The sequence below is a fragment of the Sorangium sp. So ce693 genome, from assembly GCF_051521375.1.
GTDB classification, from domain to species: Bacteria; Myxococcota_A; Polyangia; order Polyangiales; family Polyangiaceae; genus Sorangium; species Sorangium atrum.
The window spans coordinates 11,942,979-12,000,649 of record NZ_CP150347.1 but is presented as its reverse complement, the minus strand read 5'-3'; the positions used below and the strand labels follow the sequence as shown (position 1 = coordinate 12,000,649).

Genomic DNA, 57,671 nt, shown 5'->3' with positions numbered 1-57,671 from the left:
CGCGCTCCTGGCGATCGCCCCCGCCGCGCTCGCCGATCGGGTGGCGTTGCTCCCCACGCGCGGGGGCACCGACGAGGCCGCCCGGAGCGCCGCCCAGGCCGAGGTCGCGCGCGGGCTCGCCGCCTTCGGCCACACCACGGCGCCGGACGGCGCGGTCGCGGCCGCGCTCAAGGACGTCGCCGATGGCGTCGCCGACAGCGCGGACGAGTACCGCGCCGTGAGCGCGCGGACGGGCGCGGACTGGGTCCTGACCGGCACCGTCGATCCTGCGGTCACGACCACCCGGGTCGAGCTCACCGCGTACCTCGCCTCGACGGGCCGGGTCGAGTCGGTCGCCAGGGAGGTCGACCGGGGTAAAGAGGCCCGGCAGACGCAGGAGATGCTGGCGGTCCTGCTCCGCCCGGAGGGCATCGGCGTCGGCGAGCTCCCCTGGGAGCGCGCCGCGCGCTCCGCTCCGGCGAGCGCGCCCCCGCCTCCGGCCGCGGGAGGGACGATCGTGCTGCCCCCGGTGCCCGCGCCGCCGCCCGCGCCGCCCGCGAAGGAGGTGCTGATGGCGTATCCGCTCGGGCCGGAGCGCGTGTGGCCCGCGTACACGGGCGGGCGCCGGGTCGCCGTGTCCGCGTCGCTCGGGCTGGCCGTCGCGGCGGCGCGCCTCCCGGGCGCGAGCGGCAGCGCGGCCTCGCTGGTCGGGGAGGCGCGCGTGGCCTACGCGCCCGGCGACCGCGGGCTCGAGCTGTTCGCCGGCGGCGGCGGCAACCTGGCCGGCCCGTTCGCCGCCTGGATCGAGGGCGGCGCGCGCCTGCTGCTGACGCCTAGCCTGACGCCGCACGAGGGCGCGTGGCGCGCGTTCCCGCTCCACCTCGGCCCGTCGCTCCGCGCGGGCGCGTTCTTCAGGTCCGGCGCCGGCGCCGTGGGCCCCGATCTCACGACGTACCACGGCGACCTCGAGGTCCACCCGGTGCTCGGGGCGTCGCTCGACGTCGCGCTCGCGCTGAGCCCCTCGGTGCAGCTCGAGGCCCAGCTCGGCAACCTGCGGTGGGTTCCCACGGGGGGCGGCTCCCTGTTGCTCGTCGGCGCGACGCTCGGCGCCGGGGCCCGGTTCTGACGCATGCGCATCGAGCTGCCGAGCCGCCGCAGCACCATCCGCCTGGCGCGAGCGCTCGCCGGGCGCCTCGCGGGCGGCGATCTGGTCGTCCTCGCCGGCGATCTCGGCGCCGGGAAGACGTTCTTCGCCCGCGCCCTGTGCCGGGCGCTCGGCGTCCCGCCGGCGCTCCCGATCACCAGCCCGACGTTCACGCTGGTCCACGAGCACGAGGGCCGGGTCCCCATCGCGCACGCCGACGCCTACCGCCTCGGGGGCGCGTCCTCCGCGGAGGACGCGCGCGACGACGCCGCCGCGGAGCTCGCCCAGCTCGGGCTGCGCGAGCGCCGCGCCGAGGGCGCGCTCGTCGTGGTGGAGTGGGGCGAGCCGTTCGTGGAGGCGCTCGGTGGCGACGCGCTCCTGATCCGCCTCGCCGCGCCGGAGGATCCGGCCGCGCCCGGCCGTGCCGCCGAGATCAGGGCGACCGGCGCGCGGAGCGGCGAGGTGCTCGCCGCGGTGGATGACGAGCTGCGGCGCGGCTCCGTTGGATCGCGGGGAGCCGGGCCGGGCGCTGCGTGAAGCGCGTCGAGCGGCCGGAGCCTGGCGAGGGCGGGCGGAGGACCGCTGCACCTTCGGGCGGGCTCGACCGGCGCCTCGATCCACGCGCTGGCGCGAAGCGCACGTCGCAGCGCGTACGAGCGGGCGCGCAGGGCCATCGCGAGCCCGATCCCGTGCGCGGCGGCGTTGCGTGGTACAAGAGCGCACCGTGAAAGAAGGCGCTGAGACCAGCCACGGCCAGCTGCTCAACAGGGCGCTGGAGCCGGTCCTCGCGTTCCTCGACAACATCGGCAACATCGTCACGCTCACCTTCCAGACGATCGTCTGGCTCGTGCGCCCGCCGTTCCGCCCCGCCCAGTTCCTCGCGGCGATGGACTTCATGGGCGCGCAGTCGGTCTTCATCGTCGGCCTGACCGGCGTCTTCAGCGGCATGGTCGTGACGCTGCAGACGTCCTACGCGCTGCGCGCGTTCAGCGCCGAGGGCCGCGTCGGCGGCCTCGTCGCGGTCTCGCTGGCCCGCGAGCTCGCGCCGGTCTTCTCCGCGATCATGGTCACCGCCCGCGCCGGCAGCGCCATGGCCGCTGAGCTCGGCAACATGCGCGTCACCGAGCAGATCGACGCCATCGCGACGATGGGCGTGAGCCCCGTGCAGTACCTGCTCTCGCCCCGGCTCTTCGCCGCGACGGTGATGCTGCCGCTGCTCTGCATCCTGTACACGAGCGTCGGCATGTGCGGCTCGTACCTCGTGGCCGTGCTCTGGCTCGGCGGCGACGCGGGCGCGTTCTTCCAGAGCATCCGCGACTTCGCCCTCCCCAAGGACATCTCCATGGGGCTCATCAAGGCGTGCGTCTTCGGCTTCATCGTCTCGTCGATCTCGTGCCGCCACGGCTTCTACGCCTCCGGCGGCGCGCGCGGCGTCGGCGTCGCGACCACGCGCGCGGTCGTCGAGAGCTGCGTCACCGTGCTCGTCACGAACTACATCCTGACGCAGCTCTTGCTCGACATGTGAGCCGCAGCGGCGGACCTTCTCTGCATCACGTCGACTGAATCGCTGATACGCGAATTCAGCCCTCCACTGGCACCCACACGTCCTCGGCCGGCACGTTGATCGGGCGCGTCGGCCACGGCCCTTCGCTCGGCGCGTCGAGCGGGTGAATCGACCACACCTGCATCTCGAACGCACGCATTCGCGCGCGCCGCGCAGGCCCGTGCAGGGGGAGCGTCACCTCCTCTGCGCCGGCCGCCATCGCCGCGGCCGCGTCGAGCCCGGCGCGGGCGATCTCGTCCTCCACCATCTCTCCGCAGTCCCACCGCGCCGCGCATCGTCGCCCGAAGAGCAGCGCAGGCTCGCTCACCGCCCCTCCGGTCAGCGCGCGGAGCGCCCGATCGGCCCAGAGCGTCCGGCAGAGATCGAAGAAGCGGGCGCGACCCATCCAGCCGGGCGGCTCCCCCGCGGCCTCCGCCGCGCGACACTCCGTATCATGGCGGGATACCCACGCCTGGAACGGCGCGGACCCGCCGATCCGGTGCGCCCAGAGGGTGTCCGAGTGGCGCGTATACCCCGCGACCCAGAACGGCGCCCCGCGCGCCTCGAGCACGCGACGCTGGGCGGCGTCGAGCGCGTGCAGCCTGGCGCACCTCGACAGGGAGAGGGCGTCGATCTCTCGGGGATCGCTCAGCGGCGGGACGTCGAGCGCCGCCATCTCGCGATCGAGCGCCTCGATCTCCGCGAGGCGCTCCTCCGGCAGCTGGATCCCGGCCTCCGCCCGCAGCTGGGGCGCGAGGGCGCGCGCGTCGACGAGCGAGAGGTCGGACTTCCAGTCGTCGAGCTGCTGGAACTCCGGAAAGCCCGCGTCGGGCCCGAGCGCCACGTGGAGCGCGCCTCCGAACGACAGGCTCGCCCGAGCGCGGACGCCGATCACCCCGGGGATGGCGAGGCGATCGACGTCGAGCCGGATGGGGCGATCGTGCGCGCGGGGATCCATCGGAGAGGTCTCGATACGCTATGCGGGCCCAGCGCGGGCTCCAAGCGCCCGACTTCAGGAGCAGGACGCGCCTGGCACGTACCCGAGCCCGCCTTCCGCCGGGTCGGGTTGCATCTTCCGGTGGAACCTCCGGGCGTCTAGCTTCGTGTGATGAGCACCTCGTCCCTCTCCAACCGCCGCTACACCCTGAAGGCGCGCCCCGAGGGCCCGCCGGACCGCAGCCATTTCGAGCTCCGCGAGGCTCCGGTCCGTGAGCCTGGCGATGGCGAAGTCCTCGTCCGCACACGCTACCTGTCCGTCGATCCGACGAACCGCCTCTGGATGAGCGACATGAAGCAGTACATGCCGCCCGTGAACCAGGGCGAGGTGATGCGCGCGGTCGGCGTCGGCGTCGTCGAGCGCTCCCGTCACCCCGACTATAACGCGGGAGACCTCGTGTCCGGCCTCCTCGGCTGGCAGGACTACAACGTCGCGGCTCCCGGCGAACTCGCCCTCACGCGCTTGCCCGCGCTGGACGTCCCGCTCGGCGCCTTCCTCTGCCCCCTTCATATTACCGGCGGCTTCACCGCCTACGTCGGCCTCTTCGATATCGCGCAGCCGAGGCCCGGCGAGACCATCGTCGTGTCCGCGGCCGCCGGCTCCGTGGGCTCCCTGGTCGGCCAGATGGGCAAGATCGCTGGCTGTCGCGTGGTGGGCATCGCCGGCAGCGACGCCGGGTGCCGCTATGTGACCGAGGAGCTCGGCTTCGACGCCTGCATCAATTACCGCACCGAGGATGTCGCGGCGGCGCTCGATCGCGCGTGTCCGAATGGCGTCGACATCGATTTCGAGAACGCGGGCGGCGACATCCTCGACACCGTGCTGGACAAGATGAACCTCTTCGGCAGGGTCACGGTCTGCGGCCTCATCTCGACATACAACGACAAGCAACCCCGCCCGGGCCCTGTGCGCTTCCCGCTCATCCTGATGCAGCGTCTCCGGGTGCAGGGCTTCGTCATCCTCGATCATCAAGCGCGCTTCCCCGAGGCCTTCGAGAAGATCTACGGCTGGATCAAGGAGGGCAGGATCACCTGGCGCGAGCGCGTGGTGGAGGGCCTCGAGAACGCCCCGGATGCGCTCGCGATGCTCTTCCAGCCGAACAAGATTGGAAAGCTGCTGATCAAGGTCTCCGAGTAGTCGGCCAGGCCGGCGAACGCCCATGTCGACGAGGCGCGGCAGGGCGGTGAAGCACAAGGGCCAAGTCCCTGATGGGGATAGGCGCCGTCGCTGCGATTCGCGCGCTGATGGCCGGGACATCAATCCACACCTCCGGCGACGAGCTCCGTCCCTGCGGGCCGGTCAGCTCAGCGAGATGTCGAGCTCACAAGGAGACTACCGCAGCCCCCCCGGCGGATCCGGCTCCCGCAGCGCGATCAGCGCCGGCGAGAGCTGCACCGGGTACCTCGCCGGCGCGCGCAGGAGCGCGACCGCGTCCGGCAGCAGCTGGCGCGCCGCCAGGGAGCGCTCGCGCCCGGCGCTCGCCGGCTCGGGCGACTCGAGCGCGCGCCCGCCGCGCATCGCCGCGCGCGCGAGCGGGGCGAGCCGCGCGGCCCCGAGCGCGCGCGGCGCCAGCATCCGCTCGTGCGCGAGGTGGATCACGTCGAAGGCCGCGCGCCCCGCCTCGTCGTAGTAGCGCGCCACCATCTTCCGCCCCGCGATCACGTCGCCGCGATCGCTCGTGCCCTGCCGGAGCGCCCACGCGCCCGACTCCTCGAGCGCCACGAGCTCGCAGCGCGCCGCCGGCAGCCCCTCGGCGGCCTCCGCGAGCCCCGACGCGACCCAGCCGCCCGCGCTCGCGCCCACGCGCCTCGCCTCGAGGAGCAGCGCCTCCTCGTCTTGGCCCCCGAGGTCGACCATCCGATCGGCGTACCAGGGCCAGCTGCCCTCGAGCGGGGACGGCGGCGGCGCGAGCTCGCCGAGGTCGATCCCCGCCTCGCTGCGGAACGGGATGCCGAGCGCCGTGGCCGCGAGCGCGCTCGTCGTCGCCGCGGCGCCGCCCACGTGCGCCGCGCGGGCGAGCGCGAGCGCCTCGTCGGCGAACGGCACGCTCGCCGACGACCCGTCGACGATGTCGCCGCCGCCCGCCGCGATGTGGAGCCGCGCGGCCCGCGTCGCCACGGCCGTGCCGCGGCGGAGCGCCGGGACGAGCAGCGCGCCCACGAGCAGCGCCTCGACGAACGGCCCCTCCACCGAGGCGACGGGCGTCCCAGGGAAGGCGATCGTCCCGTCGGGCATCGCGTCGATGTCGACGGAGAGCGGCGCGCCGGCGAGCCGCTCCTCGAGCGCGTCGCTCAGACCGCACGCCGCGCGCGCCGCGGAGACCGCCGCCGCGTCGAAGCGCGCTCCGTCCACGGCGAGCGCCTCGAGCGCCGCCTCTACGCCAGCGACCACGAGGAAGCCCGTGTGGGTCGGCATCGCCGTGAAGGCGAGCTCGAAGCTCGCGCGCCGATCGGCGACCCCCGCGTGGACGAGGCGATCGGCGTCGAGCAGCGCGCGTCCATCGCGGAGCAGCGGGCTCGCTCGCAGCAGGGCCGCCGGCATCGGCCTCGCTCAGAGCCGCTCGGCCAGCATCCGCGTGCCGGCGACCGTAGAGCCCTCGTCGAAGAGGAACGGCAGCATCACAGTGGGCAGGTCGAGATCGCGGCGCAGGCGGGCCAGGCTCTCGCGCTGCACCGACTCGCGGATCGCCCGCCGCGCGCCGGCCACGAAGGCGCTCTCGACGGTGTCCGCGGCGCGCGCCGGCGCCTGGATGTCGAGGCGCGCAGGGTCGACGAGGAGCGCCCGCTGCTCCTCGGGCGAGAACAGCGCCGGCAGCACGCCGTTGATGATCACCCGGTGGATGGGCAGGCCAAGGTCGCCCCGGACCTCCGCCACGAGCTCGACGGTCTCCGTGGCCGGCATCTCCTCCGGCAGCGTCACCACGACGACCCCGCTCCGCGCGGGATCCCTGAACATCGCCCACGCCGCCTCGGCGTCCCGGCGCAGGATGCCCGGCGGCGCCACGTCGAGGATCACCTTCGGCACCCGCAGCATGTCCACCCCGTGCCCCGTCGCGGGCGCGTCGAGCAGGACCACATCGAAGCGGTTGGAGCCGTCCGGGAGCAGCTCCGTCGTGTGGAACCACGCCTTGCCGAGCATCGCCCACTCGAACAGCCCGGGCACCGCGCGGAAGAAGGTGCGCGTGTACTTGTTGTCGAAGACGAGATCGGCCGCGGCGCGCACCTTCAGGACCATCTCGCCGTACTCCCGGAGGGCCCTGTCCGGCGAGATGTTCACCGCCCACACGCGCTGGCCGACCTGCATCACCTCAGGGCCGATCGGCTTCGAGCCGAGGATGGCGGAGAGCCGCTCCTTCGTGTGACACATCGCGACGAGGACGCGCTTGCCGCGGGCCGCGAAGGCGAGGGCGAGGGCCCCCGAGATCGTCGTCTTCCCGACGCCTCCCTTGCCGGTCACGAACAGGAAGCGCCGGCGCTCGAGCTCCGGCAGGCCATGGCCGAGCACGCCCGCTTCTGAGGCTTGATGGACGCTGGTCATTCCTCGCCAGCGGAGTTACGCGCAAGCTCAGGCGAAGGCAACCCGGATCAAGGAAACGGGCTCTGCTATGCATCGCTCATGCGCATCACCGAGCGACACCTCGAACCGCTGAACCGACGCTTCCAGGGCGCGTCACCCGTGGAGCTCCTCCGCTTCGTCCGCGAGTCCTTCGGCCCGCGCGCGGCCATCATGAGCAGCATGCAGCGCGCCGGGACGGCGCTGTGCCACATGGCCGACCGCGCCGGGCTCTCCTTCGACGTGGTCTTCGTCGACACCGGCGTGCTCCACGCCGAGACGCTCGCCACGCGCGACGAGCTCGCGCGGACCCACCCGAACCTGCGCGTCGTCACGCTCTCGCCCGAGCGCACCTTCGCGCAGCAGACGCGCGACGAAGGGCTGCTCTACCTCTCGAAGGAGGGCCAGGAGCGCTGCTGCGACCTCCGCAAATCGGCCCCGCTGAGCGCCATCCGGGGCCGCTACGACGCGCTCGTCGCGGCGCTGCGGCGGGGCGAGGGCGGCGCCCGCGCCAAGGTCGCGCCGTTCGGCCTCGACCCCGCGAACAACACGCTCCGCGTCCACCCCTTCGCGTCGCTGACCGGCGAGGAGCTCGACGCGTACTTCGCCGCGCACGAGGACGCGATCGAGAACCCGCTGCACGGGATGGGCTTCCGCACCATCGGCTGCTTCCCCTGCACGACGCCGGTGCTGCCGGACGAGCCCGAGCGCGCCGGGCGCTGGCGCCACCTGGCGAGCGTCGAGTACTGCGGGATCAACCCCGTGGACCGGGGAGACACCGACGGCGGCGTCGACCTCGACGACCGGTACGAGCGCCTGTTCGCGGCGTGATGCTCGACGGCCCGCGCGAGCACGTCGACGCGGCGTGGCACCTCGACGCGGCGTGACGATCGCCTGCGAACACCGGTTCGCGGCAGCTCGATCTTGACTCAAACGGCATGCAGGGAGATTTGCCCCGCATGCCGGCGAGCTACTTCGACGTAGACGGCACCCTGGTCACGACGAACCTCGTGCACCCGACGGTGTTCTACATGCTGAACCAGCCAACGCCGATGCACAGCCTCGCGAAGCTCGGCCGCGCCCTCGTGAAGGCGCCGTGGATGGCGATGGCGGAGCTCCAGGATCGGCGCCTCTTCAACGAGCTGCTCTTCAGCTCGTTCGATGGAGTCTCCGAGGATCGCCTCGTGGCGCTCGCGGAGGAGGCGTTCGCGAAGGTGCTCAAGCCGGCCATCTACGCGAAGGCGCGGGACCTCGTGAAGTGCAGCCTCGACAAGGGGCACGACGTCGTCCTCGTCTCCGGCGCGCTGGATTTCCTGATGCAGCTGCTCGCCGATCACCTCGGCGCGACGGGCATCATCGCGAACCGCCTCGAGGTGAAGGATCGGTTCGCGACGGGCAAGCTCCTGCGCCCGGTGGTGGCCGGGCCCGAGAAGGCGCGGCTCATCCGCGAGCACGCCCACGCGCACGGGCACGACCTCGACGAGTGCTTCGCCTACTCGGACAGCTACTCGGACGTCCCGATGCTCTCGGTCGTCGGCTACCCGGCGGCGGTGAACCCGGACCGCAAGCTCAAGATGCTCGCGCAGGCGTACCACTGGCCGATCCTCCACCTCGCCGCATGACCCCTGCCTCCCCCGGACGGCGGGAGGCCACCCCCCAGCCCAACACGTCGCACCCCCTGCTCTGAAGGTCCCATGAGCCATCCTTGCGTCGTCACGCTAGACAGCCGCAGCGCCCCCCGGGTGCTCTTCTCAGGCGACCAGCTGGTCGAGGTCGACCTGCCCACCGGCACCCGGGTGCTCTACGCGAAGCCGCCCATCGAGCCGCTGAAGGACGTCGACGCCGCGATCCGCTACGCGATCAACCACCCGTACAACTCGGAGCCGCTCTACGCGAAGCTCCGCCCGGGGATGAAGGTCACGATCGCGGTGGACGACATCTCGCTGCCGCTGCCCCAGATGAAGCGCCCCGACATCCGCGAGCGGGTGCTCACGATCGTGCTCGACCTGCTCGCCGACTACGGGGTCGACGACGTCGAGATCATCATCGCCACGAGCGTCCACCGGCGCATGAAGGACTGGGAGGTCCGCCACATCGTCGGCGACCGGATCTTCAACGCCTACTGGCCGAAGCGGCTCTACAACCACGACGCCGAGAACGCCGCCAACATGAAGTACGTCGGCACGACCGACGTCGGCGAGGAGGTCGAGCTCAACAAGCGCGCGGTCGACAGCGACCTCGTGATCTACGTGAACCTCAACCTCGTGCCGATGGACGGCGGGCACAAGTCGGTCGCCGTCGGCCTGTGCGGGTACCGGAGCCTGCGCGCGCACCACAACCCGCGGGTGATGCGCGACTGCTACTCGTACATGGATCCGAAGAGCTCCGCGCTGCACACGAGCGTCGAGCGCATGGGCCGGCTGGCCAACAAGAAGCTCAACGTCTTCACGATCGAGACGACGATCAACAACCGCATGTTCGATCGCCCGCTCGAGTTCCTCGCGAAGAACGAGGACGACCTCAGCGCGGGCGAGAAGAGCGCGCTGCGCGCCCTCCGCTTCACGCTCTCCAAGGTGCCGCAGCCCGCGCGCCAGGCGATCTTCCAGCGCGTCCCCTCGCCGTTCGGGGTGACCGGGGTGTTCGCCGGCGAGACCGAGGCCGTCCACGAGCACACGCTGAAGCGCAGCTTCGATCAGTACCTCGTCCCGGTCACGGGCCAGGCCGACATCCTGATCACGGGCATCCCGTACATCAGCCCGTACAACGTGAACTCGTTCCTGAACCCGCTGCTCGTGCAGGTGATGGCGAACGGGTACCTGTTCAACCTCTACCGCGGCGCGCCGATGCTCAAGAAGGGGGGGACGATGATCATCCTCCACCCCTGCACCGACCTGTTCGACAACGAGCACCACGCCCCGTACATCGAGTTCGTGCACCGGCTCCTGCCGGAGACGCGGGACGCGATGGAGCTGCACAAGCGGTACGAGAAGAAGTTCTCGGAGAACCCGGCCTACATCGAGATGTACCGCTTCGGGCACGCGTACCACCCGACCCACCCGTTCTTCATGTGGTACTGGGGCGAGGCGGGGCGGCAGCACATCGGCCGCATGATCGTGGTCGGCGCCGACAACGAGTACATCCCGCAGCTGCTCGGCTGGGAGACGGCGCGCACGATGGACGAGGCGCTCCGGATGGCGAAGCAGTCGGCCCCGCCCGCGCCGGAGATCCTGGCCCTGCACACCCCGCCGATCTTCATGGCCGACGTGACGGTCTAGCGCGCCCGCGGAGGGGCGCAGCGTGCGGCTGCGCCTCATCGACGGCACCTACGAGCTCTTCCGCGCCCATTGCTCCAAGCGGAAGCCGCTGTAGAGCGGGGCCTTTATAAGGGCTGTTTCCTCGCCGGCGCCCCGAGCTCGGCGAGCACGCGCTCGCGGACGAGCGGCAGCGGCGGCGAGCCGTGCGAGAGGAGCGCGTCGTGGAAGCGGCGCAGCGAGAACGCCGGGCCCAGGGCCGCCTTCGCCTCCTCGCGGAGCTTCAGGATCTCGAGCTTGCCGAGCGTGTAGGCGAAGTAGCCGGGGTCGAACGTCGCGCGCACCGCCTGCTCCCGCGCCGTCGCGCGGTCCTGGAAGCAGTCGTCGACGAAGCGGCGCTCGGCCTCGTCGAGGCTCATGCCCTCGGCGTGCACCCCGAGCGACACGACAACCCGGCAGTTGCGCAGCAGCGCGTCCGCGAGCTGGCCGAGGCGACTCTGCGGGTCCTCCTTGCCGAACCCTTGCTCGATCATCATCTGCTCGACGTAGTGGGCCCAGCCCTCGACGAACGAGTAGCTCCCGAACATCTTCTGCGCGTCCGTCGGCGCCCGGCTCTCCCACAGGCCCTGGACGAAGTGCCCCGGGTAGACCTCGTGCACGGTCGTCGAGAGCAGCGTGCCCCGCAGCATCACGTACTCCTCCTGCTCCTTGCGGGGCCAGGAGGGGTCCGGCTTCGTGATGTAGTAGAACGCCTCGAGCCCCTTCCGATCGAACGGCCCCGGCGCGTCGAGGAAGGCGGCGTTCCAGCGCATGTAGGGCGGCGTTTCCTTCACGATCGCCCGCTCGTCGGACGGGAGGCTCACGATCTCCTTGTCGACGATGAACTTGCGCGCCGACTCCATCATCCGCGTCGCCTCGGCGAGGAGCTGCTCCGCCTTCGGCCGGGAGGTCTTCACCTTCCTGGCAAGCTCCTTGTAGGCCGCCTTGTTCGCCGTGAGGTCGTCCTCGCCCATCTTCTTGAACTCGGCGAGCGGCGTCGAGAGCCCCTCCTGCGCGAGAAGGAGCTTCCTGTACCGCGCCTCCCCGAGCACGTGGCTCGCGTCGCCCTTCGGCAGCTCGACCTTCGCGAGGTGCTCGGCGAGCTTCTCCGCCGCGGCGGCGAGCGCGGCGTTCGTCTCCTCGAAATCGGCCTGGAACGCGGGGTCGCCCACGCCCTTGAGCAGCTTGACGACGTCGCCGCGCAGGTACTCGGCGTAGCCCCGGAAGATCTTCACGGCGACCTCGATCACCGGCTTCGGCATCGGGCTCGCGAGGTTCTCGAGGATGCGCGGCGCCTGGGCCAGCGCCGCCTTCTCGTGCTCGAGGAGGCGCCGCGCGCGCTCGGGCAGCGGCGCGTACGCGCGATCGAGGTACTGGTTCACGCCGAACAGATCGCCGTAGAACTGCGGCCGCCGGCGCCACTCCTCGAGGTCCCTCCCGCTCCAGAGCTTGAGGTCGATCCGCTGGAGGAGCAGCGCGCGGTCGAGCGCGTCGTCCGGGGAGAGCGCCGCGGCGTCGACGGCGGCGAGCGCCGCGCGATCGCGCTCGAGGCGCGCGAGCCGCCGCTCTATCGCCGCGGCGGCGTAGTCGGTGACCTTGCCGTCTTGCTCGTGCAGCCCGCGCGAGCGCGCGAAGGCGGGCTCGTCCGCGACCCACTCGCGCAGGATCCGATCGCGCAGCGCGGGGAACGGCTCGCGCGGCGCCTCTGCCGGCCGCGCGGGCTCGGCGCTCGCCACAGCCTGAGGGGGCGCCGCGGCCGGAGGGGGCGCCGCGCCGAGAGAGGGAGGCGGCGCCGAGGCGCTCCCGCTGCAGGCGGCGAGCGCCGCGAGCGGCGCGAGCACCGCGAGCCGGCGCCAGCGCGAGCGCGAGCGGACAGGTATAGGTGCGGCCATGACGGGCCGAGCCTGTCAAACCGGCCCGCGCAGGTCAACGCCGCAGGTCAGTCGCGGAGCGCGCGATCGATGATCGTGTCCACGTGCGAGAGCGCGTGGTCGAGGTCGAAGCAGCGCGCGATTTCGTCCGGGGCGAGCAGCGCCGCGACGTCGGCGTCGGCGGCGAGGTTGTCGCGGAAGCGCCCCTCGCCCGCGATCGCGCGCATCGCGCAGCGCTGCACCAGCTCGTAGGCCGCCTGCCGCGGCCTGCCCTTCTGGACGAGCGCCAGGAGCACCGCCTCGCTGAAGAAGAGCTCGCCCGTGCGATCGAGGTTCTCACGCAGCTTCTCGGGGTAGACGACGAGCCCCTCGACGAGCCCGGCGGCGCGGTCGAGCATGAACCCGAGCGTCGAGGTCGCGTCGGGCGCGATCATCCGCTCGACCGACGAGTGCGAGATGTCGCGCTCGTGCCACAGCGGCACGTTCTCGAGCGCCGGGATCACGGCCGCGCGCACGACGCGCGCGAGGCCGCACAGGTTCTCGCTGAGGATGGGGTTGCGCTTGTGGGGCATCGCGCTCGAGCCCTTCTGGCCCACGGTGAAGCGCTCCTCCGCCTCGCGGACCTCGGTGCGCTGCCAGTGCCGCACGTTCGTCGCGAGCCGCTCGATGCCCGCCGCGATGAGCGAGAGCGCGGTGAAGAGCTCGGCGTGGCGGTCGCGCGCGACGACCTGGGTCGAGACCGTCTCGGGGCGCAGGCCCAGGGCGGCGAGCGCGCGCTCCTCGATGCGCGGCGACAGGTGCGCGTACGTCCCGACGGCGCCGGCGATCTTCCCGACCGCGATCGCCTGGCGCGCCGCGAGCAGGCGCGCCCTGCCGCGCTTCATCTCCGCGAGGTGGCCGGCGAGCGCCAGGCCGAACGTGATCGGCTCGGCGGCGATGCCGTGGCTCCTGCCGATCATCGGGGTGCGCCGGTGCTCGTCCGCGCGCCGCGCGAGCGCGCTGCAGAGCTTGTCGAGCCGCGCCGAGAGCAGGTCCGTCGCGCGGACGAGCAGCACCGCGAGGCTCGTGTCGAGCACGTCGCTCGAGGTCATCCCCCGGTGCAGCCACCGCGCGCCCTCGCCCGCGAGCTCCTCGACGTGCGTCAGGAAGGCGATGACGTCGTGCTTGACGGTGCGCTCGATCGCATCGATCCGGACCGGATCGAGCGTCAGCTGCTTCGCGCGGATCCCCTTCGCGATGCCGGCGGGCACGAGCCCTTCGGCCTCCATCGCCTCGCACGCGGCGAGCTCCACCTCTAGCCAGGTCGAGAATCGGGTGGCGGGCGACCAGAGCTCTTCGAATTCAACAGGAGTGTAGCGGGGGATCATGGGCGGGACGCTGCGAAGGTCTGGAGGGTGCGTCAAGGATGGAGTGGTCCCGGGAGGTCCGGGCGCGCGCGGGCCGGCTCGCGCTGCTCGCCTGCGCGCGCCACGCCGCGCGCGGGCCGCGCCGTCGGGCGGGGCGCTTGCGGACGCGCGGCGCGCGGCAAACGTTGGCGCGATGCCAACCGAAGCACCGGCGCCTGCGCGCGCCGATCAGGGCAGGTCGTTCGCCCGCACGCCGCACGCGGCGGGCGACGCGCCGCCAGAGACGCTGCCCGCAGGGGCGAGCGAGCCGAGCGCCATCGGCCAGGCGCCGGCCGCCCCGCGGGCCGAGCCTGGGCGCCGCGAGCCGGCGGGGCGCGCCGGCGGCGCGGCCGCCGCTGCGAGCGCGCCGGCTGTCGTGAGCGAGCCGGCGCCCGCGAGCGAGCCGGCCCGCGCGAGCGTGCGCGCGGGTCGCCGGCTGAAGTCGTACATCGTGGTGGTCGCGATGGACCTGTCCGAGCCGGGCGGGCGGGCGTGGCGCTTCGCCTTCGATCTGGCGGCGCTCCGCGGCGAGACGGAGATCCACGCCGTGGTCGTCGGCCCGCGGCAGGTCGCCCCTGCAGTGCGCGACGTGACGACGCCGGGCGCGTCGTCGCCGCCGTCGCTCCGCGTGCTCCAGCACCGGTTCGCGGACGGCCAGGCCCGGCTGATGGCGATGCACTTCCGAACGGGCCGGCCGGACCGGGCGATCGTCTCGCTCGCCCGAGAGCTCAGCGCCGATCTCATCGTCGTGGCCACGCACCCTCAGTCGCGCCTGCAGCGGCTCTTCGGCGGCTCGACGGCCGATCGGATCGCGCGGAACGCGCCGTGCCCGGTCGTCGTCGTGCGCCCCAAGGAGGACGACGACGCCGACGCGGCCGACTACGACCCAAGGCTGCGCTGACGCGGAGGCGCGCGGCGGACGACCGCGCGCTCGACGCCTGTGCGCGGACCTACCGGCCGCTCGATGCCCCGCGCGGGCTACCGCGCGCTCGACGCCCCGCGCGGGCTACCGCGCGCTCGACGAATGCGCGTCGACCTGCGCCGCCGGGTCGAGCTTGTCGGGCGCGCTGACGCCCTCGGCCTTGCCCCCTTCGCGCGTGTCCGCGTAGCCCCACGCGACGCCGGCCGCATCGACGAGGAGGTTGTTCGCGTCGCCGATCGGCATCGGGTCCATCACGAGGACGTGCCCTCGCCGCGCGAGGTCGTCGAGGGCGGCCTGCGGCGGAGGCGTCAGCCGCTCGACGCGCACGCGATCCGGCATCCACTGGTGGTGGATGCGCGCGTGGCGGACCGCCTCGTCGATGGTCATCCCGTGATCGACCAGGTTGCGGAGGACCTGCGCGACGGTGTTCGGGATCGTGTCACCGCCGGGAGATCCGAGGACGAGCGCGACCTTGTCGCCGCGGCTCACGAGGGTGGGCGTCATCGAGCTCGCCATGCGCTTGCCCGGCGCCACCGCGTTGATCCCCGTCTCGGAGAACGCGCCCATCGCGTTGGCGAGCAGGATGCCCGTGCCGGGGATCACGATCCTCGCGCCGAAGCTCGCCGACAGCGTGGTCGTGCACGAGACCGCGTTGCCCTGCGCGTCGATCACCGAGAAGTGCGTCGTCTGCGGGGACTCCTGCGCGACGGGGCCCAGCGGCGCCGCGATGTCGCCCGCCGGCGTGGCCCGCTCCGGGTCCACGGGCGGCCTGCGGCGCATCAGGTAGGCCCCGTCGAGGAGCTGCGCGAGCAGCTGCGCCGTCTCGGGCGCGACGAAATCGGGGTCGGCGCTCACCTTGCGCCGATCGGCGTACGCCCGCTTCGCCGCCTCGACGAACAGGTGCAGCGACAGCCCCGAGTCGACGGGCGCCTCGTGCGCCTTCAGCCGCTCGAGCGTGAGCATCATCTCCGCGAGCGCGACGCCGCCCATCGAGGGGGGCGGCATCGTGTCGACGGTGAAGCCGCGGTACGAGAACCGGAGGGGCACCCGCCACTTCGCCTGGTAGGCGCGCAGGTCGCTCTCGCTGATGTGGCCGCCGTGCTCACGCATCGCGCCGGCGATCTTCCCGGCGATGGAGCCCTCGTAGAACGCGCGCGGCCCCTCCGCGGCGAGCGTCTCCAGGGTGCGGGCGAGATCGAGCTGCCGCACCAGCTCGCCCTGGGCGACCGGCGCCTTGCCCCGCCCCCAGATGGCGCTCGCGGCCCGATCGGCCTTCAGCCGCGGCCACGCCCAGCGCAGGGTCAGCGCCTGCCGCGCGCCGAGGCGGTGCCCCTTGCGCGCGAGGGCGATCGCCGGGGCCAGGAGCTCGGCGAACGGGCGGGAGCCGAACCGCTCATGGGCCAGGGCGAGGCCGGCGACGGAGCCCGGGACGCCGGCGGACGCATAGCCGTGCGCGCCGGCGCGCACCATCGCCATGTTCGACTCGGTGGTCACCGACGCGGGCGCGGCCTCGCGGAAGTCGATCGCCTGCGTCTCGCCGTTCGCGAGGTGGACCAGCATGAAGCCGCCGCCGCCGATGTTCCCCGCGCTCGGGTGGGTCACCGCCAGCGCGAACGCCACGGCGACCGCCGCATCGACCGCGTTGCCGCCGCGCCGCAGCACGTCCGCGCCCGCGCGCGTCGCGTGCTCCTCGACCGAGGTCACGAGCCCGGCGTCGCCGCGCACCGCCCGCGGGCCGCCCGAGGCGAGCGCGATCGGCGGCTCCGGCGGCGTCGGCTCCGGCGCCGCGGCGTCGGCCGTGGGCGCCGCCGCGGCGCTCGCGGCCTGCGGCGCGGCGCTCGCGCTGGCGACGGCCGGCGCGGCGTCGGCCGCGAGCGTCGCGGGCGCCGCCGGGTGCGGCGCGGGCGGCGTGCGCGCCTCGCAGCCTGCGAGCAGCGCGAGGGCGAGCGCCCAGCTCGGCTTCGAACGACGGAGCAGGGTCATCAGGGTGGGCGCGAATCTACTACGGTGCCGGAGAGCGCTAGGCCAGGCCGCGCGGGGCGGCCCAGCCTGGGGGATTCGTTCAGGACGCGAGGATGCGCAGACGGCGCGCGCCGGATCCGCCTCCGCCGCGCGCCGTCTGGAACGCCGGATCTCGCTCAGGACCGCTTGCGGCGGCGCGCGGCGGCCACGCCCACGCCGGCGACGAGCGCCGCGAGCCCGGTGCCCGCGAACGGCGCGGAGGAGGACCCCGGCGCAGCGGCGCAGGAGACGCTGGCCTCGGCCTCGGCGTGGGCATCCACGTTGATCTCGAGCGAGCTCAAGTAATCCAGGCAGTCCTGGAGGCTCCCGACGACGTCGACATACTGACCGTTGCAGAACAGGGCGCCTTCCGGCTCCGAGCACTTCGTCTTACACCCGCCCTGGAGCTCGACCGTGCAGTCCGCATTGCAGTCGATGTCGCAGTCGAAGTTCGCCTCGGCCTTGCACTCGCCCTCGCAGCTCGCGTTGCATTGTGCCTGGCAATCCGCGCTCGGCGGCGTGCCCTCGCAGCTCGCGCCGCACTCGCCGTCGCAGCTCGCCTTGCAGGCCCCCTCGCACTCCGCCTGCGAGCCGCTGCCGCTGGCGCTCGCCGAACACTTGGTGCTGCAGTCCCCCTTGCAGCTCGCCGAGCAGCTCGCCCTGCAGTCGAAGCTCCCGGGATTGACGTTGCAATCCGCTTCGCATTTCCCGGAGCAGTCGACGTTGCAGGCGGCGGTCGCGCTGGCGTTGCAATCAGCTTCGCACTTCCCGGCGCACGCCGCCGTGAGGTTGACCGGCTTGCAGCTCACCTCGCAGCCGCCCGAGGTGCGGAACTCGCAGTTTGCGCTCGCTGCGAGCTGGATATTTCCACAAGCCTCCGGGCCGGGCGCCGCCGACGCCGACGAGGCGATGGCCAGAGGGATCGCAAAAGTAAAGGCACTCACAAAAAGCTGAGCAATGGTCCGTCGCATGCCAATTCTCCTGGGTTCAGAGCGCGGGTTCCGCGTGTGGTCTCCGCAGGTGTTGCAATCGGACGACCAGCGCCACCCTTTGAAGCATTTCCCAAGAAAAAAGTCTCGCTGCTCGTGACCGCTCGGCCACAGCGTATCTCCGCGTTCACGGTCCCATGATGCGCCCTGCCACACGAAGGGCATGTCCGGGCAGGTGAGGACACCTGCGACGTGGTGATCAGCGGCTCACAGTGTCGGCGATTTGCCCTGTTCCGTAGCGCGCCACCACGCCCTTGCGGGCTCTGCCGGGTGTCGGCTGGCTAAGGAAGTCCCCGCCGACCGCCCAGAAGGCCCCTTCCCTGTCGGCCCAGACGGCGTGGAGATCCGCGTAGGGTTCCTTGGTGAACTCATCGATCCAGGCCCCGTCGACGAGGCGCTGCTTGAGTCCCCCATAACCGACGATCGCGACCTCCCCCGGGCGGCCGCAGGCGACGCCGTTCACGTCGTTCGTGAGCTCTATCTCGAGCCGGCGCCACGATGCGCCGTCCGAGCGGAGCACGTCTCTCCCGCCGACCGCGTATACCTCTTCACGGCTGCAGCCGGCGGCCGTGAACAGGGTGCCTTGCGCGATCGGCGGATCGGATTGCACTTCCCAGGTCGAGCCCGCGCGGTGCCAGATCACGCCGAACTCGCCGACGGCGTAGAGATCCTCGGAAGATTCACCCCATACCTTGTAGAGCGCCCGGCCGGTCGCCACCGGCAGCGGCTCTCGCGACCATGCGCTGCCGTCCCAGCGGAGGACGATGTCCTTCTCTACATCCGCGCCGCTGCCGGGCATGCCGCCGACGGCCCAGGCATCGTCGGGTGAAAACGCGATCACGCCCCACAGCGTCGCCTCCGTCCCCGTCTCGTGCTCGGTGAACGTCGCTCCGTCCCACCGCGTGGCGCGGCCGCGCTCGCCGACCATCCAGACGTCCTGCGGACCGGAGCCGGCCACCCACCAGAAGGTCGCATCCCCGCCCGCCGGGAGCTCGCGCCACGTCGCCCCGTCGTAGTGCAGCGCGAGCGCCCTGAGGCCTGTATTGCCGAGCGGCCCCCCGACGGCGAACACGTCGTCGGGCGCCGTCCCCCAGATCGAAAGGACCGCTCGGTCGAGATCGTCTTCGTCGAGCAGCACGCGCCAGGCGGGCGGCTCCTGCTCAGGAGGCTTCGCAGGATCACCGGGGCAGCCGGCGAGGGCGATCGCGCCGAGCGCCGCCAGTGCCATGGAGTGAAAGCAGGTGCGCATGGGATAGAAGACCAGCCTGGAGAGGTCCTGCCGGCGCGCCGCCGATGTCGGCCACCCGCGTCCGCCTGGCGCGCCGCCACGAGAGGCTCAGTTGCAGAACACGTCGTCCTGCTTCGGATAGTAATAGACGAAGATGTTGCAGTGCTCGTTCTTCTCGACGATCGGCCCGAACGTGTAGCAGCAATCGAGCGACTCTTCGGCTGTCCCGTTCTTGGTCACGTCGTAATCGTCGAGCCCCTTGCACCCCACGGACGGGTCCGGTTGCTGCCACTCGAAGGTGCATCCGTACCAGACGCCGCCGTTCGTCGGGAGCTCCCTGTCGAGCTCCGGCGACGTGAGCATCGGCGGGTCGTCCCACGCGGTCGATGTGTAAAAGCGATCCGAGGCCGGTGGCGTGCCGATGGTCTTGCCGTCCCATGCATACATGTCGAACCGCGTGCCTCGGCTGTGGAAATGGCCGTTGGCGCCGATGATCTTCACGGGAGAGGGGCTGTTGATCTGGCACGAGCCCTCGAACGTGGGCGTCGGGTTCGACTGACAGACACGGATGGATTGCTTGGTCGCGAAGACGGTGCCCATCTCGGCCTTGACCTCGGCGTCGGGCAGCGCCCAGAAGTTCACCCGGACGCGGCCGACCGCCTCGGGGGTCTTCTGCGACGTCGCATTCACGTAATGCGTCTGCAGCATCAGCCACTCGTCGGGCGCGAGGACGTTCGCGACGCCCTCGGGGAACTCCCAGTCGACCTGGCCGTTCTGCTGGGAGTTCGCGATGAGCGGCCAGTCGGCCCAGTTGGGGCTCTTGAAGCACTCCCCCACCCCGTTCTGGTTCTTCTGGATGCGCCCGCCCTCGGGCCCCAGCCCCTTCACGGTCTTCACGCGGAAGATGTTCATGTGGTGCGAGCCGTCGCGCTGCGCGATCTGCACGCGGTGGAGGTTCACGGGCTTGGCCGGGTCCAGCCCGTTCGACGCGGCGAGCTCGCTGACCTTGAAGAAGTAGCAGTCCTGCTGCTCGACCCCCGCCGGCACCTCGGTCTCCTCGGTCTGCATCTGGAAGCCCTGGCCGACCGGCGGCACATCCAGCAGCGACTCGTCGACCGGCACGGGCGTCACGTCCCCGCCCCCGTCAACGCAGGCCACGGCCCCCAGGACGACGGGAAGCAAACCAAGCGTCAGGCATCGAACAGCCATGAGTCCCTCCAGGCAATCGCGCAGCGATGAGGAGAAGAGATATACACGGCTGCGCAATTTCAGGGCGATCGCGTCACGGGGCGGGCAGGGTTCCGTCGGGCGCCGGGGTGTCGTGGCCGAGCGCTGGCCGGTGCTGCTAGGATGTGGGAGAGGTTCAACCATGGCGGCGCCCAACAAATGCGGTCCACACACCGAGCTCGCCTCGAACGAGGCGACGCGCATCACACGGTGCGGGTGTGGCACCGTTCACGTGACACTCATCGGCCCTGGCGTGACGTTTCGCATGCCAGCGGACGCGTTCCGGGGCGTCGCCTCCGGGCTCAAGGCAGCGGCCGAGCGGCTTGACGACGACCCGCGCTTCGGCACGACCTCCATCAATTAGCTTGCGCGCCCGCTGCGGAGCGGCCTACCAGTGGCTTCGCCGCTGAGATCTCTCTCCTCGGATGGCCGCTGGTCGAAAGAGGGCGCCTCTCGTGTACGACGACGACGCGGAGCACTGGGTCGGCAAGACGTTCGCCGGGACGTGGTGGATCGAGCGGGTGCTCGGCACCGGCGGCATGGGGAGCGTGCTGCTCGGGCGGGCGGCGGACGGCTCTCAGGTCGCCCTCAAGGTGCTGCACCCGGAGCTCAACGCGATCACCGAGGTGCGGAAGCGCTTCCTGCGTGAGGGGTTCATCGGCAACACGCTCGGCGGGGCGGACGCGGTGCCCGGCGTGGTGCGCATGCTCGGCTCCGGCGAGACGCAGGAGGGCCTCGCCTACCTCACGATGGAGGCGCTCCAGGGCGAGACACTCTTCGATCGGATGGCCCGCACAGGGACGATGCCGGTCGGCGAGGTGCTCGCGCTCGCCGACCAGGTGCTCGAGACGCTGGCGATCGCGCACGCGCGCGGCGTCGTGCACCGCGATCTCAAGCCCGAGAACATCCACCTCGGCAACGACGGGCGCGTGCGCATGCTCGACTTCGGCATCGCGCGCGTCGTCGACGGGCTCACCGGCCTGCCCGAGAAGACCGCGACCAAGACGGGCATGATCATGGGCACGGCGACGTACATGGCGCCGGAGCAAGCGACTGGGCTCATCCACGACATCGACGGGCGCACCGACCTGTTCGGGCTCGGGGCGACGATGTTCCGGCTGCTCTCGGGCCGACAGGTGCACGGCGAGGTGACGGAGGCCATGGAGGTCATCGCCGCCGCGACCGAGGCCGCGCCGCCGCTCGCCTCGGTCGCGCCCGGGATCTCACCCGCCGTCGCTGCCGTGGTCGATCGCTCGCTGGCGTTCATCAAGTTCCATCGCTACCCGAACGCCGAGACCATGCGCGCAGACGTCCGCGCTGTACGCGCAGGCGCGTTGCCTCCGTATGCGCAGGCCGTCATCGAGGGGCGGATCCGCGCCGGCCAGCCCATATCTCAGCCGGCGCCTCCGCTGCACGCGGGCGGTTCACCGAGCGCGCGCCCGCAGCCCACCGTGGTGGAGCCGGCCGCGGCCCCTCGCCATTCGCATTCGATGAGCCGACCGGAGCGAACGCTCGACGACAACCCGTCGGCGCCCTCCCGCTCTGGCGCGTCGCTCTCGCAGCTCTCGACGGGCAAGCTGCTCCTGCTCGTCGGCGGCGCCTCGCTCGTCACGGGCGTCATCGTGGCGGTGATCGTCGTCCTGCTGGTGATGAGATGAGCCGCTGACGGGCCGCGAGCGCGCCGCCAGGGGCGCGCTCGTCGAGGTGAGGGGATCGTCGGTGGAAGGTGCAGGCGGGGCCGCTGGGCCCCGCCGCGGTCACGCGCGCTCGTCGAGCGGCGTGTAGTCGACGGCGTTCTCGCCGGTGTAGATCTGCCGCGGACGGCCGATCTTGCCGGTCGGGTCGTCGTTCATCTCCTTCCAGTGGGCGATCCAGCCGGGGAGGCGCCCGAGCGCGAACATGACGGTGAACATGTTCGTGGGGAAGCCGAGCGCGCGGTAGATGATGCCGCTGTAGAAGTCGACGTTCGGGTAGAGCTTCCGCTCGACGAAGTACGGGTCCTTCAGCGCGGTCTCCTCGAGGCGCTGCGCGATGTCGAGCAGCGGATCCTTGATGCCGAGCTTCGCCAGGATCTTGTCGGCGGCCGCCTTGATGAGGACGGCGCGCGGATCGTAGTTCTTGTACACGCGGTGGCCGAAGCCCATCAGGCGGAAGTTCGAGGTCTTGTCCTTCGCGAGCTTGACGAACTTCGAGACGTCGCCGCCGTCCGAGCGGATCGCCTCGAGCATCGTCACGACCTCCTGGTTCGCGCCGCCGTGGAGCGGGCCCCAGAGCGCACAGATGCCAGCGGCGACCGAGGCGAAGAGGTTCGCCTTCGAGCTCCCGACGAGGCGCACCGTCGACGTCGAGCAGTTCTGCTCGTGATCGGCGTGCAGGATCAGGAGCAGGTTCAGCACCTTCACGATGTCCTCGTCGATCTCGTACGGCTCCGCCGGGACCGAGAACATCATGTTGAGGAAGTTCGCGCAGTACGAGAGCGAGTTGTGCGGGTAGACGAACGGCTGGCCGATCGACTTCTTGTACGAGAACGCGGCGATCGTGCGCACCTTGGAGAGCAGCCTCGCGATGGTGATGTCGAGGTGCTCGGTGTTCTTCACGTCGATCGCTTCCGGGTAGTAGCTCGACAGGGAGAGCACCATCGCGGAGAGGATCGCCATCGGGTGCGCCGTCGACGGGTAGCCGTCGAAGAAGCGCTTCATGTCCTCGTGGATCAGCGAGTGCCGGGTGAGCAGCGTGGAGAACCGGGACAGCTCGCTCTTGCTCGGCAGCTTGCCGTAGATCAGGAGGTACGAGGTCTCCACGAAGGTCGACTTCTCGCCGAGCTGCTCGATCGGGATGCCGCGGTAGCGGAGGATGCCCTTCTCCCCATCGAGGAACGTGATGGAGCTCGTGGTCGAGGCCGTATTGACGAAGGCCGGGTCGATGCAAACGTACCCGGTCTTCGAGCGAAGGGATGCGACGTCGATCGCCTTCTCCCCCTCGGTGCCCGTGATCACAGGCAACTCGATCGTCTGCTCCCCACCGTTCTTCTTCAGCGTTAACTTCGCGGTCTCCTGCACGCCTCCTCCTTCCGCCGCAGCGCGGCGTAAGCTATCACGGGCCGAGGGAAGAATGCTTCCCCGAGAAAATGAGGTGATGCATTTGAGCGAGCCGGTCGTGCGGGGGGAGCTGGCCCACCACCCAGAGGCGCCTCGGTTTGCGGCCGAGGTGCGCCGAGTCCACGGGCGTTACGCCGACGAGGTCGTCGCTCGCTACCGGCTCTGCCCGTTCATGCGCGACGCCGCAACCGGATTCGGTCGCTTTTACGTCCTGCTCGATCGCGAGCCCGTCCTGGAGACGGCGCTGGCGGCCATGGAGGAGGCCGACTCCGCGGTGGTGCACCTGGTTCTCCCGTGCATCCATACTCCGTCGCCCCAGTTCGAGCGCTTCGCATCGCGCCTGGGTGAACAGCTGCGGCGGCGCTTCAGCCCCGCGCCGGTACTGGCCGCGTTCCACCCCGAGATGGCGGGGGACGAGACGAACTCGCACCGGCTCGTCGGTCTCCTCCGACACGCGCCAGACCCGTTTGTACAAACGATTCCAGAGGGGCTGAACCATACTGGGACCGTCCTCGCGGGGGCAGGCGTCGAGCCTGCGGTCGACCCCGCCGAGGACAATTACCGACGCCTTGAAGGGGCAGGGATCGCCGCAGTCAAGATCAGGCTCGCGGAGATCATGGCAGATCGGGACTCGAGTTATGCGCCCTTCCTGGCGAAGCTCGGGCTGACCCGCCCCGGCCCGCGCTTCAGCCCCCTTCCAACACGGTAGCGCGCAGGCGAAAGGCGCAGACGAAACACCTGCGAAACGCGCGCGAAACGCGTGTTGCGCGTGGTGCACGGGTTGATGAGCCTTGGGTCAATCCGCAGGCGAGCGGCGCGGCGCCGGGCCCGATCCGTCGGACCCGGCCTTGGCCTCGCGCTCCGCCATGAGCGGCATCAGGTACGGAAAGCCGGCCGCCATCGTGTCGAGGTGGGGATCGATCTGGGCGGCCAGCCAGAAGAGGAGCACGCAGGCGCGCTCGACATAGAACCAGTCCTCCGGGTACTCGAACGACCGCATCAGCTCCTGGAGCTCACCGCGCTCCAGCTCGGGATCCGCGAGCCGCTCCAGCTGCTCGGGGCGGGCGCGCATCAGCGCCGCCGGCGTGCGATCCCGGATCTTGAGCAGCTTCGCGAAGTAGGTCTTCACGGTCCTCTCGAGGAGCGCGTCGTTGCCCCCGGGCGCGACGAAGCCCATCCTCCGGAAGCCGCGCACGACCGCCGCGTCGTCCTGCGCGAAGATGCCCTTCAGGATGTCGAGGAGCCCGTCGATGAGCTCGTCCTGGGCCTCGCAGCTCGCGCCGAAGTCGAGGACGACGAGGCGAAAGCCGCCCTCCTCCGCGCTCCGTGGGGCGACAAGGAAGTTCCCCGGGTGCGGATCGGCGTGGAAGAAGCGATCCGCGAAGAGCATCTTGTAGAAGGCCTGCACGAGCCTGAGCGCCACGTCCGAGGGCTCGACGCCCGCGCTCTGGAGCTCGTCGAGGCGGGTGATCTTGATGCCTTCCATGAAGGTCATCGTGAGCACGTCGCGCGTCGTGAGCTCGTGGACGACCTCCGGGAACGCGACGCCCGCGTCCCCCTCGAAGTTCTGCGCCATCCGCTCCATGCACGCGGCCTCGTGCAGGTAGTCGGTCTCCCGGCGGAGCAGATCGACCAGCGACTCGTGCACCCGCTCGATGTGCCCCACCGGGACGAACCGCTTGTAGACGAGGATCGCGAGGCGCAGGACGCGCAGGTCGACGGCGATGATCCCGCGGATGCCAGGGTAGAGGAACTTGACCGCGACCTTGCGGCCGTCGCGGAGGCGCGCGACGTGGACCTGCCCCAGCGACGCGGCCGCGAGCGGCGCGCGCTCGATCGACGCGAACAGCTCGCCCGCCGAGCGGCCGAAGCTCGCGCGCAGCGCGGCCTCGAGATCGCTGAACGGGTGCGGCGGCACCTGGTCCTGGAGCTGCTCGAGCTCCTTGCCGTAAGCGCGAGGCAAGAAGCCGCCCATGATGGACAGCACCTGGCCGAGCTTGATGAAGACGCCCCGCAGCTGGAGCATGACGCGCAGCAGGCGCCGGGCGTTGTTCTGATCGACGCGGGCGCGGCGCGCGACGAGCCAGCCAGGCGGCTCACCCGCAGGCGAGCCGCGCCCGAGGCGCCTCGCGAACACCCGCGCGAGCCCCAGCTGGATGAGGTAGCTCGTCAGGATGACCGAGAACGCGAGCAGCGCGCGGAAGAGTCGGACGGCGAGCGTCATGTGCGGCAAAGCAGCCGCACCATGCTACCGCAGGGGCAGCGCGGGGCCAGCCGTGCTCGCCCTCGCCCTCAGCGATGGGTGAACCCCGGCGAGGGGGCCGCCGCGGGCCTCCGCCGCGCAGCGGAGCCCTCCCGCGAGCCGGAGAGGCTCAGGAGAGCGAGTCCTTGATCGCCTTGATGGGGCGGGCGCGGACCGACTTGCTGGCCGGCTTGGCCGCGAACGTCATCGGCTGCTTCGTGAAGGGGTTGATCCCCTCGCGCGCCTTGGTCGCGGGCTTCTTGACGACGCGGAACTTCGCGAAGCCGGGCATCGTGAAGATGCCGTTCTTCTTGAGCTCCTTGTACGCGATGTCGGTCAGCGACTCGAGGATCGCCTTGACCTGCTTGCGCGAGATCTCGTTCTCGTTGGCCTCGACCACCGCGTTGATCAGCGCGCTCTTGCTGAGCGACGTGCTCTTCTTCCCATCCGCCTTCTTGGCCGCCATGTTCATTCCTCCTGAGGTTTGTGCCCTCTTGCGGGCCAAAGGAACCACAACGGCCGCCGCAGATCCAGTGTCGAATCGTCGATCGGAGCTACAAAAGAAGGGGTTTCATGCCCCGGGGGGCGCGTCGCTCCGCCGGAGGGAGGGCCGGGGGGCCCCTGGCACGGGCCGTCAAATCCGCGGGAAAACAGCCCAAATCGCCGCTCCTCCAGGCCTCACGCGCCCGCCGCGAGGGAGGTCGGACGCCGGGCGCTCGACGTAGGAGATCACCCGAACCCCTTCCGTTGAAGGCGATCCTGGTCGCCCGGGCGGCCTCTCCGGGTCGAGCCTCCTCGGCCGACGGCCCTGCTCGGCTCACCCACGCCCCGCCCACGCCCGAGATCGCGCGCGTTTGCGCGCGTGGGGCGAGCCGAGGCCCCGCTCGTTCACGGCCCGCGACCCCGCGGCGCGCCTCGCGCCGGCGCGCGCACGCGGGGGACGGCCGCGCGATCACCGAGCTCTAGCGGCGGCTCGCCGCCGAGCCCGCGCCCCACTTCCTCTTGGCGGAGAGGCCCAGGATCGTCAGCGACTGGGGCGCCTGCGTGAACTCGATGACGTCGCCGAACCCGACGCTCACCGAGTGGATCGGCCCGTCGAAGAAGAGCTTCGCGTCGTGCGTCTTGCTGCGCACGACGAGCGAGGCGCCCGGCTGGATCAGGGCGTGACGGAGGCGGTACTCCTCGCCGTGGGGGGTGTAGGGCTCGCGGACGACGAGCTGGAGCCGCTTCGACGTGAGCGGCAGGACGCGCCCGCCCGCGGAGCGCTGCGCGGCCGTGGATCCGGCCGCGGGGCCGATCCAGAAGCCGCTCGACTTCTGCTCCTCCTCGGCCCGGCCGAGCCGGAGCACGTAACGCGACGTGGCCGCGGGGGAGACGTGGCAGAAGAGCGCGTCGTTCAGGACGCGGCCGGTGGCGAGCTTGTCGTTCACCGTGACCTGCATGCGGGTGAGCACGGTGCTGCGGAGCGAGCCGCTCAGCGCCCCCGCGATCGCGTCCGCCGCGTCGCGGCTCGTCGCGCCGCAGAAGAAGCCGACGGAGTGGCCCGGCGCGCTGTTGATGCCGAGGATCGGCACGTCGCCGACGTTGTGGGACGCGCTGAGGAGCGTCCCGTCGCCGCCGACCGTGATCACGAGGTCGAGCTCGCCGGCGTCGAAGGACTGCGCCGCGCTGGCGACGACGTCGATCTGGGCCCCGATGTCGTCGAGCGCCGCCTTGACCTCGCGCACGGTCTGCTCGTGCGCATCGTGCGACGCCTTGAGGCGCGCGACCGCGGAGTCGCCGGCCTCGATGAGCCGCGTGATGCGCGGGTCCTTCCGCTCCTCGCGGTAGATCTTCCAGGCGGAGCGCTTCACGACGAGCGCGACGCGGGGTGGACGCCGCGGCGCGGGCGTGGGGGATCGTTCCGCCATCAGAGCTCCGCGAGGCGCCGGAGCGCCACCTCCGTCTTCGCGTCCTCGATCACGCCGCGGCGGGTGAGCTCGATCGCCTGGTCGAGCGGGACCGCCGCGATGGCCGCGAACCGCTCGAGGGGGGAGCCGTCCTCGAGCGGCGTCCCCTGGCGGGCCGGGTCGACCTCGACGTGAAAGAAGAAGTGCCGCTCGCCCACCATGCCCGGCGCCGGGAACGTCGACGGGCCGAGCGGCTGGAGCGCCGACGGGGGCACGTCGAAGCCGACCTCCTCGAGCAACTCGCGCGCGGCCGAGCGCTGCAGGCCCTCCGGGCTCCGCTCGTCGAGCTCGACGAGCCCGGCGGGCAGCTCCCAGATCGCGCCGAGCGTCGGCGCCTCGGGGATGGGCCACGCCTCGGGCGGGCGGGTCGCGGCCGGGGGCCGGAACGCCGAGCGGAGGAAGACGTGGCGGCGCCCGTCCGCGCCGCGGTAGTGCGGGGCGATCACCACCGCGTCGAGGCGGGTGCGATCGACGCTGTCGTAGGTGAACGGGTCGCTCAGAGAGCCGTCCGGGAACTCGACGTGGAACACCTGGCGTCGCACGTTGAGGAAACCAGGGCCGTCGAGCGAGGGGATCGTCCGGACCAGCTTGAGCGCGAGCTTCGGGAAGGGAGGTAGCGGCATGCGTCGAGGCGCGAAGCATAGCGCCAAACGACCGCCGATCGCGATGCGGCTCGTCCCCGCGCCCGCCGCGCGCTCGCCCCCGCGCTCGGGGCGGCCCCGGGCTCAGCGGAGCACGAGGACCCAGACGTCGTAGAGCGCGTGGGTCCAGACGGCCGGCGCGAAGCCGCGGAAGACGTAGATCGCCGTGAGAACGAGCCCGCACACCATGCGGAACACGAAGGAGGGGAGGTTCCAGGGATCGCCAAGCGACCCGACATAGTGCCAGCCGGAGAAGACGGCGGCGGCCACGACCGCCCAGCCGACCATCAGCACCACCCCCTGGACCCCCTTGCCGAAGAAGAACTTGATCCCGAGCGCGCCCAGCCCGTAGAGGCCGACGCGGAAGGCGATCTCCTCGTAGAAGCCCGCGCCGAGCGACATCACGACCCCGGTGAAGATGTCGTTCGACGCGGCGGGCGGGCCGAGCCGGAGGGAGCCGACCACATAGGAGCCGGCGAAGCGCATCAGGATGGCGTAGAGCGCGCCCTCGGCGGCGAGCAGCGCGAAGCGCCTCGTCTGGAGGGCGTGGCCGCGGCCGAGGATGGAAAGGACGAGGACGAACGCGGCGCCGACGGCGACGGTGAGGCCGGCGTAGAGCGGGAGGCTGTGCTTGGCCAGCGCGCGGAGCTCGGCGGTGACCGGATCCGCCGCGTTGCGGATGGGGAGGAAGGCGACGCCGAGGTGATAGAGGACGAAGATCGGCATCGTCAGCGCGAGATCGGTCAGCGCATCGCTCTTCGCGGTGGGCTTGTCGCCGGCAGGGGCCGCCCCCGGCCGGGCGAGCTCCGGTCCGGCGCCGAGCATCAGGACGGCCTCAGGCGGTACACGATCACCAGCACCTCGGCCGACCACATGACGACGTTCAGCACGAAGGGCGTGTCCCGGAGGATCTCCTGGGTGGGGCTCTCCGACTTCGCGCTGCCGGCCACGAGCTGGAGGAACCGGATCCCGCCGAAGAGCGGGTGGATCGCCGTGAGCCAGAGGTACGGGTTCTGGAAGAACCGCTGTGTGTCGTGGTCGAGCGTGTACGCCAGGTAGGTGGCGAAGGTGGCGAGGCCCGTCACGGCGAGCGCCGCCGTCAGGGCGGAGGGCGAGTAGCCATCGAGCGCCGCGCGCTGCTTCGAGGCGTTGACCGAGGCGAGCTCGTGGCGGCGCTTGCCGAAGCCGAGGAAGAGCGCGAGCAGCGCGGTGCAGGCGATCATGAAGCCGGAGAGCGGTGTCCTCGTCGCGAAGCCGCCGGCGAGCACCCGCAGCACGAAGAAGATCGCGATGCAGCCGACGTCGAGGTAGGCGATCTTCTTGAGCCGGAACGAGTAGGCGACGTTGAGGACGTAGTAGCTGGCGGCGACGACCGCGAAGAGCGGCGGGCCGAGCAGGCTCGCGCCGAGCGCGATGACCGCGAGGCCGACCGCCATCGCCTTGGCGACCGGGATGGGCACGCGGCCCGAGGCGATCGGCCGGAAGCGCTTGACCGGGTGGACCCGATCGGCCTCGACGTCGACGATGTCGTTCAGGATGTAGACGGCGCCGGCGAGCAGGCAGAAGATCGCGAAGGCCCCGATCGCGCTCATGATGATCGAGGGGTGGGTCAGGTGCTTGGCGAACACCACGGGGGCGAGGACGAAGAGGTTCTTCACCCACTGGTGGGGCCGCATCGCGCGGATCATCCCGCGCACACGCCAGAGCAGCGTCCCCTTCGGGGAGTCGGGCAACAGGGGCGGCTGCGCGATCAAGCCGCCCGAGGGGGGCCCGCTCTCCGGCGGACCGGAGCTCGGCGCGCCGGCGCTCCGCGGAGGCGAGGACGGAGGCTTGCCGGCGGGGACGGAGCTCACCGACGCGGGCGAACCGCCCTGCTCGGCAGGCGCCGGCACGTCCGGCGCGCCCGCATCCGGGTGAGCATCGGCGCCGGGCGCCTCCTGAGCAGGGAGGGCTGCGGCGCTGCTGCGAAAAAGGGGCCCCGAGGCGGTCACGGCGCGCGGAGCATACTCGGGCGCACAGGTCCCGGCCATTCCGCGGCAAGTTAAAAGCACAGGGGGCGCCGGCGCCCGAAACCGACGAAATCGACGAAACCGAGCGCCAGCGGCAGCTCCGAAGCCCCTCCAGGCCACGAACCAGGAAGAACGTGCCGCAGCGCACGCGGGCCGGCGGCCACGCAGCGAGGTCGCGAATCTGGGTTCGCACCCGCCAGCCCGGCTCGTGGAACGCAAAATGCGCATCCCCGCAGGCGGGCCGTGACCTCGTGCTACCATCGCCCCCGATGACATCAGCGCTCTCGGTCGCGCGTGAAGCTTCGCCTCTGCTCCTGAAGCTTCGCTCTGCCGTGGAGCAGGCCCTCGAAGGGAAGCCAGAGGCGGTCGAGCTGGCGCTCATCGCGCTGCTCGCCCGGGGCCATGTCCTCATCGAGGACGTACCCGGCGTCGGCAAGACGACGCTGGCCCGAGCGCTGGCCAAGGCCGTGGGGGGCGAGCTCCGTCGCGTTCAGTTCACCAGCGATCTCCTGCCGAGCGACGTCCTCGGGGTCAGCGTCTTCGACCAGCGGCTAGGGCAGTTTGTCTTCCGGCAGGGGCCGATCTTCGCGAACGTGCTGCTCGCCGACGAGATCAACCGGGCGAGCCCCCGGACGCAGTCGGCGCTGCTCGAGGCGATGAACGAGGGGCAGGTGTCCATCGAGGGGACGGCGACGCCGCTGCCGTACCCCTTCTTCGTGCTCGCGACCCAGAACCCGCAGGATTTCGCGGGTACGTTCCCGCTGCCGGAGTCGCAGCTCGACCGGTTCATGGTGCGGATCCGGATCGGGTACCCGCCTCCCCAGGTGGAGATGCGGCTGCTCCTCCAGGGCGGCGAGCCCGACCGGGCGCGGAACGTGCCGCAGATCATCGATCCGGCCCAGCTCGTCGCGCTGCAGCGCGAGGTCGATCGCGTCGAGCTCGACTCGTCGCTCGCGACCTACCTGCAGGCGGTGCTCACGGCCACGCGATCGAGCCCGACCCTCTCGCTGGGCGCATCGCCGCGCGCCGGCATGAACCTGGCGCGCGCGGCCCGGGGGCGCGCGGTCCTCTACGGACGCTCGTACTGTATCGCGGACGACATCCACAACCTTGCGGTCGCCGTGCTGGCGCACCGGGTCCGGCTCTCGGCCCACGCGGAGGGCTACATGCCGACCCGCGACGAGTGCGAGGCGGCTGTGCGCGACCTCGTGGCGCGGGTGCCGGTCCCCCTCTGAGGGGTGGGCGATGGGCGCAGAGGACAGGGAGCGGGGATCAGTCAGCGGCAGCTCCCGCGGCGCCGAGCGCGCCGGCGCAGCGGTGCGGAGCGCCGTCCGGCCGAGCAAGCCGAGGCGCGATAGACCGCTGGTCGAGCAGCGGCCGCTGCTGCCCCCGCGCGGGGACAAGGCGTCGTTGTGGACGAGGCTCCTGCTGTTCCTCAGGCCGCCCCGGAAGCTCAAGTTCACCCGGGAAGGAAAGTACTACCTCGGGATCACGCTGGGCGTCGGCTTCGCGGCGATCAACACGGGCAACAACCTCCTCTACCTGCTGCTGGGGATGCTGCTGTCGCTGATCGTCGTCTCCGGCGTGATGAGCGACCTGTCGCTGCAGCACCTCACGGTGACCCGGCGGCTCCCGGCCCGCGCCCAGGTGGGCCGGGCTCACCTCGTCGAGATCGAGGTCTACAACCACAAGAAGCGCGTGCCGTCGTACGCGATCGAGGTCGAAGATCTGCGCGCCGGCCAGCCGGCCGACAAGCGCTGCTTCTTCCTGAAGATCAGCCCCTCCAGCGCGCAGGTGGCCGCGTACCGGCGGACGCCGGCGAGGCGCGGCCGCGACCGGCACACCGGGTTCCGCATCGCGACCCGCTTTCCCTTCGGGCTGTTCGAGAAATCGCGGGAGGTCGAGGCCGAGGGCGATCTCATCATCTACCCCGCGGTCGATCCGGTCCGGCTCCCGGTCGAGGACGCGGGCCGGCGCGAGGGCGGCGCGAGCCTCAGCGGGCGCGGGGGCGGCGACGAGACCTTCGGCCTCCGGCCGATGCGCGACGGGGACGATCCGCGCGACATCTACTGGAAGAAGAGCACGATGCGCGACCAGCTGGTGCTGCGCGAGCGCACCCGCGAGACGCGGCCGGACGTGCAGATCGTCGTCGACACGGTGCGCCCCGCCGGGGAGGGCGACGCGTTCGCGCCGACCTTCGAGCGGAGGATCCGCGAGGCGGCGTCGCGCGCCGTCGCCCACATCAAGCGCGGCGACGCCGTGGTCGTCGCGACGACGCTGGGCGAGCGGGTGCGCGGCGATCGCAACATCGGCTCCGACGCGATCCTCCGCTTCCTGGCGCTGCTCGATGCGGTCGACGACGGCCGGGCGCCCGAGCGCGGCGCCCGCGCGCCGCTGCGCCAGGGATCGAGCCCGAGCAGCGGTGAGCGCCGCGCCGGCGCGCCGAGGAGCGCGTCATGAGGTTCGGGATGGTGCACCGGGTCATGACCGACGCGCTCGCGGCGCTCGGCGTCATCGCCCTCGTCGCCAGCGGACAGTTCAACCGCTACGTGAGCTGGGCGATCCTCATCAGCCTCGGGCTCGCGCTCGTCGTCCGCGAGTCGTGGCAGCGGCACCCGGCGCTCCGCCACCTCGACACGGGCATCCTGCTGGCGGTCATCGCCGTCCAGGTGGTCCGCATCGTCGCCACCGACGCGAGCGTGCTCGACGTGCTCGTGGAGTTCGCCGCCGCGCTGCAGATCATCCGGCTCGCGACGCGCAAAGGGGCGGCGCACGACCAGCAGGTCATCGTGCTCGCGCTGCTGCACCTCATCGCCGGGACCGTCCTCGGCGGCGGCATGGGCTACGGGCTGTGCTTCCTGGGGGTGCTCGTCGTCGCTCCGGGCGCGCTCGTGCTCAGCCACCTGCGGCGCGAGGTCGAGGGCAACTACCGGCAGGGGGCGCGCGACCGGACGGGGCTGCCCGTGGACGTGCCGCGCATCCTGCGCTCGAGGCGGGTCGTCGGGCGCTCGTTCCTGGCCGTCACCTGCCTGCTCTCCGTCCCGATCTTCGTCTTCACCGCGCTCCTGTTCGTCATCTTCCCGCGCGTCGGCCTCTCGCTGCTCCTGCTCAACCGCGGCCACACCGGGCGGATGATCGGCTTCTCGGGCAAGGTCGACCTCGGCGCGGTCGGCGTGCTGCGCAGCGACCCCAAGCTGGCGATGCGGGTCGAGATCCCCGAGCTCCCCGAGCCGCCGCCCCCGCGCCTCACGATGCACCTGCGCGGCACCGCGCTCGACGCGTACGACGGCCGCACCTGGACCCAGAGCGAGACCTTCAAGCGCCCCACGGAGAGCGACGGAGGGCTCGTGCCGATCGAGCGGTACCCGGACCCGGCGGTCGACCCGGTGATGCGCATCGATCTCGAGCCCATCGATCCGCCCGTGATCTTCCTGCCGCCGAACGCCACGGGGCTCCGGCTCAAGCACCGCGGGCAGCTCGGGGTCGACGCGAACGCGATGGCCCAGCGCGGGCCGGAGGGGGAGCTCAGGTACCAGCCCACGGACGATCGCGGGCTTGTCTACGACGTCTTCCTGTCGCGGAAGCGGTCGCCGACCTTCCAGCGCCTGCCGGCGGCCGAGCGGCGGCGCTACCTGGATCTCCCGAGGGATCTGCCGTCGCGCGTCGTCGAGCTCGCGCAGCAGTGGACGCAAGGCGTGGATCGTCCGGCGGACCGGGCGCGGGCGATCCAGGAGCACCTGCGCACGGAGTACCGGTACGACCTTGCGTCGCCGTCGGGCGCGGACCCGCAGCCGCTCGATCACTTCCTGTTCGAGTCGAAGCGCGGGCACTGCGAGTTCTACTCGACCGCGATGGCCATCCTGCTGCGCGCGGTGGACGTCCCGACGCGCAACGTGACGGGCTTCGTCGGCGGCACCTACAACCGCTTCGGCCGGTTCTATGCGGTGCGCCAGGGCGACGCCCACTCGTGGGTCGAGGTGTACCTCGACGGCGAGGGGTGGATGACGTTCGACCCGACGCCGCCGGCCGACGCGGCGCCGAAGAGCGAGCTGGTCGGGGCCTGGGCGTACCTCCGCGATTTCATCGAGGCGACGAGCCAGCGCTGGGACAGGCACGTCGTCGGCTACGACCTGAACCAGCAGGTGGGCCTGCTCCAGACGCTGACGTCGCGCTACCGGAGGTCCGGATCGAGCAGCGACCTCTCGCTGTCGCGCCCGCGGATCCTCGCCGTCGCCGCCGTCGCGCTCGCGCTGGGCGGCGGCCTGCTCTACTGGCGCTTCCGCCGCACGCGCCGCGGGCGCGAGGAGCGCCGCGCGGACGCCGGCCGCACGCCGAGCGCGATCCTGGCGACCGCGCTCTACGAGGGCCTGGAGGCCGCCATGCTCGTCCAGGGCGTGCCGCGCCCCCCCAGCTTGCCGCCGCTGCGTCACGCCGAGGCGCTGGAGCTCGCGGATCACCCGCTGGCGCGCGAGATCCTGACGCTCACGCAGGTCTACCTGCGCGCCCGCTTCGGCGGGGCGACGCTCACGGAGGACGACAGCCGCGACTTCGAGCGGCGGGTCAAGGCGCTGCGCGGGGCGGAGCGGCGGGCGCGCGCTGCGAGCGACAGCGGGCTCGCCGCGTCGCCCTGATCGCGGCCGGGGACCGGGAAGACGAGGGGAAGACGAGGGGAAGACGAGCGGCGCGCCCGGGGCCGCGGCGCGCGGGCCACGCGGGCTGCGCCGCGCGGGCCGCGTCAACGGCGGCGCAGAGGCCGCCTCGCGATGAACGCCTGCCGGATGCCGGCGACGGCGCGGCGGCTCGGGCCGCCGGAGATGAACGGATCCTGGGGCGCGAGCTCGCCCAGCCGGTCGAGGAACGACTGCGCCACGACGCGCTCGCCCAGCAGGCTCACGACGTCCGACTGGCTTCGCATCGTGGACGCGAGGACGGCCGCCGTCGACGTGTCCGGCACCGCGGCGATCGAGAGCGACTCCAGCACGCGCCTGAGCGGCGCGATCGACTGCGCGGTCGCCAGCTTGCGATCCGAGGCGCCGAGCGGCTGCGGGGCGTACTCGAGCCAGATGCCGGCGACGTTCAGGTGGCCGAGCAGCTTCTTCGACCAGCGCGGGTCGAGCTCCACGTGGAGCGGCCGGACGTCGGCCAGCGTGGAGAGGGCGAACTCGCCGGGCTCGCCCGCGAGCGCGAAGTCGCGCAGCAGCGGCGCGAGCTTGCGCTCGTCGGCGAGCAGGCTCGCGGCGACGTGGCCGCGATCGAGCAGCGGGATCGGGACCACGAGGACATCCGGCCGCTCGCCGCGCGTGATCCGCGCCGCCCACACCCGCCACGTGATCGCCGGCGATCGCACGAGGATCGCGGAGCCGGGATCGAGGCTCCCGTACGCCTCGTCGGTCCAGACCTCGGCGGCCGTCTGCTCGCTCCGATCGGCGGCGAAGCCCGCCTCCTCGCTCGTCAGCGCGACCAGCGTCAGCTGGAAGACGACGAGCAGCGCCGCGCCGCTCCGCGAGAACGGCACGCGCGTGTGGAGCAGCGCCCGCACCGCGGCGTGCGCGCCGAGCGCCGATCCGATGGCGATCGCGGCGACCGCGAGCGAGCGCAGGGGGGTGAGCGGATCCGCGGAGAGCACGCCGGCAGCCCGCGCGGGCAGGAGGGTGTCGAGCGCGAGCAGGACGAGGAAGGGCGCGACGAGCCACCGCGCGCGCGGGCGCAGGAGCGAGAGCGAGAGCCCGGCCGCGGCGATGAGCAGGGAGACGACGCCGATCTCGCGGCTCCACGCGGCGAGCGCCGTGGTGCGGGCGCTCGCGACGTCGAGGGCGGAGAGGCTGCCGGCCGTGAGCGCGCGGCCGATGTCGGCCCAGGCGCGCGGCGCGAGGGGCCTGAGCGCGAGCGGCGCGAGCAGGAGCGCGGCCGTGAGCGCCCCCGCGCCGGCGGCGGCGCCCAGCAGGCGCCGGGGCGGGCCGCCGGCCGAGGCCTCGGCGGGGCGCCCGCTCGCGTGCTGTGCGCCGCCGCGCGCGAGGAACATCGCGTACGACGCCGCGAGCGCGGCGAGGCCGGCGGGGGGGCTCTCGGCGAACGTGGCGCCGAGGAGCGCGCCGAGCGCGATCCACGCGCGCCCGGCGTGCCGCGCCTGCTCGGCGCACGTCGACGCGAGCGCGAGCGTCACGAGCGCGCAGCAGGTGGCGACCATGGCGCCGCCGCCGACAGTCGCCTCGCGCTGCCACGTCGGCGACAGGGCCGCCGTCAGGACGGCGATCGCGGAGAGCACGGAGGCGAGCCGCGGGCTCACGGTGCCGCCGAGCGTGTCCGGCGCGGCGGGCGCGCCGGCGGGGGTCACCTCGGCTGCGCCGCCGCGGAGCCTGCGCCAGAGCGAGAGCCCGGGGAAGGGCGCCGGCCGCGCGGACTCCAGGAGGAGGCGGCGGACCATCCCGTAGAGCAGGCGCGACGCGAGCGCGAGCGCGAGCGCCGATCCGAGGGCGGTGCGGAAGGTGCGTGAGCCCAGCGGGAGCAGGCTGAGCGCCTGCGAGAGCGCCGTCGACAGGCCGCCGCCCACGCCGACCGCGACGAGGCCGAGATCCCGGACGGCCGTGAGATCTTCCCGCCATTGCCCCGAGGAGGCGGCGCGGGCCAGCGACAGCCCGAAGGGCAGCGCGGCCGACAGCAAGGCGAGCGACCGATCGAGCCAGCAGCGTTTCTCTCCGGAGCCCACCGAGCGGCCATGCCAGATCGGCCGCGGCCGGGCCAAGTTCCGGCGCGCGCCGGCGCGCGCTTCGGCGGCGGCGCGCGGCGGCGCCTGGCCCGCGCCGCGCGCCGCCCCGCCGCCCCGCGCGCCGCGCCGCCACCGAAACGCGCACGGGGCCGATCCGCGCGCGGGGCGCGGAGGATACGGAGAGGCGGTGAGCGGCGACCTGGGCTAGAGTCGCCCCTTCCACGGAAAATCGGAGGTCGTCTCGTGTCCCGTTTCATCGATGAGCTCAAGAGGACGCACCGCTGCGGCGATCTGCGCGAGGCGGACATCGGCAAGGAAGTCGTGCTGTTCGGCTGGGTCGCGCGGCGCCGCGATCACGGCGGCTGCATCTTCATCGACCTCCGCGACCGCACGGGCGTGACGCAGATCGTCTTCGATCGCAGCTACCTCGAGGCGATCAGGAAGCATGGCCTGAAGGCGGAGGAGAAGGACCTCGTCGACGCGCACGCCGCCGCCGAGCGGGCCCGGTCCGAGTGGGTCGTCGGCGTCCGGGGCGTCGTGGTCAGCCGCGAAGGCAACGTGAACGACAAGATCGACACGGGGGCCATCGAGGTCTGGGTCGCCGAGGCGACGATCTTCAACAGGGCGGAGACGCCGCCGTTCGAGATCGCGGACGAGATCGAGACGCGCGAGGAGATCCGCCTGCAGCACCGGTACCTCGACCTGCGCCGGGCCCCGCTCCAGCGGGCGCTGCGGATGCGCCACGAGATCAACCGGGCGACGCGGAATTACCTGTCGGACAAGGGCTGCATCGAGCTCGAGACGCCCTTCCTCGTGAAGTACACGCCGGGCGGGGCGCGCAACTTCCTCGTCCCCTCGCGCATCTCGGCCGGCAAGTTCTACGCGCTCGCCGAGAGCCCGCAGCTCTACAAGCAGCTCTTCATGGTCGCGGGCTTCGACCGCTACTTCCAGATCGTGAAGTGCTTCCGGGACGAGGACCTGCGCATCGACCGGCAGCCGGAGTTCACCCAGATCGACGTCGAGCTGTCGTTCGTGAACCAGGACGACGTCTTCGGGCTGATGGAGGGGCTCGTCTTCGCGGTGTTCAAGGCCGCCCTCGGCAAGGACCTCACCGAGCTCTACCCGACGGGACGCTTCCCGCGCATGCCGTACGCCGAGTCGATGCGCCGCTTCGGCAACGACAAGCCCGACCTCCGCTTCGGGATCGAGCACACCGACCTCACGGACCTCATCATCGAGCACAACGGCGGCGGGGTGCCGTTCTGGGTCGAGCTCGCCGAGAAGTTCAAGTCGGGCAAGCTGCGGCGCGACCTGCCGGCCGAGATCGTGAAGGGGCTCGTGATCCCGGCGAGCGCCAACCTGTCCCGCCAGCAGACCGAGGACCTCGAGCGCGGGCTCCGCGACGTGAAGGGCTTCCGCGGCCTCGCGCGCGCCAAGCTCGCCGAGGACGGCTCCTGGACGCAGTCGCCCCTCACGAAGTCGATCACGCCGGAGCTCCGGCAGAAGCTGAACGAGGTGCTCGGCGCCAAGCCGGGCGATGTCCTCTGCTTCCAGTTCGGCAAGGAAGCCGTTGTGCACACCGTGATGGCGAAGCTCCGCATCGACGTCGCGAAGAAGATGGGGCTCATCCCGGAGTACGGGCATGGTGACCAGTGGAGGTTCCTCTGGGTGACGAACCCACCTCTGTTCGAGTTCGACGAGGACACGGGGCGCTGGGCCGCCGCGCACCACGCGTTCACGCGGCCGATCGACGAGCACGTCCCGCTGCTCGAGAGCGATCCGGCGCGCGTCGAGTGTTACCGTTACGATCTCGTGCTGAACGGGTTCGAGATCGGCGGCGGCTCGATCCGGCTGCACGATCCCGAGGTGCAGGCGCGCGTCTTCAAGACGCTGGGCATCGACGAGAACGACGCGCGCGACAAGTTCGGCTTCCTCCTGGACGCGCTCCGCAGCGGCGCGCCCCCGCACGGCGGCATCGCGATCGGCATGGACCGGCTCGCGATGCTGCTCAGCGGCGCGCCGACGCTCAGGGACGTCATCCCGTTCCCGAAGACCAACCAGGGCACTGATCAGATGACGGGCGCGCCCGTGATCGTCGACGCCGCGCAGCTCGCCGAGCTTCACGTGAAGACGGCGGTCGCGGCCGCGGACACCCGGCAGGGCGCGACGGGCACCGGCAGCGCCGGCGCCTGATGCCGGCCCGGGGGGCACGCGCGCGATCGGATGCACCTCCGGCGGTGGCGGCGGTGGTGTGGCAGCGCGGCGGGCCCCTCGCCGCGCTGCCGCACCGCCGCCGCGATCGCGCTCGCTGTGCTCTGCCTCGCCGCGCGCGGCCGGTCGTGTTGGCCTTTATGTTTGCAGGCCGCGCACTTCTGGTAGGGTAGGGCCTGTATCCTTCGCCATGGCCTCCCCGGCGCGAGTCCTCGTTGTCGATGACAGCCCGACCATCCTGAAGGTCGTCAGCGCCATCCTCGCTCGCAATGGGTTCGACCCGACCGTGGCGCGCGACGGGCTCGCGGGGATCGAGCTGGTCAAGAAGGGACCGAAGTACGATCTCGTCCTCCTCGATTTCGTGATGCCGAGGATGAACGGCTACGCCTTCTGCCGGGAGCTCCGCTCGAACCCGTCGCACCGCAACGTGCCCGTCGTCCTGATGAGCGCCAAGGGCGACAAGCTCAGGGGGCAGTTCGTCCAGCAGACCGGCGCCGTCGACGCGATCACCAAGCCGTTCGACGCGCGCGCGCTCGTCGCGGTGATCGAGGGCGCGCTCTCGAAGGCGGCGGAGGGGCGCGCGCGGCCCGTGCCCGAGGGCGCGAAGATGCCCGACGAGGACACGATCGCCGAGAGCGTGCGGCCGAGCCTCCTCGCCAGGAGCATGCGCCAGCGCGCCGGCGCGGAGTTCGCGCAGCAGCTGTCGACGGTGATGACGCCGGCGATCATGAGCCTCTCGATCGAGGCGCGGACCAACGAGGCCGCGGTGATGCAGGCGGTCGCCCGCGTGATGACGACCGAGGTGGTCTCCAAGCTGACCCTGACGCTCCGCGATCTCGACGACACGCCCGCGGACGCGAAGGAGGTGATGAGCGGCGACGTCTCCGCGATCCCGCTCGCCGAGATCCTCCAGCTGCTCCAGATGCAGCGGCAGACGGGCGTGCTTCGGGTGACCACGAACCGCGCGTCGGTCACGATCTCGCTCCGCCAGGGGCTCATCGATCTGGTGCAGGCGCGCAACTCGTCGGACGAGTTCAAGCTGGGGCGCTACTTCATCGAGCGCGGGCTCCTGACGCGGGAGCGGCTCGAGGCGCTGCTCCGCGCGAAGCGGCCGCACGCGCTGCTCGGCCAGGTGCTCGTGGAGGCCGGCGTCGCGACGAACGACGACCTCATCGCCGTGCTGGAGCGGCAGTCGAGCGAGCTCATCTACGAGGTGCTGCGCTGGCCGTACGGGCGCTTCTCGTTCACGCGCGAGCCGTTCCGCCCCGAGGTCGAGCAGGCGCACCTCGGCCTCCCGGTGTCCGCGCTGGTGCTCGAGGGGTTCCGGCGCGTCGACGAGTGGCGGCTCATGGAGGGGACGATCAACTTCGACCAGGTGGTGGTCGTGGACCAGGTCGCGCTCGACGGCGTGGGCTCCGGCAAGCTGACGCGCATCGAGCAGCTCGTGCTCGGCGCGGTCAACGGCTCGCGCACGGTGAACGAGGTGATCAAGGAGAGCGCGGTCGGCTCGTTCGACGCGATCAAGACGATCTACCAGTTCCTTCAGTCGCGGGTGCTGAGGACCAGGGCGGCCTGAGCGCCGCGGCCGCGCGGGCCATGCGATCCCGTGTGAGGCCGCGCGAGGCCGCGACGGCGCGATGACCGCCGACGCGTCGCGCACCGCAGCAGCACGAGCGAGCGCGGCCCGCATCGCCCGCGGGTCGTCCGTGTGTGTTCGCGTGTTTCGCGTGTTCGCGGTGCTCAGGCCGCCGCACGATGGGCGTAGCGCTGAGCGTTCTCGCAGCGGAGAGGGCGGGATTCGAACCCGCGGATCAGTTTCCCGATCGCACGCTTAGCAAGCGTGTGCCTTCAGCCACTCGGCCACCTCTCCTGGTACCCAGGATGGTCCGCCCGCCCCGTGCTCAGCGCAGGAGCAGCGCGGACCTCGATACATGACGATAGAAAGAACGCTGGCTCGTCGACGCTCGGCGCGGCGGCGAGGGAGCGGCAACATACCAAAGAGGTTGTCGCCGTGCACAAAAGATCGTGCAGGGGGATGCCGGTGGCGACGGATCTCGCGGGGGCGGGACGGACGGCGCGGGAAGCAGGCTGTCGGGCTCGGCCCTTGGCGCTCGGATCGGCCGGGAACCGTCGAACGAACGAGGAGCGCCGAAGGCGCCGGGCCAGCTCCGGTCGCCAGGAGGTCGCCAGGAGCGCGCGTCCATCCGCGCGTCCGTCATTGCGGCACCACGTAGGCCAGGGCCAGCAACACGGCGCCGAGCGCCGCGCAGACCCCCCACGCGCGGGCCGCGCTGCGGGCCAGGAAGGCGAAGCACATCGCCGCGAGCCAGAGCGGCACCACGAGCGAAAAACCGAGGGCGGCCCGCGTGCTCTCGGCGAACGGCGCGAATCGCGCGAGACACACGCTCGCCAGGACCGCGAGCGGGAGGGTCCCGACCAGCGCCGCGAGCACGCGCAGCGCGGCGTCGAGGCGGGCGAGGCGGTCGAGGCGGCGACTAACCATGGCGCGCTCCGAGGAGCGAGAGCGCGGCGATGGCTAGCGGACACAGGAGGGCGAGGCCCCAGACGGCGCGCGGCCAGACCGGCGCGAGCAGGACGAAGGCGCTCGCGGAGCAGAGGAGCGCCGCGAAGGGCACGAGGAGCGCCGCCGCGCCGGCCTCGGCTCGGCTCCACAGCCACACCGACAGCGAGAAGAAGGCGACGGCCAGGGCCCGGGCCGAGGCGCGCCATTCGCGCCTCGCGCGCAGCCGCGCCGCGACGCCGAACGGCAGGCGCTCCGGCCGCGCCCCGTGGAGCAGCGCGAAGGCGAGGTACGCCGAGAGGACCGACGCTGTCTCAACCATGGGTCGCCGTCTGCCGCCTGGCCACGAGCCCTGCCCCGCCGTGAGCCAGCGAGGGCGGCGGCGCGCCCCGCGTCGGCAGGAGCCGCGCCTCGGGTCGCGAGATCGCCCGGCGAAGCGCCCACGCCGAGGCGCAGAGCGCCGCGGCCGTCAGCAGGAGCGCGACGTCGACGGCGACGACGGCGCCGAGCTTCGGCCCCGCGCCGAAGAGCCCCGCCCCCGACCAGCGCGCCGCGAGCGCGGGGACCGGCAGCAGCAAGAGCCCCGCGAGCCCGAGTTGCCGCGACCAGAGGCGCCCGCCGTCCCGCGCGGCGAGCGCCCAGGCGACGCAGAGCCCGAGCGCCACGAGGAACGTGAGCTCCTCGGCGACGACACGGCCGCTCCAGTCGAGCGGAAATGCCCGGCTCACGAGGAACAGCGCCGCGATCGCGACGACGGTCCCCGCGCCGAACCCAACGGTGAGCCGCGCGAGGAGGCAGTTGCCGACGCGCTCTTGCCGCGCCTCCCGTCGAGCGAGCCAGATCCAGTTGCCGGTGAGGATCGTGGCGCACGTCGCCAGGGCGAGCGCGAAGAACAGGATGCGAAGCGTGACGCCGCCGAAATTCGCGAAATGGAGCCCATAGATCCAGCGAATCACGCCGCTGCGCCCGCCCTCGGCGCCCGGCGCGTCGAGCGAGAGGACCGCGCCGTCGACCGCCCGCAGGCGCACGATGCTGCGCGAGAACGGGACGCCCTCGATCGATCCACGGATATCGACGGTGCCGCTGTCGAGGCCGTGGTGCCGGACGGAGAACACCTCCGGCACGAGCCCGGGCGCGGCGGCGCGCGCGCGGGCCAGGTGCTCGTCCAGCGTCAGGCCGCGAGCGGGCGCCCCGCGCGCCGGCTCGTCCGCAAAGGACGCTCCCCAGGCCACCTGGTCCGCTCGAGCAGCGTCTCCGCCGAGCACGGGATCCGTGAACACCGGCACGAGCAACCCCAGGAACACGAAGAACGCGCCGGTGTAAGCGAAGAGGACCTGGAACGGCAGGCCCATCACGCCGAGCACCTTGTGCATGTCCGACCACAGGACACGGCGCGTCTTGTCCGGCCGGAACTGATGAAACTGCCGGACGATGTCCTTCAGGTGGATGAGCACGCCGGTCGTGAGCGCGAGCAGGAGCGCGACACACAGGAGGCCGGCAACATAGAAGAGCCACACGCCGGTGACCCTGTGCCAGAGGTAGTGCAGCTCGAAGAGGAAGTCGGACAGCCGCTCGCGCTCGGCCACGAGCGGCTCCTCTACCCACCGCGAGACCCGCTCACCCTGCGAGAAGTAGAGGAGCCGCGCGACGCCCAGCCCGCCCTCCGGCGGATAGAGCCAGAGCTGCTCGGGCGTCGTCCCCGCGGCGGCGAGCCCCTGATCGAGCGTGGCCTGGAGCCCCACCTGCTCGATCGAGGAGCGCTGCTGGGTCAACGGCTCCTCCCACACCTCGAGTTGCCTCCGGAAGAGCGCGATCCCCCCCGACAGGAACATCACGTAGAGCAAGAGCCCACCGATCACGCCGACCCACGCGTGTACGTCCCAGAAGGTCGTGAAGGCATGGCGGGAGAGCTTCTTGGCCATCGCGAGTCACCTTGTCCCCTCACGCGGAGCGCCGCGCGCCGCTCGATCTCATCGCACCTTCGCCAGACCGTGCAGGTACCCCGGCGCCGTCAGGCCGAGCTTCGGGCCGCCCTCGGCCGTGAGCTCGATCAGCGTGCTCTCCGTGGAGCCGTTCTTCTCGTCGATCGTGAAGACCCGGCCATCGACCTCGAAGAAGGAGACGTTGGCGGGCGAGGGGGCCAGATCCGGGATCTCCTTGGCCTCGTTCGTCGCTGTATCCCACCGCCACCAGCGCCACGCCGGCTGGCTCGTGATCTGAAAGGTCTTGGTCTCCTCGTCGATCGTGGCGAGACTTTCCTCGAACACCCGGAGGAAGAGGCTGTCCCCGCCCGCGGGGATGGGATCACCCACGATCGCGCCGCCGGCCAGCTCGCCCAGGCTCAGGGCGAAGTCCGGGTCGAAGGCGTCTGCGTCCTTCAGGACGCGCAGCGCGCAGGGCTCGGTCTCCAGCCGCTCGACGTGATAGGACGCTCCCGCGAGCGCCGAGCTCACGAAGTAAGCGTCGCCGGAGGCCGTCTCGACGGACTGCGTGATCCCGGCGCACCGGTCGTCGACGTCGAAGCGCACGAGGGTGTCGGTCTCGGTGTCGATCACGACGAGCCCCGTCTCCGGGACGATGGTGTCGGTCGTCTGCCAGTCGAACCACCCCACCGAGAAGAGCAGCGTCTTGCCGCGCAGGACCGAGCCATATCCGTACACCGCCAGGTGGCCATCGCGGTGGGTGTCCGGCAGCGGGATCGTCCCTTCTACCTCCATCGTCGTGGGGTTCCACACGACGATCTGCTCGCCAGCGCGATCCGGATGGTACGCCTTCGTCGGAGAGATGATGTAATTCGTTTGCCAGAGGTCCTGCACGCCGAACGGCTGGAGGCTGATCGCGTCTCCCTTGACGAGCGCGTCGCCGTTGCCGAGCGTGTAATGCGAGATCGTCGGCGACTGGCCGTCACCGATGCCGAACCAGCCCTGCCCCTCGAACGCAAACAGCCTGGCCGATCCGGGGATCTCGAGCGCCTGGGTCGGGTCGACCGGCGTGCCTGCCTCGAGCGACGACACCACGTGGAAGTAAGAGTTGGTCGCGGTGTCGTCCCAGACGCGCGTGGCGACAACGAACGCGTCGCCGCCGTTGCTGCCACCACCGGTGCCGCCCTGTTCGACGGGGCTCGACGTCTCGTCGTCCGCGCAGCCGCCGCCGAGCGCGCCGGTCAGGAGCACGAGCGCAAAGGCCGTCGCGCTCGTCCGGTTCGATGGCCGCTGCTTCCGCTGAATCACACGCATCTGAGTCTCCTTCTGTCGCGCGAGCGAGAGAGCTCGCCTCGACATCGTCGTCATCACATCTCCAGCGTCGCCTTGGAGAACAGCGTCCGCCCGGGTCGCTGGGTACCGTAGAAATCGAAGGCCGGTTCGTTGGTGAGGTTGTGCGCCTCGATGGTGAAGCTCACCGTGCGCGGCGCGTCGCGCGCGACGTAGGTCAGCGCGAGCGAGTGCAGGAGCTGCGAGGGCACCTTGGCCTTGGAGTCGGGCCGCCCCCAGTTCTCGAAGCCGAGGTAGAACCGGTGCACGTAGCGCGTATCCCAGGTGAGCGAGATCACGTCGCGCGGCGCGACGACCTCCTGGAGCTGCAAGCGCGCCGAGCCGTTGGCGAAGAGCCACGGCCGGTTCGGCATCCGTTCGCCCTCGGAGCGAGCAAAGTTCCCCTCGTCCGACGTCTTGCGGAAATCGTCGTAGGTGATGTTGCCGTCGAGGGCGACGTGCTCTCCCGGCGATGTCCAGCCCGCGGCGGCCTCGACGCCCAGCGACCGGGCCCCCGAGACGTGGATGTACTGGATCGAGTCCGTGCGGTTGTTCAGCACGATGAGCCGCTCGACCGCGCGGAGAAAGCCGTTCGCGTCGAGCCGCCACGCGCCCCACGCGGTGTCGCGCGCGTCGATCGTGAATCCGAGGTTTCCATTGTGGCTCGTCTCGGGCTTGAGCTCGAGGTTGGGGACGATCATCGCCCCGTCGCCGAACACCTCGACGGGCCGCGGCAGCCGCGTCGCCCACTCGTACGACGCCTTGGCGTAGAGCCACCCGGAGAAGCGATAGCGAAGGCCATCCCCGACGCCGAGGCGATGGGTGTCGCGCTCTTGCCGGTCGAAGCGCCCGTCGAGCCCCGGGAGCCGCCCCTTCATGCGGAGCAGCTGAACGTAGTCTTTGACGAAGGCTCTGTTCTCCAGGCGATCGTCGAACAGGTTGAGCTGGTGCTCGAGGCCGTGCACCCAGGTGAACAGGCTGTGTCCGCCCCTGAGCAGCTCGCGGTCGTCGTTGTCCAACCTGCGCTCTTCCGCCGTGCGCGCGATGAACGTCGGAGACACGGAGAGCTGCAGCGCGTGCTCCGGGTGGGGCCGGTAGCGGAGGTTCAGGCGGCCGAGGCCGCTGTGCTCCCGGAACACCCGGTCCCGGGGGCGCGGCCCGTCCTCGCCTGGGACGGTGCGCTTGCTGATGCAGCGGCCGGACCATGCGTAGACGCACTCGCTGACATCGAGGAAGGTGGCGCGCCCGTACGTGTACCCGAGGAGCGCTTCGAGGGCGACGCCTCGGCCGATCCCTTGCTCGTACTGGAGCGTCGCGCCCGGCACGGTCTCGCCGTTCGTGACCTCGCCATAAGGCGTCTTCATGACGCCGAACTTGTGCTGATGCTCCTTGTCGTAGTCGGTGACGAAGGCGCGCAGGAGCAGCCGCCGCGCCCAGGGCCGATTCACGAAGCCGAGCTCGGCGCTCCCGCCCGCCGCCCTGTAGGCGTCGTGGAAGCGGCGAACACGGGTGGGCTCGGAGTCCTCTCGTCCGGTCGTCTCGTTCGCCAGCACGACGTCGACCGGATAGTCGTTCTTCGCATAATCGAAGAAGCCGTTCACGCGGGTGAAGAAGCCGCTCGGCTCGTGCAGGTGCCTCGCCGTGAGGGAGAGCCGGTGGGTGTCGTAAGAGCCGACCTCGTAGGACGCCGCGCCGTGGGTGCCGCGGACGTCCCGATCGGTCACCAGGTTGACGGCTCCGCCCAGCGCGTCGGCGCCGAAGCGCACCGGCACCACGCCGCGGTAGATCTCGACGCGCTCGACGAGGTTCACAGGCACGTTCGAGACGCCGAACGGGTAGCCTGCGAGATCGAGCGGCACGCCGTCGATGAAGAAGCGGATCTGTTCGTCCGTGAGGCCGTTCAGCGAGAAACGCGCCCACGACCCGAGCCCCGCGCTCCGCCGCACGCCGACGCCCTGGGTGCGGGCGAGCACCTCGCCCAGATCGGCGGTCCTCCGCTGCGCCTGCTCGGTCTCGATGACGGTGATCGCCTGCGCGGATTGCCGGAGGCGCTCGGCCATCGCGGCGCCGCGCACGGTCACCTCGGCGGGCGCTGCGGTGTTGGCCGGGTCGGGCCCTGTGGCCGGCGGAGGAGCTGCGTTGTTGCTGGCCTGGTCGGGCCCTGTGGCCGGCGGAGGAGCTGCGTTGTTGCTGGCCTGGTCGGGCCCTGTGGCCGGCGGGAGCGTGGTCGCCGCCGTGCCCGTGGCCGCGACCGCGCTTCCGCCCGTCGCCGGGGAGGTGGGCTCGGCCGGGGCCTCCTCGGGGAGCCGGAACTCGTAGCTGTAGAGGATCCGTACAGCGATCGGCGTGCCGCCCCGGCGCGCCGGCGTGAAGCGGGATCGGAGCGCCGCGGCGCGGGCGGCGTCGTCGAAGCCATCGCCGATTGGACCCGTGACCTCGGCCTCGGTCACGCGCCCCGTCGCGTCGATCAGGAGCTTCAGCACGACCTTGCCCTCCCGTCGTGCCGCCCGGGCCTCCCGGGGGTACTCGGCCTCGACGAGCTCGAGCAGCCGCGGCGGCTCGATCCGGGGGCCTTCAGCGCCGGACGGTGAGCGCTCCGGATCGGGCGAGCCGGTGGCAGGCGCGTCCACGCGCGGCTCTCGGTCCCCCCCCGCGCGCTCGGGCGTGCCTCCGTCCTGAGCGTGCGCCGGTGCCTGCAGGCCGAGCAGCAGGAAGGTCAACACGCCTGCAAGCGGGCCTCGAAGCGCGAGAGCACCTCGCGCCACCGCGTCCACCTTGAACCTGGCCCGCGGCTCGGGGCGCGGCGGTTGGGGAACCGAACTGACAAGCATGTCCGAACTTTTCGGTACCCAAGATGAAAACAGAATTCAATTTCATTCGTTGACGGGATCGTGTCGTCCAGAATCCAAGATTCCACTTATAATGGATTCTCCGTGCGCCTCCGGGCCGTGACCTGGTCCCTCCGAGGTGGACCCGGAGCACCCCGCTGACCGGACCGCTCCCCGTTCAGCCACCCCCCGCAGACCTTCCTCAGCGCACCCGGAGCCGGCCCCCGTCCGCCGCTCCGCTCGCCCTCGTCGCGCATCCTCGCAGGCCGTTGTCGGTTTTTGCCTTGACACCGATCGGATCGGTATTCCATACAACCGCCTCCGAGAACTTGATCATCATTTTCATTTTCATCAGCCCGTCGACAGGCGCGTGTCGCGGTCGCTGAGGGAGCCGTCAGGCATTTCGAGCTCGCGACGCTTTGCGTCATCAGGCTCGGAGCCCGGAGCCTGGTGAGCGCGACTGCTTTTCACCGGGCTTTCTTTTTCGGTCTGGAGCTGAGGTGGCGATGGAGTCGAACCGATCCCCTGGGCGTGCGATCAGCGATCGCGGCGGCGGCGCGAACGAGCCTGCGACGCTTGTCGCGCTCCTCCAGCGCCGCGCGGAGCAGCGCCCGTCAGGGCACGCGACCACCTTCCTCGTCGACGGGGAGGCGGACGCCCGCGCGATGACGTACGGCGAGCTCGATCGGCGGGCGCGCGCGCTCGCCGCGGAGCTCCAGGCCGGCGCGCGGGCGGGTGACCGCGCGCTCCTGCTGGTGCCGCCGGGGCTCGACTTCATCGCCGCCTTCTTCGGCTGCCTCTACGCGGGGCTCGTCGCGGTGCCGGTCCCGCTGCCGCAGCGCAAGAGCGGGCTGATGCGCGTGCTGGCCATCGTGCGCGACTGCCGGCCGAGCGTCGTGCTCACCACCGAGGCGTTCCTTGGCGCGGTGACGATGCTCCGCGACGACCCGAGCTTCGCCGAGCTGAGCCACCTGCGCTGCATGGCCGTCGATACGATCCGGGACGGCCAGGAAGACGCGTGGCGAGCGCCGCGCGTGACGGCCGAGACCGTGGCGTTCCTCCAGTACACGTCGGGCTCGACCGGCACGCCCAAGGGCGTGGTGCTCACGCACGGCAACCTGCTGCGCAACGAGCTGATGATCCAGCGCGCGTTCGCGCACACCGAGGAGAGCGTGATCGTCGGGTGGCTGCCGCCGCACCACGACATGGGGCTCATCGGCAACATCCTGCAGCCGCTCTACGTGGGCGTGCCGTGCATCCAGCTCGCGCCCGAGCACTTCCTGATGAGGCCGCGGCGCTGGCTGGAGGCGATCTCCCGCTACCGGGCCACAACGAGCGGCGGGCCGAACTTCGCCTACGAGCTGTGCATCCGCAAGATCCCCCCGGAGCAGCGGGAAGGGCTCGATCTCGGCGCATGGAAGGTGGCCTTCAACGGGGCCGAGCCGATCCGGGCAGCGACGCTCGACCGCTTCGCCGAGGCGTTCGCGCCTGCAGGGTTCCGGCGCGGCGCGTTCTATCCCTGCTACGGGCTGGCCGAGGCGACGCTGCTCGTGACCGGCGGAGCGGCCGATGCGCCGCCCGTCGTGCGCTCCGTCGACCGCGCGGGTCTGGCGCAGGGATACGCGGCGTTCGAGCCGCGCAGGCCAGAGGACAGCGTCTCCCTCGTGGGCTGCGGGGGATCACCCGCCGGCGACGAGGTGCGGATCGTCGATCCAGAGACGCTCAGGCCCTGCAAGGACGAGCGCGTCGGGGAGATCTGGGTCGCCGGTGCGAGCGTGGCCCAGGGCTACTGGGAGCGGCCGGAAGAGACGGCGCTGACGTTCGAGGCCCGGCTCTCGACGGGAGGAGGGCCGTTCCTGCGGACAGGCGATCTCGGGTTCTTCTCGCGCGGCGAGCTGTACGTGACGGGCCGGCTCAAGGACCTGATCATCGTCCGCGGGCGCAACCTCTACCCGCAGGACATCGAGCTCACCGCGGAGGAGAGCCACCCGGGCCTCCGCGCCGGCGGGGGCGCGGCGTTCTCGGTGGACGTCGACGGCGAGGAGCGCGTCGTCATCGTCCAGGAGCTCGGGCGGCGCGCGCCCGCGTCGGGGCCGGCGGAGCCGGCGGAGCTCGGGGCGGCGATCGAGCGCGCCGTGGCCGATCGGCACGAGGTCGCGGTCCACGCGGTGGTGCTCATCAAGCCGGGGAGCCTGCCGCGGACCACGAGCGGCAAGGTGCAGCGGAGGGCGTGCCGCGGCCGGTTCCTGGAGGGATCGCTGGACGCGGTGTGGCAGTCGGCGCTCGACGCGCGCGTCGAGGCCGAGAGCGCGGAGCCACCGCAAACGGCGCTGGAGACGACGCTGGCAGGCATCTGGGCCGAGGTGCTGGGGCGCGCGCGGGTCGGCCGGAGCGAGGAGTTCCTGAGCCTGGGCGGCGATTCGCTGCGGGCCATGCAGGTGAGCGGCCGGGTGAGCGAGGCGCTCGGCATCGACGTGGGGCCGGCGCAGCTCTTCGAGTCGGCGACCGTCGCGGCGCTCGCGGCGTGGATCGAGGCGAAGCAGGCCGGCGCGCCCGCGGGCGGCGTGGCGGGCGGGAGCGCGGCGCTCGCGCCGGTGGAGCGGCCGGAGCGGCTGCCGCTGTCCCTCGTGCAGGAGCGCCTCTGGTTCCTGGAGCAGCTGGTCGCGGGGGCGCCGGTCTATCACATCGCGGCGGCCGTGCGGCTCGCCGGGGCGCTCGACGCGGGGGCGCTCGAGAAGGCGGTGACGGCGCTCGCGGCGCGCCATGAGGCCCTTCGCACGAGCTTTCCCTCCGTCGAAGGGAGGCCCATCCAGAGGATCGCGCCGCCCGCGCCGGTCGCGCTGCCGCTGGAGGACATGAGCGCTCTTGCAGACGAAGCGCGGGAGTCCGCGCTGCAAAGGCGCCTGCGCGAGGAGGCGCGGCGCGCGTTCGACCTCGCCGAGGCGCCGCCCGTGCGCTGGACGCTCGTCCGCACGGGCGAGCGAGAGCACGTGCTCTCGGTCACTTGCCATCACCTCATCGCGGACGGCTGGTCGATGAACGTGCTCCTGCGGGAGCTCTCGCTGCTCTATGGCGCCTTCGCCGCAGGGCGGTCCCCGGCGCTCGCGCCGCTCGCGCTGCAGCAGGCGGATCACGCGCTGTGGCAGCGCCAGAACGAACGGGCGGCGGCGCGCGAACGGGAGCTCTCGTACTGGCGCGACCGGCTGAAGGGGCCTGTGCCTCCCCTCGAGCTCCCCACCGATCGACCGAGGCCTCCAGTCCAGACCTACGCTGGGGCGCGCGAGGAGCTCGCGCTGTCGCCGGAGCTCGTGGCGCGGCTGAGCGCGCTCGGGCGGCGGACGGGCGCGACGCTGTTCACGATCGTGGCGGCGGGGCTCTTCTCGCTGCTGCACAGGTACACGGGCCAGAGCGACGTGTGCATCGGGACGCCGGTCACGGCGCGGCCGCGGGCGGCGCTGGAGGGCGTCGTCGGGTGCCTGCTCAACACGCTGGCGCTGCGGGTCGACCTCTCGGGGAACCCCAGCGTCACCGAGCTCCTCGCGCGCGTCCGCGCGGCGGTCCTCGAGGGACAGGCGCACCAGGAGGCGCCGTTCGAGCGCGTCCTCGAGGCGCTCTCGCTCGAGCGGAACCTCAGCCACACGCCGCTGTTCAACGTGATGATCGCCATGGATCCCGCGCCGGAGCAGGCGCCGGAGATCCCGGGCCTGTCGATCGGCGTGCAGCGGGTGGACACCGGGACGGCCCAGTTCGATCTGACGCTCGGCCTCACCCTGGACGCGCAGGGGGGCGCGCGAGGAGCGTGGGAGTACAACACCGATCTCTTCGATCGCGCCACGGTCGCGCGGATGGCGCGGCACCTGCTCGCGATCCTCGACGGGCTCGCTGCCGGGCCCGAGGTCCGCCTGGCCGATCTGCCGGTGATGGACGCGGCCGAGCGGGAGCAGCTCGTGGTCGGGTGGAACGCCACCGACGCCGAGGCGCCGCTGGATCGCTGCGCTCATGAGCTGATCGAGGCGCAGGTGGAGAGGACGCCGGTGGCGGTGGCGGTGGTGTCCGGCGCGGAGGCGCTGACCTACCGCGAGCTGAACCGGCGAGCGAACCAGCTCGCGCATCACCTCCGGTCGCTCGGCGTGGGGCCCGAGGTGCCGGTGGGGCTCTGCGTGGAGCGGTCGATCGACATGGTGGTGGGCATGCTGGGCGTGCTCAAGGCGGGAGGCGCGTACGTGCCGCTCGACCCGAGTTACCCTGACGATCGACTCCAGTTCATCCTGGAGGACACCGGCGCGCCGGTGCTGCTCACGCAACAGCACCTCGCGGCGAGGCTGGAAGTGCGAGGAGCCAGGACGCTGTGCCTGGACACGCAGAGAGAGCGCATCGAGCGAGCGCCGGGCGGCAATCCAGAGCGCCGGGGGACGCCGGAGTGCCTGGCGTACGTGATCTACACCTCGGGTTCGACGGGCAAACCGAAGGGGGTGATGATCCCGCACAGAGGCCTTGTCAATTACCTGAGCTGGTGCGTGGAGGCGTACCGGGTGTCGGAGGGGCAAGGCGCGCTCGTGCACTCGTCGATCGGGTTCGATCTGACGATCACGGGGCTGTACGCGCCGCTGCTCGCGGGCGGCCGGGTGATCCTGGCAGGCGAGGTGGAAGGCGAGGGGCTGGCCCGGGCGCTCTGCGAGCAACAGGGCCTGAGCCTGGTGAAGCTGACGCCCGCGCACCTTTCGGTGCTCAACCACCTCGTCAGGCCGGAAGAGGCGGCGCAGCGCACACGGGCGTTCGTGATCGGAGGAGAGGCGCTGAGCGGGTCGACGCTGCAGTTCTGGCAGCAGAACGCGCCCGAGACGCGGCTGATCAACGAGTACGGACCGACCGAGACGGTGGTCGGCTGCTGCATCCATGAGGCGGGGCGCGGCGAGGGAGACGCGGCCTCGGTGCCGATCGGCCGGCCCATCGCCAACACGCAGCTTTATGTGCTCGATCGGAAGCTCGAGCCCGTGCCCGTGGGCGTCTCCGGCGAGCTGTACATCGGAGGAGCAGGGGTGGCGCGCGGGTACCTGAACCGCCCTGCGCTGACGGCGGAGCGGTTCGTGCCAGACCCGTTCCGCGCGGAGGCGGGAGCGCGGCTGTACCGGACAGGCGACGCGTGCCGGTGGCGAGGGGACGGGACGCTGGAGTACCTGGGCCGGCTCGATCACCAGGTGAAGATCCGCGGATACCGGATCGAGCTCGGCGAGATCGAGAGCGTGCTGATGCAGCACGAGGGCGTGCGCGAGGCCGTGGTGGTGGCGCGGGAGGACTCGCCGGGCAACAGGCGACTCGTCGGCTACGTGACGGGGCGAGACGGGACGGCGCCGGAGCCGGAGGCGCTGCGGGCGTGGGCCGCAAAGGCGCTCCCGGGCTACATGGTGCCGGCGCCGATCCTCGTGCTGGAGCGATTGCCGCTCTCGCAGAACGGCAAGGTGGACCGGCGCGCGCTGCCGCCGCCGGAGGCGCTCGCCGCGACCGCCAGGGACACGACGCCGCCGCGCACCGAGCTGGAGCGCACGCTCGCGGCGATCTGGCGAGAGGTGCTGTCGGTCCCGCAGGTCGGCATTCACGACAACTTCTTCGATCTTGGCGGACACTCGCTCTTGCTGGCCAAGGTCCACAGCCGGCTGCGCGACACGGTGGACCGTGATCTGCGGCTGCTGGTGCTGTTCCAGCACCCGACGATCGCCTCGCTCGCGGCGGCGTTGAGCCGGGATCCAGGCGCCGAGGCGGCGCCGCAGGGCGGAGCGCCGGACGGCGAGCGGGCGAGGGCCGCGCAGCAGCGGCGCGGGGAGATCTTCGCGCGGCGGCGCGGCGGACTGGAGACCAAGAAATGACAGCACCGATCAGCGGCGAGCCCCGCCCGGGTCTGGACATCGCGATCATCGGCATGGCCGGGCGCTTCCCGGGCGCGCCGGACGTGGCGGCGTTCTGGCGAAACCTCTGCGCGGGGGTCGAGTCCGTCTCGATCCTCACCGACGAGGAGCTCCTCGGCGCGGGCGTGGACCCCGCGCTGATCGCGCGGCCCGAGTACGTGCGGGCGCGCGCGGTGCTCGACGACATCGAGCTGTTCGACGCGGAGCTCTTCGGGTTCACGCCGCGCGAGGCCGCGGCGCTGGATCCGCAGCACCGGCTGTTCCTGGAGTGCGCGTGGGAGGCGTTCGAGAGCGCCGGGATCGACCCCGAGCGCGCGGGCGGCCCGGTCGGCGTCTACGCCGGATCGAGCCTGAGCGGGTACCTGCCCCACCTCTTCCCCGACGGGCCGCGCCTGCAATCGGCGGCCGACATCGCGGCGCTCCTCGCGCTCGACAAGGACTTCCTCACGACCCGCGTGTCGTACAAGCTGAACCTGGAAGGGCCGAGCATCGCCGTGCAGACGGCCTGCTCCACGTCGCTCGTCGCCGTGCACCTGGCCTGCCAGGGGCTGCTCACCGGCGACTGCGATCTGGCGCTGGCGGGCGGCGCCTCCGTCAGCGTCCCGCAGAAGAGCGGGTACCTCTACCAGGAAGGCGCGATCGCGTCGCCCGACGGGCACTGCCGCGCGTTCGACGCCGGCGCCCGCGGCACCGTCGGCGGCAGCGGCGTCGGCGTGGTCCTCCTGAAGCGGCTCGACGACGCCATCGCGGATCGGGACGCGATCGTCGCGGTCATCAAGGGATCGGCCGTCAACAACGACGGCCGGGCCAAGGTCGGGTACACCGCGCCGCGCATCGACGGGCAGGCGCGCGCGATCCGCGCGGCGCACGCGGCCGCGGGCGTGGACGCGGGCTCCATCACGTACGTGGAGGCGCACGGCACCGGGACGCCGCTCGGCGATCCGATCGAGATCGCGGCGCTGACCCAGGTCTTCCGCGCGACGACCGATCGGAAGGGCTTCTGCGCGATCGGCTCGGTGAAGACCAACGTCGGGCACCTGGACGCGGCAGCGGGGGTCACCGGGCTGATCAAGGCGGCGCTCGCCGTGGCCCGCGGGCGCATCCCGCCGAGCCTGCACTTCCGCGCGCCGAACCCCGCGCTCGACCTGGAGAACAGCCCCTTCCGCGTGGCCGCCGAGCTCACGGCCTGGTCGACCCCAGGCGCCCCGCGCCGCGCCGGCGTGAGCTCCTTCGGCATCGGCGGCACGAACGCGCACGTCGTGCTCGAGGAGGCGCCGCCCCCGCCGGAGGTGGACGCGCCCCGGGCGTGCGAGCTGCTCGTGCTGTCGGCCCGGTCGAGCGCGTCGCTCGAGCGCCTGACCGACGCGCTCGCGGAGCACCTGGAGACCCACGCCGATGTCGAGCTCGGCGACGTGGCGTTCACGCAGCAGCTCGGGCGCCGGGCGTTCGGCCACCGCCGCGCGGTGGTGTGCCGCTCGCGCGAGGAGGCAGCGCGCGCGCTGCGCGGTCGCAGCGACGCGGTGCGCACGGGCGGGCCGGTGGCCGGACCGCGGGCGATCGCGTTCCTGTTCCCCGGGCAGGGCACCCAGCGCCCCGACATGGGCCGCGATCTCTACGAGACGGAGCCCGTGTTCCGGGCCGAGGTCGACGCCTGCGCTTCGCTGCTGCAGCGCCACCTGGGCACGGACCTCCGGACGCTGCTGTTCCCGGCGCCCGCGGACGTCGAGGAGGCCGCGCGGCGCCTCGATCGGACGTCGATGACGCAGCCGGCGCTGTTCGTCGTGGAGTACGCGCTCGCCCGGCTGTGGATGGCGTGGGGCGTGACGCCCGACGCGATGCTCGGGCACAGCGTGGGCGAGTACGTGGCCGCCTGCATCGCGGGGTGCCTGTCGCTCGAGGACGCCGTGGCGCTGGTGGCGGCGCGGGGGCGGCTGATGGAGGCGACGCCGGACGGCGCGATGCTCGCGGTGTCCGCGGCCGAGGCGGAGGTCGCGGGATGGCTCGGCGACGAGGTGGCGCTGGCCGCCGTCAACGGGCCGCGGCAGTGCGTGCTGTCCGGAAGGGCGGCGGCGATCCAGCGGGTCGAGCAGGAGCTCGCGGGCCGGGGGATCGAGGCGCGTCGGCTGCGCGCGGGGCGGGCCTTCCACTCGCACCTGATGGACGGCGCCCTCGCGGCGTTCCGCGAGGCAGTGGGCAGGGTCACGCTGCGGACGCCGCGCATCCCGTGGATCTCGAACGTCACCGGGACGTGGATCACGGCGGCCGAGGCGCAGGACCGCGAGTACTGGGTCCGGCATCTCCGCAGCACGGTCCGCTTCGCCGATGGCGTGCGGACGCTGCGGGAGAAGTCGGAGCGGATCTTCCTGGAGGTGGGGCCGGGGCAGACGCTCACGGCGCTGAGCCGGCAGCTCGCGGGGGAGTCGCTGGCGCTCGCGTCGATGCCCATGGGGCGGGAGCCTGCACACCAGGGCGCGGCGGGGGCGGCGCTGCTCGACGCGGTCGGGCAGGTCTGGGCGGCCGGCGCTGCGGTGGACTGGGCAGGCCTGCAGGCGGGGCGGCACCGGCGGCGCGTCGCGCTGCCGGCGACGCCGTTCGAGCGAAAGCGGTACTGGCTGGAGCGCCCCGGAGCGAGGGGGGCGACCTCAACCTCGGTCGGTTCGACCTCAACCTCGGTCGGGACCTCAACCTCGGTCGGTTCGACCTCAACCTCGGCCGGTTCGACCTCAACCTCGGTCGGTTCGACCTCAACCTCGGTCGGGCCCCCAACCTCGCTCGGGCCCACCTCAACCTCGGTCGGGACCTCCGCGGCCGAGGAGGTGGCCGCCGGCGCTGCCGAGCGCCTGTCGCCTGACGCGGTGACGGCGCAGGTGACGGCCATCTGGGCGCGGGCGTTCGGCATCGAGCACGTCGACCCCGGGAAGAGCTTCTACGACCTCGGCGGCGAGTCGCTCCTCGCCCTGCAGATCCTCAACCGCGTCCGCGAGACGTTCCAGGTGGAGCTGTCGCTCCGCGAGTTCCTCGAGCGGCCCACCGTGGCCGCGCTCGTGGAGCGCGTCCAGCAGGCCCGAGGGCAAGCGCCCGCGAGCCCCGAGCCGGCCCTGGTCGCGCTGCCCCGGACCGCGCGGCGGCTCCCCGGCGCCGGAGGCCCGAAGGCGCCGGCGCTCCCGGACGGCGAGCCGGGCGGCTCGAAGGCGAAGGGACGAAAGTGAGCGTGCTCGGCTTCCTCGTGCGCCGGTCCCGCCGGTCCCTCCTGCTCGCCATCGCCGCCGGCGTGATCAGCGGCCTCGCGGCCGCCGGCGTCATCGCGCTCGTCCACGAGGCGCTCTCCGCGGACGACCGCCCCGCGGCGCAGCTCGCCTGGGCCTTCGCAGGGCTCGCCGTCGCCGGCGTGCTGAGCAGGGCCGTCTCTCAGGTGCTCCTGACCCGGCTGGGACAGGCCCTGATCGCCGAGCTCCGCGTGCAGCTCAGCCAGCGCATCCTCGAAGCGCCGCTGCGCCATATCGAACAGGTCGGCCCCCACAGGCTGCTCGCGACGCTCAACGACGATCCGGCCGTGATCTCGCAGGCGTACATCCACCTGCCCCTCCTGTGCGTCAACCTGGCCACCGTCCTCGGTTGCCTGGCCTATATCGGGCGGATCGCGTGGTCGGCGCTGGCCATCGTGCTGGGCGCGATGGCGCTCGGCGCCCTGCTCTTCCGGACGCACCAGCGGCGCGCGATGCGCGCGTTCACGCTCGCCCGCGAGACGAGCGACGCCCTGTTCCAGCACTTCCGCGGGCTGACGGGCGGGATCAAGGAGCTCAAGATGCACCGCGGGCGCGGGAAGGCGTTCCTGTCCGATGTCCTCGGCGGCAGCGTCACGACGTACGAGCGGGCGTTCGTCGCGGGCACGACCGAATACGCCGTCGCGATGGGCTGGGGCACGCTGCTCTTCTACGCCGTCCTCGGGATCGCCCTGTTCGCCCTCCCCGTCTGGGCAGGCCTGACGACGCCGGCGCGCTCCGGCGTGGTGCTGGCGATGCTCTTCCTGATGACGCCGTTCGCGCAGATCGTCGAGCTGCTGCCGTCCGTCGGGCGCGCCAGCATCGCGCTCGACAAGGCGAGCCAGCTCGGCCTCGCGCTGACGCCCGAGGCCGCGGCGCCGCCGCGCGGAGGCGGCGCGGAGGGCGCGCGCGCGACGTGGG

Annotated in this window: 41 protein-coding genes and 1 tRNA gene (2 of these 42 cut by a window edge); 19 read left to right on the top strand and 23 right to left on the bottom strand. The window is 72.0% G+C overall.

The window, feature by feature from the left end; translation table 11 throughout:
- From WMF14_RS44750 to WMF14_RS44740, 3 genes are all read left to right on the top strand, one after another.
- Positions 1 to 1,105, top strand: partial view of a hypothetical protein gene (locus WMF14_RS44750; RefSeq protein ID WP_437796597.1) — the 3' portion only. It extends 35 nt beyond the left edge of the window; only the last 1,105 of its 1,140 coding nucleotides appear in the window; its start codon lies off the left edge, out of view; it ends in the stop codon at positions 1,103 to 1,105.
- Between the two features lie 3 nt (positions 1,106 to 1,108).
- Complete coding sequence (gene tsaE, locus WMF14_RS44745; protein WP_272101831.1) at positions 1,109 to 1,660, top strand: tRNA (adenosine(37)-N6)-threonylcarbamoyltransferase complex ATPase subunit type 1 TsaE; 552 nt, start codon at positions 1,109 to 1,111, stop codon at positions 1,658 to 1,660.
- 187 nt (positions 1,661 to 1,847) lie between these two features.
- On the top strand, positions 1,848 to 2,648 hold the full coding sequence (locus tag WMF14_RS44740) for an MlaE family ABC transporter permease (RefSeq protein ID WP_272101832.1): 801 nt from the start codon (positions 1,848 to 1,850) through the stop codon (positions 2,646 to 2,648).
- A gap of 55 nt (positions 2,649 to 2,703) precedes the next feature.
- Here WMF14_RS44740 and WMF14_RS44735 read toward each other — a convergent pair whose 3' ends face one another.
- Positions 2,704 to 3,624, bottom strand: a complete 921-nt coding sequence (locus WMF14_RS44735; protein WP_437796594.1) for a hypothetical protein — start codon at positions 3,622 to 3,624, stop codon at positions 2,704 to 2,706.
- A 150-nt stretch (positions 3,625 to 3,774) separates the two neighbouring features.
- Here WMF14_RS44735 and WMF14_RS44730 point away from each other — a divergent pair, with 150 nt between their 5' ends.
- Positions 3,775 to 4,800, top strand: coding sequence for an NADP-dependent oxidoreductase (locus tag WMF14_RS44730; protein ID WP_272101834.1), 1,026 nt, complete (start codon positions 3,775 to 3,777; stop codon positions 4,798 to 4,800).
- A gap of 195 nt (positions 4,801 to 4,995) precedes the next feature.
- Here WMF14_RS44730 and WMF14_RS44725 read toward each other — a convergent pair whose 3' ends face one another.
- Positions 4,996 to 6,204 carry a hypothetical protein gene (locus WMF14_RS44725; protein ID WP_437796592.1) on the bottom strand — a complete coding sequence of 403 codons (1,209 nt, stop codon included), beginning with the start codon at positions 6,202 to 6,204 and terminating at the stop codon, positions 4,996 to 4,998.
- Positions 6,205 to 6,213: 9 nt separating this feature from the next.
- Positions 6,214 to 7,167 (bottom strand): ArsA family ATPase, encoded by a 954-nt coding sequence (locus WMF14_RS44720; protein ID WP_437796590.1) that lies wholly within the window; start codon positions 7,165 to 7,167, stop codon positions 6,214 to 6,216.
- A gap of 111 nt (positions 7,168 to 7,278) precedes the next feature.
- Here WMF14_RS44720 and WMF14_RS44715 point away from each other — a divergent pair, with 111 nt between their 5' ends.
- From WMF14_RS44715 to WMF14_RS44705, 3 genes are all read left to right on the top strand, one after another.
- Complete coding sequence (locus WMF14_RS44715; protein ID WP_437796588.1) at positions 7,279 to 8,046, top strand: phosphoadenylyl-sulfate reductase; 768 nt, start codon at positions 7,279 to 7,281, stop codon at positions 8,044 to 8,046.
- A 128-nt stretch (positions 8,047 to 8,174) separates the two neighbouring features.
- The gene (locus WMF14_RS44710) at positions 8,175 to 8,837 is read left to right on the top strand and encodes an HAD family hydrolase (protein WP_437796586.1); all 663 of its coding nucleotides are present in this window, start codon (positions 8,175 to 8,177) and stop codon (positions 8,835 to 8,837) included.
- A gap of 72 nt (positions 8,838 to 8,909) precedes the next feature.
- Positions 8,910 to 10,490 (top strand): lactate racemase domain-containing protein, encoded by a 1,581-nt coding sequence (locus WMF14_RS44705; protein WP_437796585.1) that lies wholly within the window; start codon positions 8,910 to 8,912, stop codon positions 10,488 to 10,490.
- Between the two features lie 104 nt (positions 10,491 to 10,594).
- Here the strand turns inward: WMF14_RS44705 and WMF14_RS44700 are convergent, their stop codons facing one another.
- Both WMF14_RS44700 and purB read right to left on the bottom strand, forming a co-directional pair.
- Positions 10,595 to 12,397 (bottom strand): DUF885 domain-containing protein, encoded by a 1,803-nt coding sequence (locus WMF14_RS44700; protein WP_437796583.1) that lies wholly within the window; start codon positions 12,395 to 12,397, stop codon positions 10,595 to 10,597.
- Positions 12,398 to 12,444: 47 nt separating this feature from the next.
- The gene (gene purB, locus WMF14_RS44695) at positions 12,445 to 13,743 is read right to left on the bottom strand and encodes an adenylosuccinate lyase (RefSeq protein ID WP_437796581.1); all 1,299 of its coding nucleotides are present in this window, start codon (positions 13,741 to 13,743) and stop codon (positions 12,445 to 12,447) included.
- A 172-nt stretch (positions 13,744 to 13,915) separates the two neighbouring features.
- Here purB and WMF14_RS44690 point away from each other — a divergent pair, with 172 nt between their 5' ends.
- Complete coding sequence (locus WMF14_RS44690) at positions 13,916 to 14,662, top strand: universal stress protein (RefSeq protein ID WP_437796579.1); 747 nt, start codon at positions 13,916 to 13,918, stop codon at positions 14,660 to 14,662.
- A gap of 105 nt (positions 14,663 to 14,767) precedes the next feature.
- On the opposite strand, the gene ggt is transcribed toward WMF14_RS44690, so the two are convergent.
- The 4 genes from ggt to WMF14_RS44670 form a co-directional block, all read right to left on the bottom strand.
- Positions 14,768 to 16,666 carry a gamma-glutamyltransferase gene (ggt, locus tag WMF14_RS44685; RefSeq protein WP_437796577.1) on the bottom strand — a complete coding sequence of 633 codons (1,899 nt, stop codon included), beginning with the start codon at positions 16,664 to 16,666 and terminating at the stop codon, positions 14,768 to 14,770.
- A 155-nt stretch (positions 16,667 to 16,821) separates the two neighbouring features.
- Positions 16,822 to 17,655: a hypothetical protein gene (locus WMF14_RS44680; protein WP_437796575.1), complete on the bottom strand. Its 834-nt coding sequence runs from the start codon at positions 17,653 to 17,655 to the stop codon at positions 16,822 to 16,824.
- Positions 17,656 to 17,872: 217 nt separating this feature from the next.
- The gene (locus tag WMF14_RS44675; RefSeq protein WP_437796573.1) at positions 17,873 to 18,901 is read right to left on the bottom strand and encodes a WD40/YVTN/BNR-like repeat-containing protein; all 1,029 of its coding nucleotides are present in this window, start codon (positions 18,899 to 18,901) and stop codon (positions 17,873 to 17,875) included.
- A 108-nt stretch (positions 18,902 to 19,009) separates the two neighbouring features.
- Positions 19,010 to 20,110, bottom strand: coding sequence for a hypothetical protein (locus WMF14_RS44670; RefSeq protein ID WP_437796572.1), 1,101 nt, complete (start codon positions 20,108 to 20,110; stop codon positions 19,010 to 19,012).
- 160 nt (positions 20,111 to 20,270) lie between these two features.
- Between WMF14_RS44670 and WMF14_RS44665 the strand changes: the two genes are divergently transcribed.
- Together WMF14_RS44665 and WMF14_RS44660 are read left to right on the top strand one after the other, a co-directional pair.
- Entirely contained in the window at positions 20,271 to 20,492 is a 222-nt protein-coding gene (locus tag WMF14_RS44665) for a hypothetical protein (protein WP_272101848.1), read from the top strand.
- A 91-nt stretch (positions 20,493 to 20,583) separates the two neighbouring features.
- Complete coding sequence (locus WMF14_RS44660; protein WP_437796570.1) at positions 20,584 to 21,786, top strand: protein kinase domain-containing protein; 1,203 nt, start codon at positions 20,584 to 20,586, stop codon at positions 21,784 to 21,786.
- Positions 21,787 to 21,885: 99 nt separating this feature from the next.
- Here WMF14_RS44660 and WMF14_RS44655 read toward each other — a convergent pair whose 3' ends face one another.
- A complete protein-coding gene (locus WMF14_RS44655) occupies positions 21,886 to 23,187 on the bottom strand; it encodes a citrate synthase (RefSeq protein ID WP_272101850.1) in 1,302 nt (433 codons plus the stop codon).
- A gap of 76 nt (positions 23,188 to 23,263) precedes the next feature.
- Here WMF14_RS44655 and WMF14_RS44650 point away from each other — a divergent pair, with 76 nt between their 5' ends.
- The gene (locus WMF14_RS44650) at positions 23,264 to 23,935 is read left to right on the top strand and encodes a hypothetical protein (RefSeq protein ID WP_437796567.1); all 672 of its coding nucleotides are present in this window, start codon (positions 23,264 to 23,266) and stop codon (positions 23,933 to 23,935) included.
- Positions 23,936 to 24,022: 87 nt separating this feature from the next.
- On the opposite strand, the gene WMF14_RS44645 is transcribed toward WMF14_RS44650, so the two are convergent.
- From WMF14_RS44645 to WMF14_RS44620, 6 genes are all read right to left on the bottom strand, one after another.
- Positions 24,023 to 25,450, bottom strand: coding sequence for an ABC1 kinase family protein (locus WMF14_RS44645; protein ID WP_437796565.1), 1,428 nt, complete (start codon positions 25,448 to 25,450; stop codon positions 24,023 to 24,025).
- 148 nt (positions 25,451 to 25,598) lie between these two features.
- Positions 25,599 to 25,934 carry an HU family DNA-binding protein gene (locus WMF14_RS44640; protein WP_012240887.1) on the bottom strand — a complete coding sequence of 112 codons (336 nt, stop codon included), beginning with the start codon at positions 25,932 to 25,934 and terminating at the stop codon, positions 25,599 to 25,601.
- A gap of 496 nt (positions 25,935 to 26,430) precedes the next feature.
- A complete protein-coding gene (locus WMF14_RS44635; RefSeq protein WP_272101853.1) occupies positions 26,431 to 27,378 on the bottom strand; it encodes an NAD(+)/NADH kinase in 948 nt (315 codons plus the stop codon).
- On the bottom strand, positions 27,378 to 28,040 hold the full coding sequence (locus WMF14_RS44630; RefSeq protein WP_437796563.1) for an NUDIX hydrolase: 663 nt from the start codon (positions 28,038 to 28,040) through the stop codon (positions 27,378 to 27,380). Before WMF14_RS44630 ends, WMF14_RS44635 begins: the two co-directional genes overlap by 1 nt.
- 102 nt (positions 28,041 to 28,142) lie before the next feature.
- Positions 28,143 to 28,883, bottom strand: coding sequence for a CPBP family glutamic-type intramembrane protease (locus tag WMF14_RS44625; RefSeq protein ID WP_272101855.1), 741 nt, complete (start codon positions 28,881 to 28,883; stop codon positions 28,143 to 28,145).
- Positions 28,883 to 30,049 (bottom strand): decaprenyl-phosphate phosphoribosyltransferase, encoded by a 1,167-nt coding sequence (locus tag WMF14_RS44620; protein WP_272101856.1) that lies wholly within the window; start codon positions 30,047 to 30,049, stop codon positions 28,883 to 28,885. Before WMF14_RS44620 ends, WMF14_RS44625 begins: the two co-directional genes overlap by 1 nt.
- A 287-nt stretch (positions 30,050 to 30,336) precedes the next feature.
- Between WMF14_RS44620 and WMF14_RS44615 the strand changes: the two genes are divergently transcribed.
- From WMF14_RS44615 to WMF14_RS44605, 3 genes are read left to right on the top strand one after another with little or no spacing between them, the layout of a single operon-like run.
- Positions 30,337 to 31,302, top strand: coding sequence for an AAA family ATPase (locus tag WMF14_RS44615; protein ID WP_044967114.1), 966 nt, complete (start codon positions 30,337 to 30,339; stop codon positions 31,300 to 31,302).
- A gap of 10 nt (positions 31,303 to 31,312) precedes the next feature.
- Positions 31,313 to 32,527 (top strand): DUF58 domain-containing protein, encoded by a 1,215-nt coding sequence (locus WMF14_RS44610; RefSeq protein ID WP_437796560.1) that lies wholly within the window; start codon positions 31,313 to 31,315, stop codon positions 32,525 to 32,527.
- Complete coding sequence (locus WMF14_RS44605; RefSeq protein ID WP_272101859.1) at positions 32,524 to 34,698, top strand: transglutaminaseTgpA domain-containing protein; 2,175 nt, start codon at positions 32,524 to 32,526, stop codon at positions 34,696 to 34,698. The genes WMF14_RS44610 and WMF14_RS44605 overlap by 4 nt, the downstream gene beginning before the upstream one ends.
- A 104-nt stretch (positions 34,699 to 34,802) precedes the next feature.
- Here WMF14_RS44605 and WMF14_RS44600 read toward each other — a convergent pair whose 3' ends face one another.
- Positions 34,803 to 36,773 carry a hypothetical protein gene (locus WMF14_RS44600; RefSeq protein ID WP_437796557.1) on the bottom strand — a complete coding sequence of 657 codons (1,971 nt, stop codon included), beginning with the start codon at positions 36,771 to 36,773 and terminating at the stop codon, positions 34,803 to 34,805.
- Positions 36,774 to 37,016: 243 nt separating this feature from the next.
- Between WMF14_RS44600 and aspS the strand changes: the two genes are divergently transcribed.
- Positions 37,017 to 38,966 (top strand): aspartate--tRNA ligase, encoded by a 1,950-nt coding sequence (aspS, locus tag WMF14_RS44595; RefSeq protein ID WP_437796555.1) that lies wholly within the window; start codon positions 37,017 to 37,019, stop codon positions 38,964 to 38,966.
- 208 nt (positions 38,967 to 39,174) lie between these two features.
- Positions 39,175 to 40,560 carry a DUF4388 domain-containing protein gene (locus tag WMF14_RS44590; RefSeq protein ID WP_437796553.1) on the top strand — a complete coding sequence of 462 codons (1,386 nt, stop codon included), beginning with the start codon at positions 39,175 to 39,177 and terminating at the stop codon, positions 40,558 to 40,560.
- A 207-nt stretch (positions 40,561 to 40,767) separates the two neighbouring features.
- Here the strand turns inward: WMF14_RS44590 and WMF14_RS44585 are convergent.
- The 6 genes from WMF14_RS44585 to mxcH form a co-directional block, all read right to left on the bottom strand.
- Positions 40,768 to 40,854: transfer RNA gene (locus WMF14_RS44585), tRNA-Ser, on the bottom strand.
- 345 nt (positions 40,855 to 41,199) lie between these two features.
- The gene (locus WMF14_RS44580; RefSeq protein WP_437796552.1) at positions 41,200 to 41,487 is read right to left on the bottom strand and encodes a hypothetical protein; all 288 of its coding nucleotides are present in this window, start codon (positions 41,485 to 41,487) and stop codon (positions 41,200 to 41,202) included.
- Positions 41,480 to 41,827, bottom strand: a complete 348-nt coding sequence (locus WMF14_RS44575) for a hypothetical protein (protein WP_272101864.1) — start codon at positions 41,825 to 41,827, stop codon at positions 41,480 to 41,482. The genes WMF14_RS44580 and WMF14_RS44575 overlap by 8 nt, the downstream gene beginning before the upstream one ends.
- Complete coding sequence (locus WMF14_RS44570; RefSeq protein WP_437796550.1) at positions 41,820 to 43,427, bottom strand: PepSY-associated TM helix domain-containing protein; 1,608 nt, start codon at positions 43,425 to 43,427, stop codon at positions 41,820 to 41,822. The genes WMF14_RS44575 and WMF14_RS44570 overlap by 8 nt, the downstream gene beginning before the upstream one ends.
- Before the next feature lie 48 nt (positions 43,428 to 43,475).
- Positions 43,476 to 44,741, bottom strand: coding sequence for a hypothetical protein (locus tag WMF14_RS44565; protein WP_437796548.1), 1,266 nt, complete (start codon positions 44,739 to 44,741; stop codon positions 43,476 to 43,478).
- 53 nt (positions 44,742 to 44,794) lie between these two features.
- Positions 44,795 to 47,479 carry a TonB-dependent siderophore myxochelin receptor MxcH gene (gene mxcH / locus WMF14_RS44560; RefSeq protein WP_437796546.1) on the bottom strand — a complete coding sequence of 895 codons (2,685 nt, stop codon included), beginning with the start codon at positions 47,477 to 47,479 and terminating at the stop codon, positions 44,795 to 44,797.
- A 611-nt stretch (positions 47,480 to 48,090) separates the two neighbouring features.
- Between mxcH and WMF14_RS44555 the strand changes: the two genes are divergently transcribed.
- The 3 genes in view from WMF14_RS44555 to WMF14_RS44545 are tightly spaced (each overlapping or abutting the next) and all read left to right on the top strand, a layout consistent with a single transcriptional unit that may run on beyond the window.
- Positions 48,091 to 53,448, top strand: a complete 5,358-nt coding sequence (locus WMF14_RS44555; RefSeq protein WP_437796544.1) for an amino acid adenylation domain-containing protein — start codon at positions 48,091 to 48,093, stop codon at positions 53,446 to 53,448.
- Positions 53,445 to 56,696, top strand: coding sequence for a type I polyketide synthase (locus WMF14_RS44550; protein WP_437796543.1), 3,252 nt, complete (start codon positions 53,445 to 53,447; stop codon positions 56,694 to 56,696). Before WMF14_RS44555 ends, WMF14_RS44550 begins: the two co-directional genes overlap by 4 nt.
- Positions 56,693 to 57,671 carry the 5' portion of a cyclic peptide export ABC transporter gene (locus WMF14_RS44545; protein WP_437796541.1) on the top strand. The gene runs 818 nt beyond the window's last position, so only the first 979 of its 1,797 coding nucleotides appear in the window; its start codon is at positions 56,693 to 56,695; the stop codon falls past the right edge of the window. The genes WMF14_RS44550 and WMF14_RS44545 overlap by 4 nt, the downstream gene beginning before the upstream one ends.

What these genes read in the sequence shown, in the direction of transcription:
- WMF14_RS44590 (WP_437796553.1), top strand. Translation starts at nt 39,175, where the DNA reads ATGGCCTCCCCGGCGCGAGTCCTCGTTGTCGATGACAGCCCGACCATC.
- WMF14_RS44705 (WP_437796585.1), top strand. Translation starts at nt 8,910, where the DNA reads ATGAGCCATCCTTGCGTCGTCACGCTAGACAGCCGCAGCGCCCCCCGG.
- WMF14_RS44575 (WP_272101864.1), bottom strand. Translation starts at nt 41,827, where the DNA reads ATGGTTGAGACAGCGTCGGTCCTCTCGGCGTACCTCGCCTTCGCGCTG.
- ggt (WP_437796577.1), bottom strand. Translation starts at nt 16,666, where the DNA reads ATGACCCTGCTCCGTCGTTCGAAGCCGAGCTGGGCGCTCGCCCTCGCG.
- WMF14_RS44625 (WP_272101855.1), bottom strand. Translation starts at nt 28,883, where the DNA reads ATGCTCGGCGCCGGACCGGAGCTCGCCCGGCCGGGGGCGGCCCCTGCC.
- WMF14_RS44735 (WP_437796594.1), bottom strand. Translation starts at nt 3,624, where the DNA reads ATGGATCCCCGCGCGCACGATCGCCCCATCCGGCTCGACGTCGATCGC.
- WMF14_RS44615 (WP_044967114.1), top strand. Translation starts at nt 30,337, where the DNA reads ATGACATCAGCGCTCTCGGTCGCGCGTGAAGCTTCGCCTCTGCTCCTG.
- WMF14_RS44605 (WP_272101859.1), top strand. Translation starts at nt 32,524, where the DNA reads ATGAGGTTCGGGATGGTGCACCGGGTCATGACCGACGCGCTCGCGGCG.
- WMF14_RS44550 (WP_437796543.1), top strand. Translation starts at nt 53,445, where the DNA reads ATGACAGCACCGATCAGCGGCGAGCCCCGCCCGGGTCTGGACATCGCG.
- WMF14_RS44665 (WP_272101848.1), top strand. Translation starts at nt 20,271, where the DNA reads ATGGCGGCGCCCAACAAATGCGGTCCACACACCGAGCTCGCCTCGAAC.
- WMF14_RS44680 (WP_437796575.1), bottom strand. Translation starts at nt 17,655, where the DNA reads ATGCGACGGACCATTGCTCAGCTTTTTGTGAGTGCCTTTACTTTTGCG.
- WMF14_RS44630 (WP_437796563.1), bottom strand. Translation starts at nt 28,040, where the DNA reads ATGCCGCTACCTCCCTTCCCGAAGCTCGCGCTCAAGCTGGTCCGGACG.
- WMF14_RS44725 (WP_437796592.1), bottom strand. Translation starts at nt 6,204, where the DNA reads ATGCCGGCGGCCCTGCTGCGAGCGAGCCCGCTGCTCCGCGATGGACGC.
- WMF14_RS44555 (WP_437796544.1), top strand. Translation starts at nt 48,091, where the DNA reads ATGGAGTCGAACCGATCCCCTGGGCGTGCGATCAGCGATCGCGGCGGC.
- WMF14_RS44570 (WP_437796550.1), bottom strand. Translation starts at nt 43,427, where the DNA reads ATGGCCAAGAAGCTCTCCCGCCATGCCTTCACGACCTTCTGGGACGTA.
- WMF14_RS44690 (WP_437796579.1), top strand. Translation starts at nt 13,916, where the DNA reads ATGCCAACCGAAGCACCGGCGCCTGCGCGCGCCGATCAGGGCAGGTCG.
- WMF14_RS44675 (WP_437796573.1), bottom strand. Translation starts at nt 18,901, where the DNA reads ATGGCACTGGCGGCGCTCGGCGCGATCGCCCTCGCCGGCTGCCCCGGT.
- WMF14_RS44730 (WP_272101834.1), top strand. Translation starts at nt 3,775, where the DNA reads ATGAGCACCTCGTCCCTCTCCAACCGCCGCTACACCCTGAAGGCGCGC.
- WMF14_RS44610 (WP_437796560.1), top strand. Translation starts at nt 31,313, where the DNA reads ATGGGCGCAGAGGACAGGGAGCGGGGATCAGTCAGCGGCAGCTCCCGC.
- WMF14_RS44670 (WP_437796572.1), bottom strand. Translation starts at nt 20,110, where the DNA reads ATGGCTGTTCGATGCCTGACGCTTGGTTTGCTTCCCGTCGTCCTGGGG.
- WMF14_RS44635 (WP_272101853.1), bottom strand. Translation starts at nt 27,378, where the DNA reads ATGGCGGAACGATCCCCCACGCCCGCGCCGCGGCGTCCACCCCGCGTC.
- WMF14_RS44650 (WP_437796567.1), top strand. Translation starts at nt 23,264, where the DNA reads ATGCATTTGAGCGAGCCGGTCGTGCGGGGGGAGCTGGCCCACCACCCA.
- WMF14_RS44640 (WP_012240887.1), bottom strand. Translation starts at nt 25,934, where the DNA reads ATGGCGGCCAAGAAGGCGGATGGGAAGAAGAGCACGTCGCTCAGCAAG.
- WMF14_RS44715 (WP_437796588.1), top strand. Translation starts at nt 7,279, where the DNA reads ATGCGCATCACCGAGCGACACCTCGAACCGCTGAACCGACGCTTCCAG.
- purB (WP_437796581.1), bottom strand. Translation starts at nt 13,743, where the DNA reads ATGATCCCCCGCTACACTCCTGTTGAATTCGAAGAGCTCTGGTCGCCC.
- WMF14_RS44580 (WP_437796552.1), bottom strand. Translation starts at nt 41,487, where the DNA reads ATGGTTAGTCGCCGCCTCGACCGCCTCGCCCGCCTCGACGCCGCGCTG.
- WMF14_RS44645 (WP_437796565.1), bottom strand. Translation starts at nt 25,450, where the DNA reads ATGACGCTCGCCGTCCGACTCTTCCGCGCGCTGCTCGCGTTCTCGGTC.
- WMF14_RS44710 (WP_437796586.1), top strand. Translation starts at nt 8,175, where the DNA reads ATGCCGGCGAGCTACTTCGACGTAGACGGCACCCTGGTCACGACGAAC.
- WMF14_RS44565 (WP_437796548.1), bottom strand. Translation starts at nt 44,741, where the DNA reads ATGCGTGTGATTCAGCGGAAGCAGCGGCCATCGAACCGGACGAGCGCG.
- tsaE (WP_272101831.1), top strand. Translation starts at nt 1,109, where the DNA reads ATGCGCATCGAGCTGCCGAGCCGCCGCAGCACCATCCGCCTGGCGCGA.
- WMF14_RS44700 (WP_437796583.1), bottom strand. Translation starts at nt 12,397, where the DNA reads ATGGCCGCACCTATACCTGTCCGCTCGCGCTCGCGCTGGCGCCGGCTC.